The organism is Desulfotomaculum sp. OF05-3 (genome assembly GCF_003435535.1).
GTDB lineage: Bacteria > Bacillota > Clostridia > Lachnospirales > Lachnospiraceae > Pilosibacter > Pilosibacter fragilis.
The window spans coordinates 1-57,083 of record NZ_QWGO01000019.1; the positions used below are offsets into that span (position 1 = coordinate 1).

Here is a 57,083-nt window from a genome sequence, read left to right on the forward strand (position 1 = left end):
TATTTGGCGTGGGGCGAAGGATTTGACCTTTACAGTATGTCTGCTTGCGGGCAGGCGGCAAAGCAGGAACCGATTGTTTCTGCATCAACAGAGTTACATCAGGTTGATCTTGTTTCGGCCGGTACATTGGTATTTGATTTGGCTTCTGTTCCGGCTTATTCTGGGCAACCGTATGCCATAGTAAATGATAACAAGCCGTATTTCACAGACGCTTATCTGACGGCAGTTTCTTTTGAAACATATAGTGACCTGGATTCACTGGGTAGATGTGGTGTAGCCTATGCATCAGTTGGAAAAGATCTGATGCCGACAGAAGAGCGCGGCTCTATTGGGCAGGTAAAGCCATCTGGTTGGCATACGATCAAATATGACAATGTGGATGGCAAATATTTATATAATCGCTGCCATTTGATCGGTTATCAGCTTACTGCAGAAAATGCAAACGAGAAGAACTTAATCACTGGGACCAGATATCTGAATGTTCAGGGAATGCTGCCGTTTGAGAATATGGCAGCGGACTATGTAAAAGAAACTGGAAATCATGTGCTGTATCGGGTGACTCCGGTTTTTGAAGGCAGTAATCTCGTAGCATCCGGCGTACTAATGGAAGCGGAATCCGTAGAAGACAAAGGCGAAGGTATTTTGTGCTGCGTTTACGTTTATAATGTTCAGCCGGGAATTAACATCAATTATGCAACGGGTGACAGCTCGGCTTCTGGAACAAACCAGACGGCAGTAACAGAGCAGGCCACACAGGCTGTTAAGCAGGCAGCTTCTCAGCAGACCAGCACGGAATCCTATATCCTCAATACCAATACAAAGAAATTTCATCGGCCGTCCTGTTCATCGGTCAAACAGATGAAGGAGAGCAATAAAAAATCCTCATCAGAGAGTAGGGATGCGCTGATTGCTGCAGGTTATGATCCGTGTAAAAAATGCAATCCGTAAAAATGTGTCAGATATTAAAAAAATATGGAAGAGGAAGGTTGTAGTTCTATATTGCAATACTTCTTCTTTGCGCATATTGGATATGCTGTTGAGGGCGACTGTTGCACGCAGAAGATAAGTTGCGCCGGTCTGCGATAATGTGCTGTTTGTATAAGGAAAAGGACAAGGAGTTATGATGAATTTTAGTGGGATATTGATTGGTGTGCTTACCTTTTTTCTGATTGGATTGTTCCATCCTATTGTTATATATGCGGAGTATTACTTTGGAAGCCGCTGTTGGCCGGTATTTTTACTGGTGGGCATTTTGTGTATGATTCTATCCGTAAGAATGCAGGAAATACTTTGGTCGGTTTCTCTGGGTGTTTTGGGCGTCAGTTGCTTTTGGAGCATTAAGGAATTGAAAGAACAGGAAAAAAGAGTGGCAAAAGGATGGTTCCCGAAGCGGAAGGTGGATAAGCACTAAAGAAGAAAGCGGGGAGATGAGAAGATGGCGGTATGGAGATTACAGGTGAATACTGGAGGAGCGAACGTTGCGGATTATTGCTTGCAAAACCATGTTGCAGCACTTTGGGCTGGCAAGGTACTTGCTTACTTAATGGGAAATTACTATGACTCGAAAGCCACCTACGAAAAACTCTTTGAGTGGACCGATGAACACAAGTTTAAAACCGGCAAATACTCTTATAAAGAGGCTGTGATCGACGAATTGGCCACAGCCTCTCCCAGTGAATATCTGACGAAAATATCGATACAAGTGTTTTAACCCTGCCGCTTCATCGCGTTTCCTCCGCACTGCCTTTACATTTCTCATAAGCAAATAGCGCCGCTCCCAGCGCACCGCAGAGCTGCGCCTCATCACAGATATAAAGTTTAGCACCAAGCTTCTCTTCCAATGCCTGGATGATACCCCGGTTCTTCGCCACACCGCCGGTCATCATATATTCGCCTGGATGATCCTTTCCAAGGCGGGCTGCCAATGCGCCGACTTTTGAGGCAACTGACACATTTAAACCGTGGATAATATCTGCCACATCCTTATTCTGTGCCACCAGCGACACGACCTCCGACTCTGCAAACACCGTACACATGCTGGAAATCACGATATTATGCTTCCATTCCAGCCCTTTCACACTCATTTCCTCCAGGGAAAGTCCCAGCGTTTTCGCCATCATTTCCAGAAAACGTCCCGTTCCGGCGGCACATTTGTCATTCATCAGGAAATTTTTCACGGCTCCCTGCCCGTCGATGCTGATCGCCTTGATATCCTGCCCGCCAATGTCGATGATAGTGCGGACATTCGGATTCAGATAATTTGCGCCCTTGGCATGGCAGGTAATCTCCGTGATGCTGTCATCCCCGCTGTCAATGTAGGATCGTCCATATCCGGTCGTATCGATCCGCACGATCTCCTCTTTCTTAATTCCCGCTTTCTCAATCGCCAGATCCAGACTCTTCTCGGCGCTCATCATCGCACCGCCGCCGGTCGGAATAATCATCGTCGATTTAATTTTTCCATCCTGATCCAGTATGACCACATCAGTACTTGTCGAACCGCTGTCGATTCCCGCTACATAAAAAATGCCCGACTCCATCTTCTTTCTTGCCTCCTCACTGATACCTTTTCCCGGATCCATATCCTCTGATCCCTCGATCGTCTCCTCAAATGCCTGAATGCGCGTCAAAAGCTGCCCCGCGCTCTGGCTCGTAAAATCAGTCTCAATCTTAAGGAGCGGAACCTTGATATCCCGCTTGATACTCGCATACTCAAATCCATAATAATCACAGAACTTGATCGTGTGATAAATAATTCCCTTTAAATTCGGATCCAGATACAGACGGTTTCTGCGGATCGAACGGTTCATGCGGAAACACGGCATCTGTCCCAGCAGGACGTCCGCGTAAGAAAGAAACAGCTCCTCTTCCTCCATATTCCACATTTCATCCTGTACGACCGACAGTTTCCGACCACCCGTACAGGTCAGATTTTCCACATCCATCTGGATATTGTCCCGGATCATATCCTCCAGAATGCCGCTGACCCGCACGCCCAGCACACCAATGTACGGCTCCGTGTTCATTTCCGGCGTAATAAAGGACTTGATAAAAGCGCGTTTATCAAACACTTTCCCGGAATATGCCTCATATGCCTTTTTAAGCCTCCGGATCGTGCCCGCAAATTTCACTTTTTCACATTCATTATCATCATGCGGCAGATCCAGCATATATAAAAACTTACATTTTCCCGTGCTCTCCACGATATCGTAAACGCGCCGCATCGAATCGCAGCAGTTTACCAGCACCAGCTGTTCAACCTTTCCTTCCAGCACTGCCTGAATGACCGATTTTCCAAAGCCGCACAGATTTGCATGTGCAATTTGATCCGACTGTTCGAAATTTTCCGGCATTTCCTCCAAAACAGAACATTCTTCTCCAAACCCCCGGAACAGCTCGATCGGGGTGTACTTACAGACGTAATAAATCATGCGTGTTTCTCCTCCTTGCCCTTTTCCAGCATTTCCACAAACGCCTGAAGCCGCGTCGATACCTGACCGTCGCTGGTATTGGCGGGGTTGCAGCCGTCACCGTCGAGAATCATCGTCGGAAGTCCTGTCTTTTCTAAGGACTGCTTAATCAGGCTGGATGCACCGATCGTTCCCTTACAGCCCCAGTGGGCAAATAAAACAGCACCATCCGATTCCGTGATTCTGGCAAGCCGTTCCGCTTCCTCAATTCTCTGTTTCACACTGCCATTGTAAATGCAGTAGACCATTTTCTCTGCCATCGCCTCATACGGGTCTTCCGCATGCATCTCCTGAAAACCATCTGCGATGAAATCACAAGCGCGGATGTGCATTTTCTTACTATAATTAAAAATATCCTTAACCGGCTCCTGTAAAAATGGCATGATGTGCATCCAGATTACCGAAAGACCATCTCCCCTCGGTGACATCCGCACATCGCGCAGAAGTTTTTCCGTATAGGTAACCGCCGTCTCTGAGCCAGCCATCAGATGGCACATAAAAAGCGCATACAATTCATTCGTCAGAGAGGTCACCGGGTCATGCGCACACCGCAGGGCAAGCTGTTTTTTATAATTCGCTGCCGCTTTCCGGCTGTTATCTACCGCACTCCGCACTGTTTCCTCCGAAATCCGTCTGTCCGTCGTCTCCTCCAGAAACCGTTTCAATTTCCGCAGCTGATCCGCCACATACAGAACCGATTCCCGGTTTTTCTCATACGGAACATCAATATAAAAGCCTGGACATTCAAATTTATCCTTTAAATACGGAAACGTCATCATATTTCCATCACACGCAAGGTTCGTATAAATCATGCAGTTCGGTTTTGGCAGAATCCCCGTCAGCGCCGCCCCCAGAAACACCCTGTGGTACGAACACATCGTCTCCGGAAATCCTTCTTCCTCCGTTTTCCGAAGAAACGTCTGCTCACACTTCGTTCCCGCCATAAAACAGGACATCGCCTCCACTGAGTACGGCGTCAGCCCTGCCGCCATCACCAGCTCTCCCGGCACAAATATGCTGACCATCGCCGCATTCTCCGGTTCCGACAGCGACTGAATGATATTTTTCATAACCACCCGCGCCACATACTGTCCCGACGACGGCAGCTCCCGATCCGGCAAAAACTGAAGCTTCTTTTCCTGCAGGCGGTATCCCGCAAGAAGCAGCCGACGCGCTTTTTCCGGATCCTTAAGCGCCTGGCTGCTCACCCTATTTCCAAATTTTTCAATTACATCCATTGTTCTTTCTTCCATTCTTTTAAGTTCATTTTTCTGTCATATCGCCCTGATGCAGATGGATATGGTTCCGCGCCTTTGCAGGAAAACGGACATTCTTTATTATAGTCAGTGGGATGGGAATTGTAAATGAAAAGTCTAATCCCCCAGCTATGCTGGGGAGAATGGAATAAGTGGAGACGGTGAGGACAACAAAATAAAGCCTCCTGTGATATGATGAGAATGGTGTCGCAAGCCAAACTCAAAATCAAAGGAGGCGGTCCAAATGGACAATAGAAGTTTATCACATACCCGATGGAAATGCCAGTATCACATAGTATTTATACCGAAATACAGAAAAAGATTTGTGGCACAGATCCTGGTCGATATCAAAAAGGAACAGAATGAATTAAAGGATATTCTTGGCAGTGAGTATCAGGATTATAATCTGGTCATGGCTACGACCTTTGGTCTTCCGATCGAAGACAGCTATCTGCGTGATCAGATGCAGAAGGTTATTGATGAACAGGGACTGCCGGATGTGGTTTTTCATAGTCTCCGACATACAAGTGTCACATATAAGCTGAAGCTCAGTGGAGGAGACATTAAAGCGGTTCAGGGCGATTCCGGACATGCACAGGCGGACATGGTAACAGAGGCATATGGCCATATCATTGACTAGGACAGGCAAAAGAATGCACAGAGGATGGAGGATGCGTTTTATAACAGGGAAAATCTTAATCCGCAGATGAAGGGTGCAGATGCTGGTCAGACAGCAAACACGGTGGCTGTTCCGGAAGGTGTGGATGCGGACCTTTTGATGAAGGTTCTGGGAAATCCGGAGATGGCGGCGTTGCTGACGAGTCTGGCGAAGAGCTTGAAAGCTGAATAAAAATATAATAATGGAAATAGAACAGAGTCTACTGGAATTAGGAGAAATCCAGATGTGGGTGGACTTTTTTTGATGGAAAATAATGTACATAAGATATATTTAAAGTTATAATTAAGGTAAATACCTTTTGTATGTAGTGTTAGGTCAATTTTATATTAAAAATGCTGGAATATACCCAGAAAATAATGTAGTCCTTGAAAGTATGATTATATGTGAATTTGAAACAAAACAATAGAAGGGGAACGAATCAATTATCAAAATAAATAGTATTTTGAATATAGAGCTGACGTAGAAAGAAGAGGTGGAATACATATGAAGCAAGATACCTTAGAAGGAAAAGCAAAAACAAAAAATGGAATAAAACGATTGTGCTTTTCCATAATCTGCATTCTTCTGGAAGTGATTTTTATTATTACTATCGTAACACGCTTGAATGAATATGCAGAAATCATAAATTTATTTACCAGAATTTTAAGTGGAATCTTAGTTTTGAGATTGTATGCGTCAGATAAGACATCTTCTATGAAAATGCCTTGGGTCATTTTAATTCTGATTTTCCCAATTATGGGTGTAGGCCTGTATTTATTGATTGGCTTGAATGGTGGCACGCATAAAATGCGTGAGCGATATGCAGAAATTGATAGCAAATTGTTACCAATGCTTCCAGACAATCAAGAGTGTTTAAGCAGAATAAAAGAAAAGATTCCGAAAGCAGGAAATATTGCAAGTTACATACAAAGAAATTCGCGGTATCCAATCTATCAGAATACGGATATCAAGTATTTTGATGAAGCAGTGAAGGGATTAGAGGCACAGCTTGAAGAACTTGCGAAAGCACAAAAGTTTATCTTCATGGAATATCATGCGATAGAAGATGCTGAAGCTTGGCATAAGATTCAGGATGTTCTGGAAGAGAGAGTAAAAGCCGGTGTGGAAGTCAGGGTATTCTATGATGATATGGGGTCTATAGGTTTTATTAACACAGATTTTGTAAAAAAGATGGAGAGTATAGGAATTCATTGTCGTGTATTCAATCCATTTGTGCCAGGCTTAAATCTATTTTTGAACAATCGTGATCACAGAAAAATAACAGTAATTGATGGAAAAGTTGGATTTACAGGTGGATATAATCTTGCAAATGAATACTTTAATTATACGCATCCGTATGGGCAGTGGAAAGATACCGGTATTCGTTTAGAAGGAGATGCTGTTCAGTCACTTACAGTGACATTTTTAGAAATGTGGAATGCTGTTAGTGAAAAAGCTACGAATGATACTGATTTTAGTAAATACATTATTCATTACGATTATAAAGCACAGCAAACAGGTTTTGTTCAGCCTTATGCAGACAGTCCTATGGATAATGAGCAGGTCGGAGAAGAAGTTTATATCAGTATGATAAATAAGGCCGAAAATTACTGTTGGTTTATGACACCATATCTAATTATAACAGACGAAATGACACATGCGTTATGTCTGGCTGCTAAGCGAGGGGTAGACGTAAGAATTATCACACCAGGAATTCCTGATAAAAAATTCATTTATAATATAACTCGCTCTTTTTATCATGGATTGGTTAAACATGGAGTGCGAGTTTATGAATGGACACCAGGATTTTGCCATGCGAAAATGAGTATAGTGGATAACTGTATGGCAACCTGTGGAACAATCAATCTGGATTATAGAAGCTTATATCATCATTTTGAAAACGGCTGTTTCATGGCAGATTGTCAGGCAGTTGTGGAAATTAAAAATGATCTGATAAGAACGATGGGAGAATGTCGTGATGTAACAGATCAATATTGTACTGGGCGCAGTGCATATTTGCGACTGGGACAATTATTTATGAGATTATTTGCTGGATTGTTATAAGAATTTAGTGAAACGACCTTTCAAAAAATAGTTGATTTTGAGAGGTCGTTTTTGTTATGTCTGATTGCCGGTACAGGAAATTTACATGGATAAAATTAATTCTGTTGAGGTAAAATTGAGGTTGACTTTGTATTGTATAGACATAAGATGAAAAAAAGTCAGGTGATGTGCGATGGGAAAACGTAAGATATGTAAAATTGTTTTTGTTATACTGTCAATTTTTTTATGTGTGGCTTTTTATGAATTATTTGGAATCTGTATTGCATATAAAAAACAGCCGGAAGTGTCTAATACCATTAAAAAAGAAACACAAAATGATTCGTGGAACGAACGCAGCGAGAATATGGAACGAGCAGTGATCATAGAAAAAAATCCAGAAGCACTTTTACAAAGAGTGCGTTTGATCCGAAATGCAAAAGAAGACATTATTCTTTCTACTTTTGCATTTCAATCAGATGAAAGTGGAAAATTGATCTTAGGAGCACTGCATGATGCGGCAGACAGAGGTGTGCATGTTCGTCTGTTAGTAGATGGAATGGAGAGCTGGGTTGATATGGAAGGCAATCCGTATTTCTATGGATTATCTTCCCATAAGAATGTTGAAATTAAACTGTATAATAAGGCCAATCCGTTGAAACCATGGAAGATGATGGGGAGAATGCATGATAAATATTTGATTGCAGATGGTAAGACATATATTCTTGGTGGAAGAAATACATACAATTATTTCCTGGGTGATTTTCTGGGACATAAGAACTATGACAGAGATGTGTTAGTGGTTTGCGATGAACCTGAGAAAGAAAATTCAGTTAACCAGTTGTTAGAGTATTTTGAAACGATATGGGAACAAGAAGACAGTGGTTATTTTCATGACAATAAAAAACTGGCAAATAGAAAATCTGTAAAGAACGCAGTTTTAGAGCTGCAGAACGGCTATCAGAAATATTTTGAAGAGAATAAGGAAAGAATCTGCGATACTGATTACACGGACGAAACTTTTGAGACAGAAAAGATTGCATTAGTGTCAAATCCTATCCACACAGGTCCCAAGGAACCAGTAGTCTGGTATCAACTGGGAGAACTAATGAAAAATGCAAAAGAGCGCGTGAAAATTCATACACCATATATTATTTGCAATGATATGATGTATAATACATGGAAAGAGATTGCGGAGAGAGTTCCGGATTTTTCTATCATGACCAATTCGGTTGCCAACAATGGAAATCCGTTTGGTTCTGCTGATTATGCGAGAAACAGAAACAGAATTTTAAATACAGGAATTGATATCTGGGAGTATGAAGGCGGCTATTCTTACCACGGAAAAAGCATCCTGATTGATGATGATCTATCCGTAATCGGTTCCTTTAACATGGATATGAGAAGCACGTATCTGGATACGGAACTGATGCTTGTAATACGTAGCAAAGAGATTAATAAACAGTTGGAAGAAGGCATGATGGAATATGAAAGAGTGTCCCGACAGGTATTGGAAGATGGAACCTATCGTGATCCGTATCATGTAGAGCCAATTGAATTGACAAAGAAGCGTCAGAGAAACGTACTTTTGGTACAGCATCTGCTTGGATGGGCAAGATATCTGTTCTGATAAAGGAGGAAGAAGATTGTGTTTCAAATATTAATTGTAGAAGATGATAAAGAATTAAGCCAGCTATTCCAAAAAGTGCTTGAGAAGAATGGATATCAGGTCAAAAGTGCATCGGATGGAGCACTGGCATTAGAAATATTGGATAAAGAGTATATTGATCTGATCATTTCCGATATTATGATGCCGGTTATGGATGGTTATGAACTGGTGTCGGAACTCCGTTCAGCAGGATATCAGATACCGGTACTTATGATCACTGCGAAAGGTTCCTTTGATGATATGCGCCAGGGATTTCTTTCGGGAAGTGACGATTATATGGTAAAACCGGTAAATGTGAATGAAATGGTTTTAAGAGTCGGAGCACTGCTTCGCCGTGCACAGATACTGAATGAACACAAAATTGTGATCGGTTCAACAGAGTTTGATTATGATGCAATGACGGTTACAACTGATAAGGAAAGTCTTGTTTTGCCTAAAAAAGAATTCCTGCTTTTATATAAGCTTGCAGCTTCGCCAGGCAGAACATTTACAAAACAACAGTTGATGGATGAAGTATGGGGATACGAGACGGAGGCAGACCCACATACGATAGAGGTACATATAGGAAGAATCAGGGAGCGTTTGAAAGATAACCCTGATTTTGAAATCGTAACAATGCGTGGAATTGGATACAAGGTGGTGAAAAAATAATGGAACAAAAGAAAGAAAAAGAATTGCGGATCCGATCCTGTCTGACTGGTGCAATCTGGCTGGCACTTGTATTTTCAACAGTCATATCTGCGTTATTATTTGCTTTTTTGAATCATTTTTTTAATCTGCCTGGTAGCATACCTGTGCTTGGCTGGCTTTTGATTTTTAATACATTGATTGCAGGGCTGATTACTTCCTTTATCAATGCAAGGTTGCTGGAACCAATTACCAGACTCAGTAAAGCAATGAAGGAAGTTTCGCAGGGAGATTTTGAACAGCACTTGGAAACGAACAGCCGTATCGCAGAAGTTGGAGAATCTTACCAGAGTTTTAATGTGATGACAAAAGAGCTTCGTGCAACAGAAGTATTGCAGATGGATTTTGTCTCCAATGTTTCTCATGAGTTTAAGACCCCGATCAATGCCATTGAAGGGTATACAATGCTTCTTCAGGGAGAAGAACTGTCTCAGGAGCAAGAGGAATATGTAGAAAAAATCCTGTTTAATACCCAAAGGCTTTCCGGATTGGTTGGAAATATTTTGCTGTTATCCAAGTTAGAGAATCAGAACATACCAATGAAAAAAACAGAATATCGTTTGGATGAACAGATCCGTCAGGCATTTCTTTCCCTGGAGACAAAATGGACAGAAAAAGAAATTGGTTTCCAGGTAGAGCTGGAGGAAGTTAAATATACTGGGAATGAAGGACTTTTTATGCATATATGGATGAATCTTTTAGATAATGCGATTAAGTTCAGTCCTGCAAAGGGGACAATTATGATGTTTCTGAAGCAGGAAAAGGATTCTGTAATGTTTATTCTGGAAGATGAAGGACCGGGAATAGAGGATGATGTGAAAACCAGAATATTTGATAAATTTTATCAGGCAGACGGTTCTCACAAAGCAGAAGGAAATGGTCTCGGCCTTGCACTTGTGAAACGGATCGTAGATAGTGCTGGCGGGACAATCAAGGCAGAAAACCGGGAATATGGTGGATGCAGATTTGTTGTAGAGCTTCCAATACAGAAAGATGAGGTCATATAAGTTTAAGAAAAACAGATAGAGGAGGAATTACATGACATTTTATCAGGAATTGCAGTTAAATCAGGCAGGTTCTAAAAATCTGTTGAAAAAGAGTGAAACAGTGAAAGAAAAATCATATCATATACTGGTATATTTGGTAAAGATAGCTGTTACAATGGCATTTTGTTTTTTATTTGTTACTATTTTCAGTATCTTATTTGGAAATGAGAATAGTATTGTGGGTGTAGTAGCTTTATTATGCCTTATGGTATTTCGGAATGCGGATCTGGGGATCCACACCGGACAATCTACGATGCTTTTGGCTTTGTTCTTTGTAATTATGACTGTATGTCCGCATTTAGCAAACCAGCTTTCACCGGTACTTGGAATGCTGTTAAACATTGCTGCAATGGCAGTGCTGATTCTGTTCGGATGTCATAACCCATTCATGTTTAACCAATCCACATTGGTTCTTGGTTATCTGTTATTGTATGGATATGATGTAACAGGAAAAAGTTATCAGATGCGATTAACCGGAATGGCATTAGGTGCAGCACTTACCTGCTTCGTATTTTATCGAAATCATAAAAACAGAACGTATAAAAGAAATTTGAATGATTTGGTACAGGAATTTGATATATCTTCTTCCAGAACAAAGTGGCAGTTATGTCAGATCATATGCGTACCGGCAGTACTCTGCATTACGGAACTCTGCAATATGCCACGGGCAATGTGGGCTGGGATTGCGGCAATGTCAGCAATCTTACCATTTATGGAGGACATGCAATACAGAGTCCGCAAAAGGATTGTCGGAAATATTGCAGGTGTAATATGCTTTACAGTACTATATTTTCTGCTTCCGTCATCCATCTATACATACATAGGAATCATTGGCGGAATTGGTGTAGGACTTTCTGCAAAATATGGCTGGCAGGCAGTATTTAACACATTTGGTGCTTTAGCCATTGCTACAGAGAGTTATGGACTAAAAGGAGCAGTTGGTCTTAGAGTGATTCAGAATGTTTTTGGCGTTGTATTTGCATTAATATTTTGTTCTATGTTTTATTGGCTTATGTCGAAAAAAAGGAAACAGTGGTAACTGTGGCTGCAAAATAACGTGGGTTAGAAAGAAAAAAGGTTAAGCCGGAGATGGCAGCTTTGCTGACGAGTCTGGCAAAGAGTATAAAGATGTAAGGGAAAATGTAAGATCTGTTGGCTTTGGGAAGAATCCTAAGGGTGACAGATCTTTTTTTATGTTTTATTCTGCTTTGGATATACTAACCATAGTGCTAAAATTACATTGCCAGATCGTGAAAACAGGATATAGAATATAATTAACAAAAATAACCATATAGGTTATAAATATTTAGGGGAAAGGAATGAGGTTTATGTTATATGAATTTTTGAAAGACAATTATAAGGAAGCAGAGCCTATATTCTTTTCTGATATAGTGATTAAGGGAAACCGTGCATTTTCTGAATCAGGTGGATGAAGCTGACCTGCTCAAGCTGATGGACGAGGAAGAAGTTGCAGAGTTCACCAAGCCGATTGAGGAAACAAAGCCGGAAGTGGTTGAAACAGTTCCTGAAATTACAGAACCGGCGCCGGAGGAAAAGCCAAAATCCACGAATATGCTCCCAGCGATTCTTACTCTGATTGTGCTTGCCTGTGGTGGTGGATTCTTCGTATTTAAGAAAGTCCAGGAAAAGAAGAAGGAACAGGAAGCGGCAAAGCCTGACCCGGATGCTGATTATGTGGACGATGACGAGGATTATGGATACGATCCGGAGTTTGAGGACGATGATGCAGATAGCTCCGTCGGTGAAGATGATAATGAACCTGTGTAAACAGGATAGGCTTGATGCCTGGGGCAGCCTTCGGGTTGCCTTTACATAGCATCTGCTTTCAAAAAATAAAATATTTTGTGTTTTTGAAAGCGATCTCTTGAATATTCTGTGTGGTAGGTGTGCATACTATTATTTCAGTCATAGTGACTGGAAAATTTATCTGCCTCATCGCATTGAAATCTCCGTCATTTTAGAGTAAAATGAGGTAGATAATCCTGAAATGAGGTAGATAACATGAGAGCTTTTGATTATATAAAAGAGCCAGAAAAGTTGCTTACTCCTGAAATTGTGCAGATGACCGGAAAAATTCATGAGCACAAAGGTAAGCAAGAGATATTTTTGGAAGCTAATATTGATGAATTGAAAACCCTTCTTGAAGTCGCTTTGATTCAAAGTACAGGTGCTTCTAACCGTATTGAGGGTATTTATACAACAGATAAGAGATTGGAAGAATTGGTCAGCCAAAAGGCAGAACCAAGAAACCGATCTGAGCAGGAAATCTCAGGTTACCGAGAGGTGCTTTCTACAATCCACGAAAGCTATGAGTATATTGTGCCCAGACCTAATATTATTTTACAGCTTCATCGTGATTTGTATTCCTACGCCGGTTCCGGTGGAGAATATAAAAATGCTGATAATGTAATTGCAGAAACAGATGCAGAAGGTCACCAGAAAGCAAGGTTTATTCCGGTTCCTGCCTTTCAGACTGCGGAAGCTATGGATGAATTGTGCAGACAGTTTTTAGAAGCATGGAATACTGATAAAATTGATAGATTACTTTTGATACCTATGTTTATTCTGGATTTCCTCTGTATCCACCCTTTCAATGACGGAAATGGACGCATGAGCCGTTTACTGTCGCTTCTTTTGTACTATAAGGCAGGATATATTGTAGGAAAATATGTCAGCATGGAAATGTTGATTGAAAAAACAAAGGAAACTTACTATGAAGCATTGCAGGCAAGTTCGACAGGATGGCATGAAAATGAGAACAGCTATGAGCCTTTTGTTAAGTATTATCTGGGTATCATGTTGAAAGCATATAATGAATTTGAAAGCCGTGTAGAACATTTAAAGAACCGCACTCTTTCTAAGCCCGAAAGAATTAAAGCGATGATTGATCAGAAAGTTGGTAAAATCACAAAGAAAGAAATTATGGATGCTCACCCTGATATAAGCAAAACCACGGTGGAACGCACTCTGGCAGATTTAGTTAAGAGTGAGTACATTGCGAAGGTCGGTTCAGGTCCGGCTACAGGATATGTAAAAATCTAAGTCATAAATTATTTATCTACCTCATTTCATATACAGATGAGGTAGATATTTTTACGATGACGGAGATTATAAAACAGAAAATTGTGTTCAGGCTGCAAAAATCCTTTCCGAACTTTTACATAGCAGTCATGCATTACGGTGTGTGGCTGTTGTTTTTATAGAGCAATCTTTAGGAACCCTTCGGGTTGCCCTTGCGTACATTGATTCTCAAAAACCGATGTGATATAATTTGTAGCATAGACAAAGTGACAAATCGGAATTTTGTGGAGGCACCTCAATGGAAACGATTTACGAAAAGTATATGGCACTTCCCATAGATAAGGGACTTTTATGTTTAGAATATGGAGATATTGCAGAGCCGTATTTTTGCTATCCCGTCAACGCAAAGCCAATCGGATTTGAAGGATGTATTCTGTATTGCTTTTTGCCGGAATATGGAGAAATGGTATTTGCCTGCAATCCAGAAAGTTGTGTAGACCAAAATGTATATCCATTAGCGGCAAATTTTGAAGATTTTATCCGTTTAATCTTGGCTTGTGGTACTGCTAACCCATTGGAGCAAATCGTTTGGATGGATAAAAATAAATTTGAAGAACACATGGCAAACGAAGAAAAAATACTGACCGATGAGCAGAGGACAGCGGCACAACAGCTACAGCGGGCATTAAGTTTGTTACCAATAGAAAATCCGTTTGAATATGTCAAATCCATTCAAAAAGATTTTGATGGTAGTAAAATACAATACAGTGATGAATACTATGAAGTTACCGGCATAGAGAACCCTAAAGGAACTAACACCCAAGATAAGCATTTAGTTGAATTTGAACCTGTCGTTTTTGAATTTAACCGCAAACAAGATAGCGACTAACAACTTCAAGTTTGACGAACAAAATCTGAAAACATTAGGGCGCAGAGGAGATAGAATCCTTTGCGTCCTTTTTTTACATAAGGGTTGACATCGTTGCCTTATTGCAAATACCCTTGTACAATGTAGTTAGAAGAAAGGGGTTGAGCCTATGAAGCTGGTATTGAAGATATTGGCACTGCCGGTGCTGTTCGTTGTAAAATTGATTTGTATTCTTGGAAATCTGCTTACAAACATTGTGTCCTATGTAATTGGTTTATTGCTTTTGGTTATTGGCGGCTCTGCGATTTACTGCGTTGTAAAAGCTTTGTGGCAGTCCCTGGCTATCCTTGTGGTTCTTGGAATTGCGACAATAGCGGCGGTGTTCCTGCTCGTCTGGGTTGTTATGAAAGTCGAGAATATAAGAGATAGTTTGGGCGCATTTATCAGGTCATAAGATAATATCAGAGAAAAGTCACCGATCAGTGGCTTTTTCTTTTTGGGAAGGAAGTGATGAGAATGGCGGCAACAAGATTGATTGCACTCCATATAAATAAGGGAAAGACGGTCGCTCAATGTCTGGCTGACCGAACAAACTACTCACAAAACGCAGCGAAAACCAACGATGGCGAATTTATCAGCTCCTATGAGTGTGATCCAAAGACAGCAGATGAAGAATTTCTGCTTTCCAAACGGCAGTATCAGCATATTACCGGCAGACAGCAGAAGAACAATATCATCGCATACCAGATACGCCAGTCCTTTAAGCTGGGAGAAATCACTCCGGAAGAAGCGAACCAGGTCGGCTATGAAACAGCGATGCGATGGACAAAGGGCAAACACGCTTTCATCGTTGCGACCCACATCGACAAATCCCATATTCACAACCATATCATTTATAATTCGACCTCGCTGGATTCCACACAGAAATTCAAAAACTTCTTCCTTTCCGGCCTGGCAGTTCAAAAACTCAGCGATATGGTTTGCCTGGAACACGGGTTGTCTATCATTACACCGAAGCCGTATCGAGAGCGCCAGAAAAGAACCGTTTATCCCAAGAAGCGTACCCAGCGTGACGAATTATGTGATGCGATTGATGCGGTGCTGAAGCAGAAACCAAAGAGCTTTGATGGCTTTGTTCAGGCTCTGGCTGATATGGGATTTGAGTTCAAGGATGGAAAGCAGCCTGCGTTCAAGGGCAAGAATCAGAAGCGTTTCATTCGGCTACGTTCTCTGGGCGAAGGATATAGCAAAGAGGAAATTCAAGCTGTTATCTCCGGTAAGAACCTGGACAAATCAAAAGGCAGTTCTGCTAAGGCTCCTGCCCCGAAGCAGTTCCAAATGCTGATTGATATTCAGGCAAAGATGGCCGAGGGTAAGACGGCCGGTTATGAAAAGTGGGCGAAGAAGTTCAACCGAAAAGAAGCTGCCCGAACCGTCATCCTTTTGAAAGAAAAAGGCTTAGGCAACTACGACGATCTGACCGATCATATTGAAAATCTGTCTGCCCGGTTCGATGCGCTTTCTGATTCTATCAAGACCGCAGAGAAACGAATGGTTGAGGTTCAGACATTGCAGCAGCACATCAAAAATTATCGCAGCACAAGGCAAATCTATATCGAGTACCGTAAGTCTGGATATAGCAAAAAGTTCTTTGAGGAACACCGTCAGGAAATCACAATTCATAAAGCGGCGAAGCAAGCCTTTGACGAATTGCAGATTACAAAGCTCCCGTCCATGCAATCATTGTATGAGGAGTTTTATCAGCTGGCAGTCCAGAAGAAGAAAGATTATGCGGAGTACCGTCAGATCAGAAAAGAGAAAGAAGAACTGCTGATTGCCAAGCGGACGGTTGAAACGATTCTGAATATCGACAGACAGAAAGAGCAGGAAAAAGAACAAGAGAAAGAGGAAAAGAAGAACTTCCGTTAAAGCAAAAAGCCACGGTCTGCACTCCTCCAAAGGGTGCGGATCGTGGCTACTTTTTTGTATTTTACTTTGATATAATATGCTGATTATCGCCTGTCGGAAATAATCATGTCAATTCCTCGCTGCAGGGTTTCTGCGCCCATTGCTACAAAAATTACGGTAAATCCACTAACAAATCCCAATGCGCCCAACAAAGTCTTTTTGTGGTGTGTTGCCCACCGCCTGCAAAATAGGAGGTATAGATGGGCAGCATAGGAAGCAGTCAGGGCGATATGAAGGTGATGATTCCCTCCAGGAAGGCTACTGCATATTGCATGAACCGCTGCACCCCTTTCCGAACACACCTGACAACAGCCAACCGATAAAGCCCATATAGGCCATCGTGATAAAAGGGTTAGAAGTTAGCGGACAAGCTCCTGTGGAGCATCCCACAAAGTAGTAATATGCAAGGCCGACCAGAGCGCCGCCTGCGGTAAATAGAATTGGCTTCAGCCATTTTTTAATATTTTCTTTCATCTCATATTCCTCCTGCTAAATATTCCTCTGCATAGTGAACAGCGGTTGCCCCATCGGCTACAGCAGTCACGACCTGCCGCAATGCCTTTGTGCGGACATCCCCAACGGCGAATACACCGGGGATGTTGGTGCAGGTACTCTCATCTGCGATAATGTATCCAGCCGGATCAATCGTAATCTGATCTTTCACCAATTCGGTGGAAGGTTTTCTTCCGACGCTGACAAACACACCGTCGCAAGCAAGCGTGCTTTCCTCTCCGGTTTTCACATTCCGAGTCCGGATACCGGTCAGCTTTTCGTTATGGAGCAGTGTGACGATCTCATTGTCCCAGAGGAATTCTATATTTTCCGTTTTCATCAAAGGCTCATGGTAGATCTTTGTTGCTTTTAAGGTATCTCTTCGGTGAACGACGATGACTTTTTTGCAGATACGGGAGAGGATAAGGGCATCCGCCGCAGCGGTATTGCCACCTCCTGCGATGACAACCGTTTTGTTCCGATAGAACATTCCGTCACAGGCTGCGCAGTAGTGGACACCTTTACCGATTAACTCCTGTTCACCATCAACACCCAGCTCTCTGGGGCCAGCTCCGGTAGCGAGCACAATGGTCTTTGCGTACATAGGACCTTCGCTGGTCACCGCTTTCTTTATAAAACCGGACAGTTCCAGGGACAGCACCTCAGTCAGCTTGGTTTCCACTCCAAATCGTTCCGTTCCTCGCTTCATCTTTTCTCCCAGGGAGAAGCCGTCGATACCATCCTCGAAGCCGGGATAGTTGTCGATTTGCTCGGTCAGAGCCATCTGCCCACCAGCGGACAACTTCTCTAAAACCACGGTGTTCATACCTGCTCTGGCGGCATAAAGGGCTGCGGTATAGCCGCCGGGACCGCCTCCTACCACGATCATGTCGTAAATATGCTGCACAGTAGTTGCTTCCTGCGTCTGGTGCTGTAAAGTTTCTTCAATGAACGCCACCAACTGCGCCCTGGATTCCGGAGCGATGATAGAGCCAAGAGCCTGTCCGCTGTGATAGATCAGCAGAGTAGGGACAACTTCTATAGCTTCGGCCTCAGCCAATTCCGGCTCATCATCAATGTTAACCGCAGTGAATACCAGCGTATCCTTATATTCCTCAGCCACGCTTTCCAATGCCGGAGCCAGACGGCGGCAATATACGCACCAGGGAGCTGAAAACTCCACCAGAACAGTCTTTCCGCTATGCACCATTTCTTCAAATTGATTTCTATTAATATTGATAACTGCCATATTGCCAGCTCCTTTCCTTTGTTTGATTATAGTATAGCCAATCTAAAATAACATTTCGGTGATGATATCACATAAAAAGAGCTGCATTGCTGCCGCACTAAACTTTTTCGTTATTAAGTAACTCGAGGATATGTTCACTGGAACGGATGATTTGAGACTGTTTATCTTTTATGGATGTTTTTCTTGTCTCCTCCAGCGAGAGAGAAGCATATAAATGAACCGTGTTTGCTTCCTGCCGGAGAGAATCGTTATACTGTTCAGCGGCAAGGTCTTGCTTCTCAAGTATACTAATTTTACTCTGGAGATCACTAATCTGCTGTTGAAGTGATATCACTTTTTTCTTTTGGACATAGAGGAAATAAGCAAGAAGCAACAGGATAAGTGAAAAAATAATAATAATCATTCTTAGTTCTTATCCTCCTTTGTCAAAAGATAAGCCTTAAGTGCATTACGGAGAGTTTCCGGCAGAACAGGCAAGGGCAAGACAGTCAATTTACCCGCATTCTTTTCAATCGCTATTTCTGATTCCGGTTGATTGGACAGAAGAATCACGGGTGTTCTTTTATCTGCCCTCCATGGCTGATCTGGCTTTTTTGTCATAGGTTCTGTAACAATCCAAAGCATAGGCTTTTTCTTGCCAAGTTCTTTTCTTGCAGCTTCCGGGGTTTCAAATACAAGGATATGTTTGGATAAGTTTTGAAGTACCAGTCTCAGTCCGTTCCCATAGGTCGAATCACTGCACATAATGGCAATCGTAGCATTTGATTTTTCATCTTGTGATGCCTTTATAAAATCCAGAACAGGCGTATTATAAAGGTTGAAATCTTTCTCTGTATGTACTGCTTCATAATAAGCTCTGACCGCTCGGCACATTCTTCGGCAAAACTGTTCAATATCAATACGGATGTCCGTGAGGCTGTTGGCAGAACTTATTCTATCCAGTTGGCAAACTGAGGTTCCGCAATTCACACCCAAGTGAAAACGAATCGAGGTATTGTCCTCAGTATTTGCAAAGCCTTTGTTCTGGTGCAGGTATTCGTATCGAAGCTGCCAGCATCGTTCTCCGCAGATATAGGGAGAGATATCCTGCGCAGAGACTTTAAAGAAAGGTGCTGCGTATGTATTAAACCAACGAATATATTGATTTCCTACATCACGGGTTGGTCTCTGATTTCTGTCCAGAACAGCACGTCCATCCCGATAACGCTTTACAATTTCTGGGAAAGCAATGCCGCCGCAAATATCAGGCAAAGTCAGCGCCAATGCCAAAGCAGATTGCCAGCGTCCATCCTCAATGTTCAGTTCTACTTCCTCTATGCGATGTAAAAAGGTAAAGCTGGCATTGTCTTGACTCATAGGTATCCTCCTGTAAAAAAAAACGCCTGCCGGAAACCGACAGGCGGCATACTTTTTACACTTCAGTCATCCACAGGCCGTGGAGATTGCAATAGGCGTAAACCGCAACAGCTTTATCATCTCCCAAGCAGAAGGTGACATTGGGTTTGTCATCGGGTTTCAGAGCCTTGCGCTGTCCACCGTTTTCGGTCTGGACATAGACCCACTCGATGAAGTGTTTCGAAAGCATCGGATGGATTTTTTGCTGATAGCAATTTCTGCACCCGTAGGCTGCGCTGTTTCCGCTGCAGAGCACAAAATCCCCTTTCTCGATTCGCAGAGGAAGTCCCTCAACCAGCGCATCCGCCAATTTTTTACGGGTAGTTGCATAAATCTGCTGAACCGTTGTTCTGGCAATACGCATATATTCTCCGCATTGCTCCTGAGAAAAACCTTCACGGTCAATCAGGCGAATGGCTTCATACTCATCCATATTCAGGACAATGGGAGTCAGTTCCTCGCCGCCACGAACCGGAACAAAACCATCATTATCTGGCAGACAACATACTTTTCTACATTTTCTCGGTCTTGGCATAGATTCGCCTCCACATTATTTGCGGCATATGCCATTTATACGATCATTGCACATCTCCCTTTCCCATATGTCAACGGAGTTATTGACATATGCCATAAATTATTTTATACTATGTGTATTCAAGGAGGTGTACCCATGGATTTTTCATCTTATTTTCCAATTTGGAACAAACTGACACCGACCCAGCAGCAGATTTTGGAGCGAAATGCAGTTTTACGAAAAGTGGACAAAGGGACTGTGATTCACAACGGAACTATGGAGTGTACTGGTCTTCTGCTGGTAAGAAACGGACAGCTTCGTGCCTATATTCTTTCCGATGAAGGACGGGAGATTAGCCTCTATCGTTTGTTTGATCGGGATATTTGCCTGTTTTCCGCCTCCTGTATGATGAACAGCATTCAGTTTGAGATCACCATTGAGGCGCAGAAGGATACCACGATGTGGGTTATTTCTGCTGACATTTATGGACGCTTAATGAAAGAGTCTGCTGTGGTAGCTAATTTTACCAACGAAATTATGGCTACCCGTTTTTCTGAGGTTATGTGGCTCATGGAGCAGATCATGTGGAAAAGCTTTGATAAAAGGCTGGCAGGATTTCTGCTGGAGGAATGTAGCTTAGAGGGAACAAACATCCTCAAGATTACCCATGAAACCATTGCGGGCCACATGGGTACCGCCCGTGAGGTAGTCACTCGAATGCTTCGCTATTTCCAGAACGAGGGGATGGTCAAGCTGACTCGTGGAACAGTGGAGGTTACAGACGAAGCTGCATTGGAGGAACTGCAAAATGCCTAAGCAACAGCTAACCCTGCTGATTATCGCCTTGGCTGTGCTTGGAATTATCATTTACTAAAGGATAACCCCTTCTCATTTCCTGTGAAATCTGAGAAGGAGTTATTGTTATTTGTCCATACCGCAGGCGGTGGCGGATTCAATGAGGCAGCGATCATTGAATACAGCATCATAGAACCGGAAGCCGCCGGAGAAGTTATAGCAGTCAAATCCGTTTCCGGCCAGGATGCGACAGGCAATGTAGCTGCGCAGGCCGCTCTGGCAGATGACGTAGACAGGCTTATGCTTGTCCAGTTCATCCAACCGCTCCCGCAGCTCGTCCACTGGGATATTTAAGAAACCGTCAATGTGTCCGTGGGTGAATTCTTCCACAGTGCGGGTGTCCAACAGAGTTACACTTCCGTCACGAGGAAGTTTATCTGTATCTTCCAGATACCACTGCTTCAGAATACCCTTTGCGATATTCTCAATCATAAAGCCCGCCATGTTTACCGGGTCTTTGGCTGAGGAATAAGGCGGTGCGTAGGCCAGATCCAGATCCTTCAGCTCTGGGGCTTTCATTCCTGCTCGGATAGCGGTAGCCAGTACATCAATGCGCTTATCCACACCTTCGTAACCTACGATCTGAGCACCCAGCAGGCGATAAGTTTCTTTTTCAAAAACCACTTTCATGGTCATGACCTTCCCACCAGGGTAGTAGCCCGCATGGCTCATAGGCGACAGGATAACCGTATCAACATCCAGTCCTGCTTTTCTGGCGTTGGCCTCATTCACGCCGGTAGTGGCGGCAGTCATGCCAAAGACCTTGATGACAGAGCTTCCCTGGGAGCCGGTATAATGGCTGTCTCCACCACAGATGTTGTCCGCAGCGATTCGTCCCTGTTTGTTAGCAGGGCCCGCCAAAGAAATCAGAGCATCCTGCCCTGTGACAAAGTGCTTCACCTGCACCGCATCACCCACAGCATAGATGTCTGAAATGGAGGTTTCCATCCGGTCATTGACCACAATACTTCCCTTAATGCCCAGTTCTAACCCGGCATCTTTTGCAAGGGTGGTTTCGGGAGAAACACCAATGGCCAGGATTACCATATCCGCATGGAGAGGCTGTTCGTCTTTCAGTAGCACATCCACGCCGCCGCTCACTTCCGCAACCCCTTCCACGGTATGACCCAGTGCCAGCTTAACACCGTGCTTGCGCATTTCATTGTGTATAAAAGCAGCTATATCGGAATCAAAGGGATTCATAAGCTGTTTTGGACGCTGGACAATGGTGATCTCCATTCCCAGTTCACGCAGGTTTTCTGCCAGCTCCAACCCAATGAAGCCACCACCTGCCAGTACGGCAGACTTAGGATGGTTTATATTGATGTAATCTTTGATGCGGAAGGTGTCCTCCACGGTGCGCAGGGTGAACAGTTTATCAAGACCTAAGCCGGGAAGCCTGGGTTGGGTAGGCTTGGCACCGGGAGAAAGAATCAGCTTGTCATAGCTTTCCTCGAATTCCTCTCCGGTTTGCAGATTCTTGACGGAAACGGTCTTTTTGTCAGGATGGATAGCCGTGACCTCATGGCGTACCTTCATGTTCACACGGAACCGGGAGAAGAAGCTCTCCGGTGTCTGGAGGGTCAGATCTTCCGGATCGGTAATTACATCTCCGATATAGTAAGGCAGACCGCAGTTGGCATAGGAGATATACCCCGAGCGCTCAAAAACTACGATTTCTGCCTGCTCATTTAGTCTGCGAATACGGGCGGCAGCAGTAGCACCGCCTGCCACACCACCTACAATAACAACTTTCATATCAGCGTTCCACCTTTCCTGCATAAGCGGAAATTCCGCCTATGTTTTTCACATTGGTATAACCCATCTGCTGCAAAATAGCAGCTGCCTGACGGCTTCTTGCGCCGCTGAGACAATGAACAAAAATGGGGGTAGCTTTATTGTCAATCACGCCAGCCACTTTGTTAATGGACTGCAAAGGAATATTTTTACTGCCGGGGATATGCCCCTGCCGGTATTCGTCAGGGGTACGAACATCCAGCAGGACTGCGCCATCCGTAATGCTATATTCTTTGACACCCTGATTGATGTCAGGGCCTTTCAGGAAATCGAAGAATCCCATCTTTGCACCTCCTTACAGCATGGCGAGAATCTGAGCCTTAGGTCTGGCACCGGTGGCCTGATTTACGACTTTGCCGTTCTTCATAACCACCAGAGTGGGAATGCTCATCACACCAAACTGCATAGCCAGTTCCTGTTCCTCATCCACATTAATTTTAACAACCTTGATATCGGAGCGCTCCTCGGCAATTTTCTCTACCAGAGGAACTACCATGCGGCAAGGACCACACCAGGGAGCCCAAAAATCCATCAGGACGGGCTTGTCCGAGTTCAAAACCTCTTGATTGAAATTGTTTTTATTTACATTGATAGCAGACATATTTAAGTCCTCCTGTTTTCTTTTTTATGGCTTTAGTATATCCAGTAGTCGTTGCTTTTTCCGTGATTTTGTCACTTATCGCCGGCGACGGTTTCACCGGGCCAACTATTAATACCGCCGATTTCAACGATATTGGTGTAGCCCAGTTTTACCAGCTTTTCAGAGGCCTGCTTACTCCGATTACCGCTGCGGCAGTATACCAGAATCAACTGATCTTTATCCGGCAGCTCCGGAATGTCCTCTGTGCCGATGGATTCGTTGGCAATATTAATCGCACCTGGAATATGCTTTTCACTATATTCCTCAGCAGTCCGTACATCGAGGATGATGTATTCGGTTTCCTCCTCCAGCATTGTAACAGCTTCCTCCATGGTAATCTGTCGATAGGTTTTTTTGGCGGATTGTGTTGCACAACCGGACAAAAGCAGTAAAGCCATTAAAATAGGAATGATTCTTTTCATGTGAATACCTCCACATTTTGAAGATAGGGCAGCCGTTTCCAGCTGCCCTGTTTCCGATTTTTATGTTCTTGCCATGCCGTCTACGCTGAGTACAACACCTGTGATATAGGACGCTTCATCAGATGCCAGGAATACAAATGCATTGGCAATATCCTCCGGCTGACCCAGGCGGCGCAGGGGAATCTGATTGATGAGCGGATCAATTACCTCCTTGGGAACAGCCTTCATCATATCGGTCAAGGTAATCCCGGGAGCGACTGCATTCACTCGAATACCCTTCGGACCCAATTCCCGGGCAAGGGAAACCGTCAGGCCATTGACAGCAAATTTGGATGTGGGATATGCAAAGCCACTAGGCTGGCCGTAAATGCTAACCATTGAGGAGGTGGAGAGAATAACACCGTGACCTTTTGCAATCATGCACTCACTGGCGGCTTTTGTAGCATTGAACACGCCTTTTACATTCAGATCCATAACCTTGTCAAAGGTTTCCTCCGTATACTCGGTAAAGGGAGTGCTTTCGGATATACCGGCATTGTTCACCAGAATATCAATGCAACCGTATTTTGAGGCAGCTTCTCGGAAAGCATTGCGGACAGATTCCAAATTGGACAGGTTAGGACTGATTCCCGCAACTGTTGCATCAGGGTACTTTTCTTTCAGCTGCGCAACCGCTTTGTCAGCAGAACCTTGCGAGCTTGCGGTCAAGATTACCGTAGCCCCTTCCTTCAAAAATTTCTCTACGGTAGCGTAGCCAATGCCACGGCTGCCTCCGGTGATGATTGCAACTTTATCTTTCAGCCTCATAAGAATACCTCCTTGTATTTTGTATTTGTAGTATAACCTGTTTCGGAGGAACTCTCCGTGATAAAATCACATTTTTCCAAGAAGGAATGATAGAAAAATCATGCCCATGAATAAATAAAAAAGTCACAGTCACGCTCCGATTTGAACGCAGATAAGCATTCCCCCACTTCAAGTGTGTGGGGCACTAAGCGGTGGGTGAGTGGGATGCTTATGTCAGTGGGAGTTGAAAGCTCCCACTGACAGATCGCGAAGCGACTGCGTTCATGAGCAAGTAGCGAAGCGGATTGCGAATGTCCGCTTTACTTAAGTCAGGGGATTCGCAGCCAGATATTTTTTGCCACTTTCGTAAAAAATATCGAAACACACATAAAAACAACTGCTGTGAAAAGGCTTTAAATCAGTTGATTCATCAACAAGTCTATCATTTATAAAGTTGTAAAGTGGTGAAATGGTGGAAAGTCTTGTGTATCCAGCTGCTTCAGCAGCATATCCAAAATCAATTGGCTTCTGGCAGGCAATGTTAATGATCCAGGCTTTTTCTTCGTCTGTAATCTCAGCATTCCTGCCACGACCAGGGGAATTCCAGGAAAAGAAGAAGGAACAGGAAGCGGCAAAGCCTGATCCGGATGCTGATTATGTGGACGATGACGAGGACTATGGCCACAGTGAGGAATACGAGGACGATGATGTAGGCTTCATCGCTGATGATGAGGACAACGAACCCGTATAACAAAGAACAGGCATAATGCCTGGGGCAATCTTCGGATTGCCTTTACATAGTATCTGCTTTCAAAAATTAAAATATTTTATGTTTTTGAAAGCGATCTCTTGCATATACTATTAGCAGACGGTATAATAAGTACATCGAAGCAGTTTCAAAAAAATAAAAATCTTCGACTTTTGAAAGCGGGTGACGATATGAAAACAATTACAAGAGCAAAGTATCTCGACAGAATCATTGAACTGAATGGTACTCCTGACATCAAGATCATCACGGGCATTCGTCGATCCGGTAAGTCCAAGCTGATGCAGGCGTATATTGAGTATCTGAAAAGTAATTTTGAAAACATCAATATTATCTTTATTGACTTCATGGATTTGGCGTATGAAGAAATCAAGGAATACCATGCCTTACACGCCTATGTGGAAGAACATTATCAGGAAGGTAAAACGAACTACCTGTTTGTAGACGAGGTTCAGATGTGTCCCAAGTTTGAGTTGGCAATCAATAGCCTGTACTCTAAGGGAAAATACGACATCTATGTAACCGGCTCCAATGCTTTCCTGTTGAGTGCGGATCTGGCAACTCTGTTTACCGGACGATATATTGAAATTCATGTGTTTCCTTTCAGCTTCCAGGAATATTGCCAGTATTATGATGATGTTAGTGATAAAGATAAGCTCTTTGATGATTACGCTATCAAGGGCGGTTTAGCAGGTTCTTACGCTTACAGAACCGAAAAAGACAGAACAAACTATATCAAAGAGGTCTACGAAACGATTGTTACAAGGGATTTGGTGCAGAAATATGCACTCCCGGACACGTTGGTTTTACAACGTCTGAGCGAGTTTCTTATGGATAATATCAGCAACTTGACTTCTCCTAATAAGGTCAGTCAGCTGCTGACAGCAAATGAGACTCCAACCAATCATGTAACCGTCGGCAAGTACATTAAGTATTTGTGCAATGCTTTTGTATTTTATGATATTAAGAGATACGACATCCGAGGCAAGAAATACCTTGAAAGCTCTGAAAAGTTCTATCTTTGTGACAGTGGTATTCGATATGCAATACTGGGAAGCAGAAATATGGATTACGGCAGAGTATATGAAAACATCGTTTGCATCGAGCTTCTTCGCCGTGGATACGATGTCTATGTCGGCAAGCTCTATCAAAAGGAGATCGACTTTGTTGCTCAGAGAGGCAGCGAGAAGATTTATATTCAGGTCAGCGACAACATTTCCGGACAGGAAACATTTGAGAGAGAATGCTCTCCTCTGCTTCAGATCCGAGATGCTTATCCGAAAATGATTATTGCCAGAACCAAGCATCCAAAATATAGTTATGAAGGAATCGAAATCCACGACATAGCCGATTGGTTGCTACAAGAATAAACAAGGCGAAATATATCTCTTTTATCATTCCCTTGCCCTTATAAAGTATATTGCAGCTGATGATAAGCTTGACAAGATTCTTGAAAATCCGAAGGTGATTAAGACACCAGTGGTTAGAAATGGTAAGCAATCAACCCTGGGTTATCTGCCGGATGTTTGGAAAAACTGGAATTAGAGGATAAGAATATGGTGAAAAAAATTATGCGGGACCCATTGTTTCTCGCTCAGAAATCTACAGATGCAACGGAGGCAGACCAACAGGTAATTACAGATCTGCTTGATACATTAAGGGCAAATCTGGATCATTGTGTTGGAATGGCAGCCAATATGATTGGTGTAAAGAAAAATATCATTGTGGTGGCAGCAGGCCCATTTCAATTTGCTATGGTAAATCCAGTTATTACAAAGAAGACCGGAGCATTTATTATAAAGGTTTCCACCACCGGAATGCTGGTTCCCTTAAAAGCGGATTTGCGGTTTCCTATTTCCGGACAGTAGGGACACGGAACCCTGATTATTTAGTTAGTGCCGGAGCATCGTCCTTGCATGAAGCCATCAAACTATTCTGGACCTTCCGTGTTCCGTGGGATGGACATACACTGCAGGAACAGTAGCTGATTGTAAAAGGCATATGTCAAAAAACGTTATTGACATATGCCTTTTATAGAGCTAATATATAAGAAAAGCGAGAAAGGAGCAGTTTATGCCGAGACCAGTAAAATGCAGGAAAGTCTGCCATTTCCCGAATGTTTTAGAATTCTTTCCTGCAGATGATACTGAGAAAAAAGTACCCATTGTTCTGACGGTAGATGAGTACGAGACAATTCGTCTTTTGGACAAGAAAGGTTATAGTCAGGAACAGTGTGCAGAATCTATGCAGATCGCAAGAACAACCGTTCAACGAATTTACGAGATTGCCAGGAAGAAAATAGCAGATGCTCTAATTGACGGACATCCGCTCAGAATAGAAGGTGGGGATTTTAGAATCTGTGATGGTCAGAGCAGTAACTGCAACCTTGGAGGATGTTATAAGCAGGAGATATATCAAAAATATGCAGTGGAAAAAGGAGAAGGTATCATGAGAATAGCAGTAACATATGAAGATGGACAGATTTTCCAGCACTTTGGACACACAGAGACATTTAAGATCTACGATGTAGAGGAAGGAAAAGTGGTACATTCAGAAGTAGTAGATACGAATGGAAGCGGACATGGTGCATTGGCAGGAGTTCTTAATGCATTAAATGCAGATGTTTTGATCTGCGGCGGAATCGGAGGAGGTGCCCAGACTGCGTTAGCGGCAGCAGGCATTAAGCTTTTTGGCGGAGTTTCAGGAGATGCGGATAAAGCGGTAGAAGCTTTTATCAATGATACACTTGATTATAATCCGGATGTGAAGTGTTCTCATCATGAGCACAACCATGGGGAAGAACATACATGTGGCGAGCATGGATGTGGAAGCCATAGCTGTCATTAAGAAGAATAGAAAAAAATAATCGTACGAAAGGATGCGTCAAGGTAATGGAAGAATTATCGTGATACATCCTTTTGTATTATTTGATAAGATGGCAGATTACATTTTCAATATGGCAATTAAAACCTGTGAATGCGATATCGATCTCTATATGGATTGAGTATTTAGCTTTTCTTGCTTGTAGAAAGTGATGAACGGAAGGTATAATATTGTTAATGATCCAGAGATATTTATTTTGGAAACAGCTTAATCAATTTGGAGGTATAGAATGAAAGCACATAAGTATTGGTCATTCGGAGCGTTAATTACTATGATTGGAACTTTTTATACTGGATATAAAGGATCTAAATCAAGTCATAGGTATTTTGCGTGCAGCACTCTTATATGTATGATTATGTCCATATACACTGGACATAAAATGATTTCAGGTAATAAGAGAACAAGAAAACAGGTGGAAAATACAGAAGCGGAGGAATAGTAAATGTTAGAAATAGGAACCAAAGCACCGGATTTTGAATTGCCGGATCAGAATGGGGAAATGCATAAATTAAGTGATTATGCAGGAAAAAAGGTAATTTTATATTTTTACCCAAAGGATAACACGGCAGGCTGTACAAAGCAGGCATGTGGTTTTTCCGAGCGTTATCCTCAATTCACCGAGAAAGGAGCAGTTGTTCTTGGAGTGAGCAAGGATTCTGTAGCCTCTCACAAGAAATTTGAAGAAAAATATGGATTGGCATTTACACTTTTGGCAGATCCAGAGCGTAAGGTGATCGAAGTATATGATGTATGGAAAGAAAAGAAAAATTACGGAAAGGTTTCTATGGGTGTAGTAAGAACTACGTATCTTATTGATGAGCAAGGGATTATTATCAAAGCCAATGATAAAGTAAAGGCGGCAGATGATCCTGAAAACATGCTTAAGGAATTAAATTGATGAAGATTATATTGTCACCTGCAAAAAAGATGATTGCAGATACTGATAACATAGCACCGGTTGAACTGCCTGCCTTTATTGATAAGACAGCAGAGATATTGGGCTGGATGAAAAGCAAATCAAAAGAGGAACTGAAAGCTATCTGGAAATGTAATGACAAGATTGCAGAGCAGAACTTTAACAGATTGGAAACTATGGATCTTTATAACAGACTTACTCCGGCTGTTTTAGCATATGAAGGAATTGCATTTCAATATATGGCACCAGCTGTGTTTGAAATCCAGCAGTTTGAGTATCTGCAAAATCATTTAAGAATCCTGTCTGCGTTTTATGGCATTTTAAAACCACTGGATGGTGTGACTCCTTATCGCCTTGAAATGCAGGCAAAAGCTGAGATTGAAGAAACAACAAATCTATATGATTACTGGGGGGACCGGTTATATCATTCAGTAATTGATGACAGCAGGATTATCATTAATCTTGCATCAAAAGAATACTCAAAATGTATAGAAAAGTATCTGACACCACAGGACAGATATATTACGATTGTATTTTGTGAGTTATCCGGAGATAAATTGGTAACAAAAGGTACCTATGCCAAGATGGCTCGTGGTGAAATGGTCAGATTCATGGCAGAAAATAACATTGAAAATCTGGTGGAAATTCAGAAATTTGACAGATTTGGATATTCCTTTAGGTCTGATTTATCATCAGATTCAGAATATGTTTTTGAACGCAAAATACAATAGTTATTCAGATAAAGGATGCTCAGTTTGGCATTTTTTATAATAATGATAATTATTACTATTTTTGTTGACAACAGGATAATAGTGGTATATAATCCTTATTAAGAACTAATACTAATAAGGAGCATGAATGACAAGTAGGAGAAATACCATTTAAAAAGATCTTGTAAGAAATGCCGTATACGAAATGAGAATACACGTTACGGCAAATGAAGTTACATATTATGGAATGGCAATGTCTGTAAAAAGAATCTGTGAAGTGATTATGAGAAATGAAAAATCAATACTTCCGGTATCGCACATGATTCATGGCGTATATGATATTGACGGAGTATCGTTAAGTATGCCAGTTATTGTAGGTGTTGATGGTATTGAGTCTAATATACCTATTAATTTAAGTGGTGAGGAAGCATTAAAGCTTAAGAAATCTGCAGATTCTTTGAAAAAGATTATAGAGACAATTGAACTATAAATTATACACATGGAAGGAGATAAAAGCATGGAAGTAAAGTATTATATATGTAAGCATTGTGGAAACATTGTTGAAAAGGTAAAGGATAAAGGTGTTCCTGTAATTTGTTGCGGAGAACCTATGCAGGAATTAAAAGCCGGAGTGACAGATGCGGCTGTTGAGAAGCACGTGCCTGTATATACAGTGGAAGGCAATTATGTTCATGTCGTGGTCGGAGAGACAAAACATCCAATGCTTGAAGAACATTTCATTGAGTGGATTACATTAAATACCAATCAGGGAATATACAGAAAACAGTTAAGTCCAGGGCAGGAGCCGATAGCAGATTTTTGTCTTTGCGATGGTGAACAGGTAGAAGAAGTATATGCATATTGTAACCTGCATGGATTATGGAAATGCTAAAAGCATTTATACATATTAAGATTTAAGAACAACACAAATATAACCGTAATATAGGCTGTGTATTAATGTATTTACAAGGAGGAACAACAAATGAAATATGTATGTGATGTTTGCGGATGGGAATACGATGAGGAGAAGGGATATCCAGAAGGTGGTATTGCACCTGGTACAAAGTGGGAGGATGTTCCGGGAGATTTTGAATGTCCGTTATGTTCTGTAGGCAAAGACCAGTTTTCAAAGGCTGAATAAAAATGAAAGCAGGACTAATGGATGTATGAAATGAAACCAGAATATAATATTGGAATAAATATGATAGAATTGACATAATATTGGAAAATCTTCGTGATTATACAGTAAAACACTTTACTGATGAAGAGCAGTATATGGAATCTATTAATTATAAGAAGTTATTTACACGGAAAGTTCAACATCTGAAATTTATACACAAACTTGATGAATTTATAGAACATCATAATGATGAGATAGAAGATCAAGATGAACAGATTATGGTTATATGTGTAGAGTCTGCGGAGAGACTATGAGAAAATCTCTGTAAATTAGATTCTTCTATGATAATGAAGGGTGAGAAGCTTACAAATCAGGCTTTTCACCCTTGTTTTATATATAACAGTTACTGATAGGCATGTCAAGAGCAGGCGGCTGGCCGCCTGTCTTAGATTATGTTTTTACTTATTCTGGAAGTCGTCCTTCGTACATGATACTCAACTCCCCATAGACCTGGCCCCAGTCCCGGATGGTAGTTGTCCATTTCTTAATAGCCTCGAAAGTGGCCAGATATAAGGCTTTTAACAGCGCTGTATCACTTGGAAATACGCTTCTCTGACGATTCAGTTTCCGGTATGTGGAGTTCAGTGATTCTATCGCATTTGTTGTATAAATGACCTTCCGGACAGTGGTTGAAAACTTAAAAATTGGAGAAACAGCATCCCAGTTGTCCTTCCAGCGTTTCATGGAATTCGGATATTTCGGACTCCATTTTTCTGTCACACGGTCTAAAGCAGCCTGATCCTTCTGCTCATCAGCAGCCTGATAGATGGTTTTTAAATCTGAGAGGATAGGGGAATGTGCAGCATGTTTCCGTATTACTCCCATTTTGTTACCAATTACTATCCTTTTGCTACCATTCTGCCTCTTTTTTTCAGAATTGACCTGTGCTAATATTATCATAGACAGATGCGACATGCGCTACAAACTTACATTTCATTTGTTTCTCTTTTGCAAAAGAATACGGACAAAATATAAAGCGTCTGCTCATTGCCGGAATGGTGATGAGTATGGCGTTTTTTTGATGCCGAAAACCGGGTGACGACCTGAAAAGAAACACAAAATGATTCGTGGAATGAACGCAGCGAGAATACGGAACGGGCAGTGATCATAGAAAAAATCCAGAAGCGCTTTTATAAAGAGCGCGTGAAAATTCGTACACCATATATTATCTGCAATGATATAATGTATAATACATGGGAGAATATTGCAGAGAGTGATTCAGAATGTTTTCGGCGTTGTATTTGCATTTGTATTTTGTGCTATGTTTTATTTGTTTACGTCGAACAAAAAGGAAACCGGTGTGACCGCAGATGAAGAGTGAGGTGGATTGGAAAGAAAGTAAGTGGTACACGATGTCCGGTGGTCAGAAATGTATTGACTGGAAAAAACATTGAAATCAAAATTTACGGAGAAGACTATGATACGAGAAATTGAGAACAGAAGAAGTATAAGAAAATATAGATCCGATGAGATTGACAGGAAGCTGATCGAAGAGATCATATATAGTGCTACTCTTGCGCCATCAGCCAAAAACCGACAGCCATGGAAATTTATCGTATATCAGGGAGAAGCGAAAGATAAACTGGTTGAGGTTATGCGCCATGGTATAAATTCAGAAAAAATCACACATGAACTTATGCCGGAATGGGCATTTGCAATCCCCGATGCTGAAAATACAGTCAGAATCATGCAGGAGGCGCCGTGCCTTATAGCAGTGCTTAATACAAATCAATATACACCATTTGCAAGCATCGAGAGAGAAAAACGGATCGTAGAAATTTGCGATTCGCTGTCGATCGGTGCGGCTGTTGAGAATATGATATTGACAGCGACCGGATATGGATTAGGTACATTATGGATTGCCAATACCTGCTTTGCCTATAATGAGCTGATAGAATTTATCGGAACAGACAACCAGCTGACAGGAATTGTTGCTGTTGGAGCTGCAAATGAAGCTCCGCCGAAAAGGCCACGAAAAGCATTAAGAGATGTTGTCGAGTATAGATAAAGAAATCTTAGAGAGATTTTAAACTGCCAAACAACGAAGAGATAAAATTCATATTGGAGATGATCAGCTTTGAAGAAAGCATATGAGCAGGAAATAGAAATGTGAACCCGGGTTTTTGAGGAATGTATACCGGTGGATCTGAGAAATCTGGATTTAAAGGTGGAACCCATGTCGTTTGATGGAGTGATCCTGTCCAATGTTCTGGATGTAATGCCGAAGGACATATCAACAACCGTGATCGATGATCTGGAACGGGTGCTGAAGCCCGGCGGATATTGGTTTATTAAGATGAATCCGTACTATTCAAAAGAAGAGCTTGAAAGCTTTGAATATAAAAATGCGGGTAATAATATTTATGAAAAAGATCATATTATGAGATTAAGACAGGCAACTACAAACTATTGGAAAGAAAAATTTGCACGTTTTGGGAAAGAGATCATATATTTGGAATTCGAATACCCGTGGCAGGAGGGAATGAACCGTCTGTTTGTTTACCAGAGCTAAAGGTGCCAGAAGATTCGCAGCAAGAAGCCGGATACTGAAAGAGATTGTCCGGCTTCTTTTACGAGGTGCGCCAGACGGCGCACTTTGCAGATGGATATAAATTTCTGGAAGAACGTTTTATTTCTCACGGCAATATTCCCGGATCATTTCCAGAAAATCCCTCGCATGCTGCGGCAGATACCGGTTTTTCCGATAGGCGGCGATGGTAGTTGTGAGGGCCGGTTTATGGCCGACGGAAAAGCAGAGGGCGCGGTTTCCGGTGTACTGGTTTTCATGGTGGAAATAGCTCTCCGGGGCGAAGGCAGCGCCGACGCCGTCCATAGCCAGATGGATCGACATGGAGGAGTTTCTCGTGTGGAGAGAGACCGGTGGATTGATGTTGTACTCTTTAAAGAGATCCAGAGCAATGCCGCCGGTGTTCTGGTCCGGGTAGAGGAGAATGAAGTTTTCCTCTTTTAATAGGGAAAGATCTAACCACGGGTAGCGGAAGCCGGGGCGTGTGATGGCTTTTGCGGCGAGAGGATGGTTTTCATGCAGGACCAGAACAATCTCCTCAGAGCGCAGGATCTGGTAGTCCATGGTCTCGGGAAATTCATGGATATTGTAAAGAGTCAGGTCGATGGATGAGGTCTCCAGACTGTTCTCCGCAATGAAATTTACAGCTTCCATGATATTTAAGGTCACATAGGGGTATCGTTTATGAAACGGCGCTAACATCGGTTCGATCAGCGTGCTGCCCATCATGATCGGCACGGCGATGTTTAAACGGCCGCGCTGGCGGTGAGCGATATCGTCGTATTCCTGCATCCACTCATCGCCGCAGGCAACGATCTGTTCGGCGTAGTGGAGGTAGCGTTCACCCATGTAGGTTGGGTAGTAGCGGTTTTCGTGGCGGCTGAACAGCGGAGCGCCGAGACGTTCTTCCAGGTTCTTTAAGTACTTGCTCAGGGACGGCTGGGAGATATAAAGGGATTCGGCGGCTTTGCCGATGCTCTGGTGGCGGGCAATCGCCAGGATATAGCGGGCTTCTTTTAATTCCATACAGGGCCTCCTCATAGCTTTACTGCATAAAAATTATAGATAATATGTATTTGACGTATAGTATATCACTTTTTATAATGAATGTAAAATATAAGTGTAATTGATGAAAAAACAAATATTTATAAGGAATACTAATTGAAATTCATTACGCACAGTTAAGAAAGGGGCAAACCAATGAAAAAGAGCAGTGCATGGTGCATGCTGGTTCCGGGACTGGTGATCTTATTTCTGTTCCTGATGATCCCGCTGCTTCGCGTTCTGGTTCCGAGTGTGTTTACGGGAGATTACCCGTTCAGTGCATACGTGGACTTTTTTAAGGACGAATATTACAGAAAGATCTTTTTGAGAACCGTGAAGATCGCGGTCATCACGACGTTTGTCTGTATGGTGGGCGGAATCCCGACGGCGTATTTCATCAGCCGCTGTGATAAGAAATGGAGAGGTCTTCTCCTCTCTGCATCGATCTTCCCGATGATGACGAACTCCGTTATCCGAAGCTTTGCATGGATCAACATTCTCGGCAGCAACGGGATCATCAACAAGGCCATGATCGCTATGGGACTGATCGGGAAACCGATGAAGCTTTTATACACCGACTTTTCTATCATCATTGGTTCTGTCTACCTGTTCCTTCCGTTAATGATCGTGACAGTTGCCGGTGTTATGGAAAATATTGACGATGATATGATGGAGGCGGCACAGAGCCTCGGAGCTTCAAGAACGGAAGCGTTCATGAAAGTCATTTTCCCGATGAGTCTTCCTGGAATCATCGTCGGCGGTATTCTGGTATTTACCGGAACCCTGACAGCTTACACGACGCCGCAGTTATTAGGAGGCAACAGCAACATGGTAATGGCGACATTGATCTACCAGAGAGCGATGTCTGTCAGTGACTGGACCGGCGCGTCCGTGATCGCCCTCATCATGATCGTTGTAACTCTGGTTGTGATCAAAGGATTTAACGCTCTGGCCGCACGGCTGGATCGCAGAGGAGAAGATTATGCGTAAAAATAAAGTGCTGACCATCTGGGCAGCGATCGTATTTGCATTTTTGATGATCCCGTTACTGATCATCACCGTAACGGCGTTCGGCGGCGGAAGCGCCATCACATTCCCGATCGAGTCATTCTCGACGAAATGGTTTGCGAACGTATTCGCGTTAAAGTCTTTCCGCAGATCATTTCTGACCAGCCTTGAGGTTGCACTCCTTGCGACCTGCATCTCTCTTCTGGTCGGAATCCCGGCGGCTTATGCGCTGGCGAGATCCGGTTTAAAAGGAAAGCAGTTATTAAAGTCCATCTTTCTTTCCCCGACCATCGTTCCGGGAATTGTAATCGGCTTTATTATGTACCAGTGCCTGATCCTGACACTCAGGATCCCGGTATTTGCGGGACTTCTGGCAGGACACTTTATGGTAACACTGCCGTATGTGATCCGCGTAGTCGGCTCCGCAATGGAACAGTTCGACTTTTCCATCGAGGAGGCGGCATGGAGCCTCGGATGTCCGAAGGGAGCGGCGTTTTTCAAAGTCGTTCTCCCGAACGTGACTTCCGGAATCTCTTCCGCGTTCATGTTGGCGTTCATCAATTCCTTCAACAACATTCCGGTGTCCATGTTCTTATCCGGACCGGGCGTTTCGACATTCCCGTCGACACTGATGAACTATATTGAATACAACTATGATCCGACCGTATCGGCGGTTTCCGTGCTTTTAATGGCAGCTACCGTGATCATCATGGTGATCGTAGACCGCACACTGGGTATCGCAGCCCTGGCAAAATAAGGAGAATATGACCATGGCTTTTATGAGTTTAAATGGAATCGACGTAAGTTACGATAAAAAGAAACAGATCTTAAAGGGATTAAATCTTGAGGTCGAGGAAGGTGAGCTCGTTTCCCTTCTCGGACCGAGCGGATGCGGTAAATCCACAACGCTGCGCGTGGTTGCCGGATTTATCGACCCACAGGGCGGCACCTTCACACTGGACGGTGAGGACATGACGAAGGTTCCGGTCCACAAGCGCCAGTTCGGCCTGGTATTCCAGAGCTACGCTCTGTTCCCGCATCTGAGTGTTTACGACAACGTGGCATTCGGACTCAGAACGAGAAAGATGGACAAGGACGTGATCGATAAGAAGGTCAAAGAGATCCTTGAGGTCTGCGGTCTGACCGAGCTTGCAGACCGTTTCCCGAAGCAGATGTCCGGCGGACAGCGCCAGCGAGTTGCCCTCGCGAGAGCGCTTGTCATCGAGCCGAAGTTACTGCTCTTAGATGAGCCGTTATCCAACCTTGACGCGAAATTAAGACTTTCCATGCGTGTTGAGATCAAACGTCTTCAGAAGCGCCTTGGAATCACCACATTATTTGTCACCCATGACCAGGAGGAATGTTTCTCTATCTCCGATAAAGTTGCCGTTATGAACGGCGGCGTGATCGAGCAGTTCGACACACCGGAGAACATCTACAAGAGACCGGCGACCGAGTTCGTCGCAAGATTCATCGGTTTCGAGAACTTCCTGGAGCTTGCGAAAAAGCAGGACGGCGTCTACACAGCGCCGGACGGAAGTGAGTTCTTAACTTCCATGGATCTTGACTGTGAAAACTTTGCAGGAACGATCCGGCCGGACGATATCTGCCTGGCGGATGAGATCCAGACAGAGAATGTTTTAAGCGGAACGATCGGCGTCCGCACCTTCCTCGGAAAGAGCTACCAGTACGAGGTCGAGACTTCAGCCGGAGTCTTAAAGGTCAATATGGGTACCGACCATGTTTACAAAGAGGGCGAAAAGATCCGCCTGTATCTCCCGAAGGACAAGCTGATCCTGGTGAGAAAATAAAAATTTAACTTAGTGAACCATCGCGCGGGCAGAGATCCTGTCAACGCGAAGAAATATTATCTCAAAAAGAGAGAAAGAGGAGAAAAAAATCATGAAGAAAACAGCAGCAGTTGTACTTTGCGCAGCAATGATGCTTACCGCCTGCGGCGGCGCATCCACAACAGAGACCACAGCAGCAGGAAGCCAGGCAGCAGGTTCTGAGACCACAGCTTCCGCAGAAGAGACAAAGGCAGCTTCCGGAGACGCACAGAAGCTCGTATTATCCACATATGGCCTCAGCGAGGACATTTCCGAGGAAGAGGTTTACACACCGTTTGAGAACGAATTCAACTGTGAGATCGTTACTGAGACAGGCGGCACAAACGACCGTTATACAAAGTTAGCGGCAGACCCGAACTCCACCATCGACGTGATCGAACTCTCCCAGGCTATGACAGCGAAGGGCGCTGACGAGGGACTTTTCGATACGATCGATTTAAGCAAGATCCCGAACGCTGAGAAGTTAATTCCGGCTGCAAAAGAGCTTGCAGAGGCTGGTCAGGGTGTTCCGTACACCATCAACAGCATCGGTATCATCTACAACCCGGAGCTTACAGGATTTGAGCTCACAAGCTTTGACGACCTTTGGGACGAGCGCCTTGCAGGCATGGTTTCCATTCCGGAGATCACAACAACATTCGGACCGGCTATGGTTTATGTTGCAAGTGACCATGCAGGCGTTGATGTGACAACTGATAACGGCGAGGCAGCTTTCAAGGCACTTGCTGACTTAAAGCCGAACCTTGTTAAGACATACACAAAGTCTTCCGACCTGATCAACATGTTCACTTCCGGTGAGGTTGCAGCAGCTGTTGTCGGCGACTTCGGTGTTCCGACAATCGTAGCAGCAAATCCGACACTTGTTTATGTAACACCGGACGGAGCTTATGCAAACTTCAACACCATCAATGTTACAAAGAACTGCGCAAACAAAGAGCTCGCTTATGAGTACATCAACTACCGCATCAGCGAAGAGCTCCAGACAAAGACAGGTAAGGCATTAAACGAAGCTCCGACCAACATGGATGTTACATTCACTGAGGAAGAGTCCCAGAACATGACTTACGGCGATGCAGCTGAGAAGGTTAAAGTTGTTGACTACGCTTTCGTAAACCCGATCTTAAATAACTGGATCGACCAGTGGAACAGAACGATCAACAACTAATAATGAGGAAATTTATATGAGACCCGATTTTATTCTGAAAAATGTCATGGTCTATCAGACCTTCAGACAGTGCTTTGAAAAACGGGATGTGGCAGTTGCAGGGGAAAAGTTTTATTGCATTTCCCCTGCAATTTCATATCCGGGAGTTGAGGAGCGGGACGGCAAAGGCAGATACATGCTGCCAGGTCTGGTGGATATCCATATGCACATCGAGAGCTCGATGACGTATCCGGGCGAATTTTCCAGGATCACGCTTCCATATGGAGTGACAACGGTGGTTGCCGATGCCCACGAGATGGCGAATGTGTTCGGCATGGACGGCATCCGTGCTTTTATGGCGCAGAAGACGAAGCAGGACATTTTCTGGGCGATCCCGTCCAGTGTACCAGCGACAAATGAGAAGTTAGAGACAGCCGGGGCGGCCCTTGGTGTAAAGGAAATTTCTGAGATGGCATCCTTAGATGGAGTTCTCTGCCTTGGAGAGATCATGAACTATAAGGATCTCTCAGCGGAAGGCGAGAGCCGGACGAGGGACCTCATCGATGTGTGCCGGAACGCAGGAAAGAATCTAAGGATCGAGGGACACTGCCCGGGACTTACGGGGGCAGATCTTAACCGCTTTATCTATGAAGGTGTTGATGCGGACCACACCCAGCAGACACCGCAATCGGTGATGGAGAAGACGGAGCTTGGGATGTTTCTGGAGCTGCAGTTCAAATCCCTGACACCGGAGGTCGTGAAGACCGTCTGCGATCATGAACTCTATGAGAATGTGGCGCTGGTGACGGATGACACGATGGCAGATAAGCTTCTGACCGGACATCTCAATAAGATCATCGAGACGGCTGTGAAGGCGGGGATGCCGATGGAGAAGGCGATCTACTGCGCGACCTGGACACCGTCGCGGCGGATGCATCTGGATGACAGAGGGATGATCGCGCCGGGAAAGATCGCAGACTTTATGCTGCTTGACAGTCTGGACGGGATCGAGCCGGTGGTGGTTTATAAGAAGGGCGAGTGTGTGTACTGCAAGGACGAGGAGGCGTGCGGTGCGGCAGAAGCTGCGGCATGCAGTTTCCCTGATCCGTTCTACCACACGATCAACTGCCGTCCGGCGGAGATCTCCGACTTTGTGTTAAAGGCGGAAGATCCAGACGCGAAATGGGCGGAAGTCAATGTCATGAAGATCGGCACCTTCGGAACGGCTACCACGCCGGTGAAGCGCAGAGTCGAGGTGAAGGACGGTGTGCTTGACTGGAAGTCGGCGGGACTTTCCCTCGCAGTCGTTTTCGAGCGATACGGCAAGAATGGAAATATCGGGTATGGATTTGTGGAAGGAGCGCTGACGAAACCGGGCGCTGTGGCCACCACGTGGTCCCACGACAGCCACAACCTGTTTGTCCTGGGAACAGATGAGAACGATATGAAACTGGCCCAGAGACGCGTTCTGAAGCTTCAGGGGGCATATGTGGTGTTCTCTGAAGGAAGATCCCTGGCAGAGGCGAGACTTACAATCGGCGGCATCGTTTCGGATCAGCCGATCGAGGTCCTCGGACAGGAACTGAAAGAAGTCCGGGCGGCGATGGAAGGTCTCGGATATGTGAACAACAACGTGATCATGTCCATGTCCACGCTTTGTCTGCCGGTTTCACCGAAGTTAAAGCTCACGGATCACGGGCTTTTGACGGTGCCGGGGCAGGAACATGTGCCGTTGGTTGAGAAGTACGGGAAGTAGTTTTACGGCCCGCCGCCGGTTTTCTCCCCGGATAGTGGAAGAGCCGGATCAGATCGAAATTATGAAGGATGAAATTAGAACGATGAAGAAGATTATCAAAAACGGCATTGTTGTGACGATGAACGCGGCAGGTGATGTCTGGGATCATGGTTATGTAATGTTTGAGGATACGAAGATCCTGGCAGCAGGTCCGGAAGATGAGCTTGAGAAAACGCTTCAGGAGCTTACTGCGCAGGGGATCTTAAAAGCTGGCGAGACCTTCGAGGAGATCGACGCGAAGCGCGCTATCGTGATCCCAGGCCTCGTAAACACCCATTGCCACCTCGGCATGATCCCGTTCCGCGGTCTCGGGGACGACTGCAAGGACCGCCTGCGGGTGTTCCTGCTCCCGATGGAGAACCAGGCTATGGACGCGGAGATGGCCAGGCTTTCCACGAGATACGCCATCGGCGAGCTGCTGCTTTCCGGCGTGACGACAGTGCTTGACATGTACTATTTCGAGGAAGTCGTGGCGAAGGTCATGGACGAGATGGGGATCCGCGGAATCGCCGGTGAGACGGTGATGGAAAAGGATTCCTGTGACAGTAAGAACGCGGATGAGGCCATCAGGCGGGGAATCGCTCTGATCGAAGCATACAAAGATCACCCGCGCGTTTCCGGAGCGATCACGCCCCACGGAACGACGACCTGCAGCCCGGAGACCTTAAAGAGGGCCTATGAGGAGGATGTAAAGGCGGGAACTGTATTTACGCTCCATGTGGCGGAGATGGACTACGAGATGACCCAGTTAAGGGAACAGTATAACATGACGCCCATCGAGTTTATGGAGCATATCGGAGTCCTCGGACCGAATACGCTGGCGGCCCACAGCATCCGCACGACGGAACATGATGTGGAGATCCTAGCGAAGCATGGCGCGTCCGTGGCCCACTGCATCGCCTCCAACACGAAGGCCGCAAAGGGCGTAGCCCCGGTGTCACTGATGCATAAGCACGGCATGTCCGTCGGCTTCGGCACCGACGGTCCGGCGAGCGGAAATACGTTAGACCTGTTCATCCAGATGCGGATGTGTGAGAACTTCCACAAAAATGAGCTCCGTGACCGCAGCGCATTTCCGGCAAAGGAGGTGGTCTCCATGGCGACCATCGAGGGAGCAAGAGCGTTAGGACTCGGTGACATCACCGGTTCCATCGAGCCCGGAAAACAGGCGGATCTCGTCCTCGTAGAGACCGACTCCCCGAATATGTTTCCGGTATACGACCCGTATTCGGCACTTGTGTACAGCGCGATTGCATCGAATGTGAGAGATGTTTATGTTGCGGGTGAGTGCCTCGTAAAAGAAAAGAAGCTTGTCCGTGAGGACTTCGCGAAGATCAGGAATGACCTTCGGGAGAAGATGGAGCGGACGGCGTTTAAGGATATGAAGAATCTGGTGTAGAAGACAAATATCTTGACGGAAACTGTAAAAGTACATATAATTCTGAATATAGGACAAGGGGATAGCTTGAGGAAGAGTTATCTCCTTTTTTTAAAATTTAGAGAGAAAAATACACAGACAGAAGTTCCTGTCAGGCAGCTGGGAGAAAAATAATGAGGATGTTCAGGATAAAAATGACGGCGGCGAGGACAAACCCGCAGCAGATCCGCGAGGTGCGGATCGATTCGGAAAAAACGGTGGGAGAACTTCTGGAACTTGTCCGTATTGTATATGAATATGGGGATGTAAGAGGAAGTCTGTTAAATGAGGCGGGAGCCAGCCAGTCCCCGGAGACAAAGCTTAAGGACCGGATCCACGTCAGAGATCTCCTGACCGTAAATTATACGGACAAATCGATCACACCGATTTATCTGGAAGTCCTTGAGGAGTTTGATGGATCCGGGGAGACAGCCCCGATTCTCGAAAGATACAGGACAATTCCAAGGCGGACAAGAAAGACGGCATTTGGTTATCCTGCGTTTGCGCCTGAAGAGGCGGAGCGCTTTCAAAAATATCTGAATAAGGAGATCAGTAAGGTATTCGCCCCGGAACTTGTGGTGCCGGACTTTGCCTGGGAAATTGCGACACCGTGGCAATCATTGCTGGATTCCGGCACGGCTGCGGATCTGAAAATATTAATAAAAGAAAACAAGCTTCCTGTCAATGTCTACCTGAGAAAAGCTGAGCTGGAAAAGGGAATCATAAAAGAAGCCGGAAAATCAGATTTCTGGGAAAATATCATGCAGACAATGGGAATCACTGAGTATTTTCAGGTCAAAGAGCTCTGCATTCAGGGCAGTAAATTTGTAAATGGAGACGCGGTGGATACAACATTCCCGGTTTTAAGCAGGAACCGTCTTGTTGATGAGAATTACTGGTATCGCACGATACTGGCAAAAGAATTCATGGAATTTTTTGAAAACTGGCTGGGGAGCGGAAAAGAAAGAGAATACATAAAGGACCATGCGGAGCAGACCTGCTTTTTGGCAGCATGCAGGCTTTACGGCTTTGCGGACCGGGAGCTGGTGACTGAATTTTATAAGATCATGTGTCCGGAGCAAAATGCGGCAGAGCGGGTAGGAACTTTCTGGAAACAGGCGATGCAGTGCGCACTCCAGTATAATATCAAAAAGATAGTGGGGATGGAAGTCTACTATGATTCGCAGAGTGTTTCCTCCAATTCTGTAAAGCTGTTATATCGGTCATTTCTTACGTCAGACCGGTTCCATTATGTTCCGACAAAGGCGGAGATCGAGGATATCGCAATTTCCGGCATCGGTTTTTCAGAAAAAGACAGGGAAGCGCTGATAGACATGATGGAGAGAAAATACCGCTGTGAGAGAACGAACGGAAGATTTATAGTTGGGGAACTTGAAAAAGCGATACATACAGGAATTCCGGTGGGAGAGCTTACCGGATATCTTCAGAAGGTATTATTATCGGGCAGAAGATCCTCATACCTTGGCGATATCATGGAGATTCTTGAACGTGCGCAGCGGACGGTGAGGAAAATACCACTGGGAGGATATACGGAGACGGAGATCAACCGTGCGGTGACAAAGAAAAAAGTAGTACGGGTCGAAAAGAAGATATATCCGAATGACCCGTGTCCGTGCGGTTCCGGAAAGAAATACAAGAATTGCTGTGGAAGAAGGTGAGAGGCGTGGGGACAAAGAATGAGATAGTTTACGATCTCAGACATTTTGAGAGAGATTTCAATGGGACAGAGCAGGTCAATGGTCTGGAGCTGGCTCTGGCGGAGCCTAAAAAAGATATCAGGATTAAGATGCTGGCAAACGAGCAGAGGGAGGCTGGGATTCCTTATGTGTCAGGGGATAAGATCTTTTCACTGAGGGCAGTCTGGAAGAATGATTCCAATACGCAGAGCGCGTTATGCAACGTGTACGTGGACGAAACACACGGGGAATGGATCTCGGCAAACTGCAGCTGCTCAGAATTTAATAGGAACAGATATTGCTGCCATCATGTCACCGCGCTTCTCTCCCAATATCTGATGGATCATTGGGGAACGGAAATTTTCCGGGGAACAAAAATCGAAAAGAAGCTGGCGGAGCAGGCCGGAGTACCGGATCCATTTGTTCCGGGAGTTCTGAGAAAAACGGATCAGGATCTTCTTGAAATGTTGAACATGCCCCAGGTCGGGAATATGGATCCGCTGGCGGAACTTGCGACAAACACGGAACTTCATATGGAATGCCATCTGGCGAAAGAAAAGGGTGGTGTCTCCCTGGAGCTGAAGATCGGAAGTAAGAGAAGGTATGTGGTAAAAAGCATGCTGGAATTGTTTAGATCCTGCGATGAGGGAAGAGTGTACCAGATCGGAAAGACAGACTGTCTTTCATCGCTTGACCAGTTTGACATGGATGGGCGGAGAGCGATGGAGCTTCTGCTGGGACAGTACCGTCATAAAAAGAGCACACCATATTTCTCAACTATGTTTCTGCGCACGAGTGGCAGTTACAATGAGAGATATGTTTATCTGGAAGGACGCGATCTTGACGCATGGATGGAAAATGTGGGAGAGATTCCATGCTATGTCGGAGATGATCAGGTAAGAATCAGACTTGATGGTGCGGGACCGGAGATTTCCATGGAGAGGCAGCCATATGGAATGCTTTTAAAGACGAAAAGCTTTTTTATCCTTGCTAAGACGGAAGACTGGATCTATTTTCAGACAGGAGACCGGGTCAGCCGTACCAGGAATCAGCAGGGTGGACGTCTGGGAGAAATTTTGGAGTTATTGTCTGGAAAGTCGGAATTTTATATCAGAAATAAAGAACTCCCCCTGTTTTTTGGGCAGGTGCTTCCGGCAATCGAGGATCAGACAGAGATCCAGACAACGGGATTTGCGCTGGATGAGTATCGTCCGGAGATCCCGAAAGTATCGATCTATCTTGATATCTCTCAGGATGAGATCATCTCCTGCCAGGTAAAATGCAGGTATGACAGAAGCGGGAAAGAATATCTTCTTTATGATGAGACAGACCGTTCCGTGAGAAACAACGGATTTGAGGAAGAGTTGCGGAGAGTGACCGGAAAATATTTCAATGCCTATGATGAGACCAACAAGTCAATGTGCCTCTCCGGCGGTCCGGAGGAGCTGTATCATTTTCTGACAGAGAGTGTGACGGAGTTAGGAAAATCCGGGGAAGTATTTATTTCGGACGCGCTTCAGAAACTGAAGGTGCGGAAGCTGCCATCGGTGGATATCGGAATCCGCATGGATACAGGTCTTCTTTATATGTCGATTCAGGCGCCGGATATGACAAAGGATGAGCTTGCGGAGATCCTGTCGTTATATTCAAATAAAAAGAAATTTTTCCGCCTGAAAAATGGCAGCTTTATGACAACAGATCCGGAAAAACAGAAGGAGTGGGCGGTTCTTGCTGAGACCTTTTTACAGTATGGAAAGAAAGATCCGGCGAGTATGGAGATTCCGGCGTTCCGGGCACTTTATCTGGACGAGATGCTGAAGAACCGGGATGGGATTATCCTTGAGGAGAATCGGAAGTACAAAGAGCTGCTCTTTAATATGGATACAGCAAAAGAGGCAAATGATGAGGTCCCGGAATCCTTGAGGGGAATCCTGCGCCCGTATCAGGCGGATGGATTCCGGTGGATGAAGACGTTAAAACGATGCGGCTTCTGCGGAATCCTTGCGGATGACATGGGACTTGGAAAGACTCTTCAGATGCTGACGTTCCTGCTATCTGAGAAAGAGGAAGGAAAGACAGGAGATGAACTGCGGACGTTGATCGTTACTCCGGCTTCTCTTGTATACAACTGGAAAAAAGAGATCGGCCAGTTTGTGCCGGAGCTTTCCTGCAAGGTGATTACAGGAAATGCGGCAGAGCGGCAGGAAATGATCCAGAATGAGGAAGATAGGGATATCTGGATCACATCCTATGACCTTCTGAAACGCGATATTGCATGCTACGAGAATATCCGGTTCGCAAATCAGGTGATCGATGAAGCGCAGTACATCAAAAACCATGGTACCCAGGCGGCAAAGAGTGTGCGTCTGATCCAGAGTGGATTCCGGATGGCGCTGACGGGAACTCCGATGGAAAACCGTCTCAGTGAGCTTTGGAGTATTTTCGATTTCCTGATGCCAGGCTTCCTTTATGGATACCAAGGCTTCCGGGAGAAATTTGAAGAAGCGATCATGAATGACAGAGATGAAGAAGTGAGTGCGAGATTGCGCAGCATGGTACATCCGTTTATTCTTCGCCGACTGAAAAAGGATGTGCTCACGGAGCTTCCGGACAAGATTGAAAAGACGGTAACGATTGAGCTTGAAGGAGAGCAGAGAAAGCTGTATGACGCATACGCAAAGCGGCTGAAACTGTATCTGGAAAAGCAGAGCAAAGAGGAATTTAAACAGAGCAAGCTGGAAGTATTGAAGGAACTCACAAGACTGCGCCAGCTTTGCTGCGGTCCGGAGTTATTTCTGGAAAACTATCACGGTGAAAACGCGAAGATGGATGCCTGTGTGGAACTTGTGAGACAGGCAGTCGACGGTGGACATAAGGTGCTTCTGTTCTCCCAGTTTACGAGTGTGTTGGATGAAATTGAAAAGGCGCTTGCGAAAGAGAAAATCGAGGATCACCGAATTGATGGAAGCGTGTCGAAGGAGCAGAGGATCCGGCTTGTGGATTCCTTTGAGACGGACGATGTTCCTGTGTTCTGTATTTCCTTGAAAGCTGGTGGTACAGGACTGAACCTGACGGCGGCAGATATCGTGATCCACTACGATCCATGGTGGAATGTTGCTGCGCAGAATCAGGCAACAGACCGTGCGCACCGGATCGGTCAGAGGAACACGGTGACGGTCTATGACCTGATCGCGGAGAACACGATCGAGGAGCAGATTAAAAAGCTTCAGGAGAGCAAGAGTGCTCTTGCGGAGGAGATCTTGTCTGGAGAAGGAATCCAGAGTATTGTACTGGATCGGGATGAGATTTTGAAGATGCTGTAAAAGTGTATTGCCGCTTCAGATAAGCTGGGGTAGTGCATTCAGAAGAAGTAAAGGTCACTTGGCCCCCTTTGATCGGTGGGAGTCATGTGACCTTTGTCTTATTCACGGAATTTTCTACGATAAACTTGATTGAGTAATGTGGTGAGAAAATTCCTTTTCGATATCTTTTTGGTAGACGGGATGAAGCGCGGATTCCACCAGAATAAAGTTTAAGATCCATTGGATCATGTAGCAGAAGCAGTTCCTCTGCGAAAAAAAGCAAATCCAAATATTACTTCGGAACCTAAATATATGGCAGAACCGGAGAAATATCAATGATAGTTCAGAAAGTGAAATAACGTGAGGATAGAAATAAAAAGATCCTGCCCCATAGTAAGACAGGATCTTCGGCGATACTCCTGCAGGAGTACAAAATTGTTTATATGATCAGTGATTGAGGGTTAATCCACCAGCTCATTCTGATGTCTCGACAAATGCTCATAGGGCAGGATCAGGCGTCCGCGGTAGAGGCCGCAGCCATCGTTTACGAGGTCATTATTGATGGCGGAGAACATGTTTACGTCGAGGTCGGCGAGGTTTAAGGTTACGAGGCGGCGGCAGCGCTCGTAGGCTTCATCAAAGTAGACGCATTCGCCCACAGGGATCTCGTCGCGGCGGGCGCGCTCGCCCTCCTGGCGCTTCTCGTAGCTTAAGTGGTTGGCGACACCGATCTCCGCAATATCGTCCATGTGCTTGGTGCGGAGCTGGACTTCCATATAGCTGCGGGAGCTGTTGTCGTAGAAGGTGATGTGGAGTGACTGGTAGTCCTCAGAAGTATTTCCACAGATATAGTCGCGGTAGTAAGGCTTCACATCATCGTTTAATAACGGCGAGGTGCTTTTCTTCACACCGTAGGCCAGTTCCGCGGTAAATCCCCGCTCTTCGAGAAAGCCCGGAAGTTCGTTGGCGATCTGGTAGAGGTATCGGAGGTCAGCTTCTTCCTGAGATTCATCAGGTTTCAGGTAGCATTTCGGCAGAGAAGTCACGATCCGGTATGCGATCAGATCCCGAAAACAGCTGAGGCGCTGCTTGAGTTCGGAAATCGACGGGTAGGCCTTATTTTCCATATAGTAATCATAGATATATTCGACGATGTAGCCGTTGAACTTTGCCTCCGCGCGGATCAGGGATTTGATGCGCCCTTTGAAGTTAAAGGCCAAAAGCGGATATTCCTTTGCCATATGGATATAAAATTCCCGGATCTTCTGGGACTGGGCAGTAAGGAAATCATTGTGCTCGAGCAGCTCCCGGATCTGGAGCAGAAAGTTCGCATGCATCAGGTCGATCTCATTGCCGGTGCATTTTGCCTCTTTCTTCAGGTCCTGGCTGTAGTTTTTTAAAATTTTGAACATGGTATCGCCGGAATAAAGATAATCATTTAATGTAACCATGGCTGTCACTCCTCTGTCGTAGATAATTATATTTTATCAAAATCAGCGGCATTATCAAGAAAAATGTAACGATGTTTTCCGATGGTCGAGACATGGATCGGCAAAACAGAAATGGAAAAAGAGCTTGCCACACGAGTTAGTTTATGCTAACATATCACACAGACAACTGTGCTGCAGCATGTACTTGTGAATGGAAAGGAAAAGGTAACCGTGAAGGTACTGAATGGTTACAGGAAAATAATAAAATGGAGATCAAACAACTGGAATATTTTGCGGCGGCGGTGGAGTATGGGAGCCTGAACCGCGCGGCAGAGAAATTATATACAACACAGCCGAATGTGAGCCGCGTGTTAAACAGTCTGGAAAAAGAGCTGCATGTGACGCTTCTGGAGAGAAGCAACAAGGGAATCAAGATGACACCACAGGGGGAAGAACTCTATGGTCATGCGATGAGCATCTTAAAACACTCCAATGTCATCCGTTCGATGTCGGAGCGGCCGAACGGGAGAAGATTTTCGGTGTCCGGTTACAGGAGTGGCCTGCTCACAAAACTGATGGTGCAGCTGTATCAGGGCGGTAGAGAGCAGATAAAATATGAATACCGGGAAGGAACTGTGGAGGAGATCACAGATAACGTGGCGGCAAGGATCTCAGAGATCGGGATCGTCTATTTCGCGGAGGCGCAGATGCCGTGCTTTCAGCATATCATGTGGCATAAAAAACTGGAATTCTATAAGCTGGCGCTTAGGGGGATTTGTGTCTATGTTGGGGAAAATCATCCGCTATATGAACGGGAATCCATTCGCTTTCCTGAACTGAAGGGGATGAAATTTGTGACGGAGACGGAAGATTTCTTTGCCATGGAACATCATATCGAGAGGATCAGCGTCGGTGCGTTCATCTCGGAACAGCATATGAATGACAGGTTTTATACAAACAGCGATTACATGATCAATAACCTGCTTTTGCATTCTGACGTGTGCTGCCTGGGGATCGATATTGTCCCGGCAGGTTACCGGAAATACGGAATCAAAGCACTTAAAATCGAGGACTGTGAGCCATTCCTGGCATTCGGGTTTGTGGCGGCGGAGAATGCCTCGCTGTCTGCGGAGGCAGAGCAGTATCTGGGGAAATTGAAGACATATTTACAGTGATGATGTTAGTCAGTAACGGTTCAGCAGGCCTGCGTATTTGAACTCTAAAATCCTGTTGACGGAACCGATCTGGAATGGATATCCGCAAGGATGCGCAGTGATTCTGTGAAGAATAAATCAGTTTACGCTGACCAGAATCACGCGCCAGACCTCATGGACGTTCGACTTGAAATGAAAAGCGTATAGCAGATGGTATTTATATGAGTGATATCATATAAAAAATCCTCATTGCTATACGCTTTTGTTATAACTAATCCCCCATGAAATGGCATTGGTAAGTTTGGACTAACCATGGTATAGTAATTCCTGCGAAAAACAGACACAAGCGGGGATTGCAAAAATGTAAAGATCCCCCACACATACTCAAGAGGAGGACAACATGAAAAAAAGAGTACTTAGCCTGTGCCTGGCAGGTCTTATGGCGGCATCTTTGACAGGATGCGGCGGAGCAGGAAACGCAGCAGAGACAACGGCAGCAGCAGGAGCAGAGAACAGTGCCGCAGCATCGGAAGCCGGTTCTTCTGAAGCAAAAGAAGAACTTGTATTTGTAAACTATCGCGACATCCGCGACTTAAATCCGCATCTCTATGCAGGAGAAATGTATGCCCAGGAGATGCTTTATGAGACACTTGTAAACATTACGGCAGATGGATATGAGGGATGCCTGGCGGAGTCCTGGGACATCAGTGATGATGGAAAGACCTATACATTCCACATTCGTGACGGCGTGAAATTCTCCGACGGGGAAGTTTGCGACGCAAACGCGATCAAGGCAAACTTTGACGCGATCATTGAGAACAAGGACCGTCATACATGGCTGGAGATGATGAATCTTCTCGTGGGCGTATCGGCACCGGATGATAAGACCTTCGTGATCGAACTCTCCGAGCCTTACTACCCGCTTTTAACAGAGCTTGGTGTTACGAGACCGTTTGCCATGATCTCTCCGAAGGCGATGAAGGATGGAAGCACAAAGGACGGAGTCAACGCGTATATCGGAACAGGTCCGTATGTCCTGACTGATTTTGTGACAGACGAATATGCCGTTTTTGAGGCAAATGAAAATTACTGGGGTGAACATCCGAAGATCAAAAAGATCACAGTTAAGGTGATCCCGGATAACCAGACGAGAATCCTTGCGCTGGAGAAAGGCGAGATCGACATGATTTTCGGTAAAAACATGATCGACGCGGACGCTATCAACCAGTACACAGGAAACGATAAATTTACAGTATCCCTTTCTGACCCGACATCTACCCGTCAGATCGTATTAAACACGACAAGAGATGTCCTTGCGGATAAGGAAGTCCGCCAGGCGCTTCAGCACGCGACCAACAAGCAGGCAATTTCCGACGGCATCTTCTATGGACTTGAGCAGCCGGCAGACACTCTGTTTGCGAAGACAGTTCCGTACTGCGATATCGACCTTGAGCCGTACGCATACGATGTGGAGCTTGCCCAGAGTATGTTAGACGAAGCCGGATGGGTCGTTGGAGCGGACAAGATCCGTGAAAGAGACGGTCAGAAGTTAAACATCGATCTTCTTTACAACAGTGACAGCGTAACAGAGAAAGCGATCGCTGAGTATCTGCAGAGTGAATACCAGAAGATCGGAATTTCCTTAAATATCCACGGAGAGGAAGAACAGTCCTATCGCGACAATATGAAAGCCGGTAACTTCGACATGGTATTCAATATCTGCTGGGGTACGCCGTATGATCCACAGTCTTCCCTGGCAGCGATGCGCGCACCGGTTTACGGTGACTATGCAGCGCAGCTCGGACTTGAAGATAAGGCGGATATCGACCAGGCGATCACGGATATTCTTGTATCCACCGATGAGACAAAACGCCAGGAACTCTACACATTTGTCCTGACAAGACTCCATGAGGACGCGGTATACATTCCGCTCACATATGAGTGCAATAAGGCGATCTACCGTTCGGATCTTCAGGGCTTCCATTTCACACAGACCCAGTACGAAGTTCCGTTTGCGGATTTCTATTTTGAGTAAAAATTTAAGTCGAACGTCCGTGAGACTTGGCGCGTGATTCCGGTCAGCGCAAGCTGACATATTCTTTACAGAATCACTGCGCATCCTCGCGGAGCGTTTATCTCAGTCGGAGACTGAGATAAAGCCCGATCTGACAGGCCGTCCATCCGGGCGGCTTGTTGTGCATATATCTGGAGTTTTTTTGATGTTCAAAAAAGGAAAGGAGATTTTCATTTCATGAAACAATACGTCATTAAGCGAGTCCTTTCAGCGATCCCGCTTCTGATCGTGATTTCATTTGTATGCTTTGTATTTATCAACCTGATCCCGTCAGATCCGGCGGAGGTAGCGCTGCGTGTCCGTCAGGTGCCCATCATAACAGAAGAGGCTATCGCGGAAGTCCGTGCGGAATTAGGACTTGATAAGCCATATCTTGTGCGGTATTTTTCCTGGCTTGCGGATTGCCTGCAGGGAGATTTTGGAATCAGTTATGTAAATCCGAAAAGAACTGTGGCGGGGGAACTGGCAAGATGCATGCCTGCGACACTCCAGCTGGCGGGTGTTTCCTTTGTGATGGTGATTCTTTTAAGTCTGCCGATCGGCTTTCTCTGCGCTGTCTATAAAGATGGATGGTTCGATAAGATCATGAGAGCCATCGTCTTTATGACAACGGCGATGCCGGCATACTGGGTGGGACTACTTCTCATGTGGCTTGTATCCATCAGGCTGGATCTTCTTCCGACAAGCGGAAACGGAACATGGAAACATCTGATCCTCCCGGCATTCACGGTGTCACTCAGCTATATTTCTACCTATATCCGTCTGATCCGCAACAACATGCTGGAAAATATGAAGCAGGATTATGTCCTTTACGCGAATGTCAGGGGGCTGCCCCAGAAGCTGATCCTTGTAAAACATATCCTGAAAAACTCCATGCACACCTGTATCGTTGCAGTCGGAATGAGCATTCCGCAGCTGATCTCAGGAACGATCGTGGTGGAAAATGTGTTTGCATGGCCTGGACTCGGGACGCTCTGCATCAGTTCTATTTTTAACCGGGATTATCCGGTGATCCAGACATACGTGCTTCTGATCGGAGTCCTGTTTGTCGTTTTCAATCTGTTATTCGATATTTTACAGACGGTATCAGACCCGCGTATGAGAAGGGAGGAACATTAATGCTTCAGCGCTTTTTACATAACAGGACTGCAATGTTCACTGTGGTGATCGTTCTCCTCACAGCGCTCGTGGGGATCTTCGCCCCGTTTATTGCGCCGAACGATCCGTATGAAACGGACATCCTCAACAAATTTGCCGGATTTTCGGCTGAATATCCGCTTGGAACGGACAATCTTGGCCGCTGTATTCTTTCGAGAATGATCTATGGGATCCGCCCGACACTGGGGCTGGCAGTCCTGACGATGCTTGGAACCATCGGTCTTGGAGCTCTTATGGGACTTTTGGCGGGATATTTCCGCGGAATCCCGGAGGAGATCATCATGCGGACGGTCGACGTTATGCTCTCCTTCCCAAGTCAGATTATGGTATTTGCGGTGGTTGCGCTTCTCGGCATCAATGTCCAGAACGTGATCCTGGCGAATGTGTTCATCAAGTGGGCTTGGTATGCACGAATGATCCGGACCGGAGTCATGCAGCACAGAGACCGCAATTTCGTCCAGTTTTCCAGATGCGTGGGAACTCCGGAGAGATTTATCCTGTTCCGCCATCTGGTGCCGTCCATCGCGGCGGACCTCGCGGTTCTCGCGTCACTCGATGTGGGCTGGGCGATCATCAATATCTCCACGCTTTCATTCCTGGGACTCGGTGTTCAGGCACCGACACCGGAGTGGGGAGCGATGTTAAATGAGGCAAAAAATGTCCTCACAAGCAACCCCACCCAGATGATCGTGCCGGGTGTCGCGATCGTGATCCTGGTATCTGCCTTCAACTTGATGGGAGACGCGCTGAGGGATGTTCTTGATCCGAAGGAGGTGAATGTATGAGCACAGTGATACGGGCGGAAGACTTGTGCGTAACGTTAAAAATTCCGCGCAGACCGGAAAAAGAGCTTGTCCGCCATGTAAACTTTGAGGTTCAGCGAGGGGAATGCCTTGGAATCCTGGGAGAATCGGGAAGCGGAAAAAGCATGAGCATCAAGGCGATGCTGGGACTTCTCGATAAGAATTTCTCCGTCTCCGGTCATGCCTGGTTTGGGGAAAAGGATCTCTTAAAGGAAAGTGGGGAGTCCATGAGAAAGATCCGTGGGAGTGAGATCGCTGTCGTCCTACAGAACCCGATGACGTGTTTTGACCCACTCTACCGAATCGGAAGCCAGATCGGGGAGACATTTGCGACACACACGGACTGGAATGCGAACGAGATCCGAGAGAAGTCACTGGAGACACTGGAACGCATGCGGATCCGCAATCCGGAGGAGACGCTTCAGAAATACCCGCATCAGCTCTCCGGCGGCATGCTGCAGAGGATCATGATCGGGATCGCGATGGCATTAAAACCGGCACTTCTGATCGCGGATGAACCGACAACGGCCATCGATTCGATCACCCAGTATGAGATCCTGGAAGAATTTGTCCGGATCAAGAAAGAGCATGATACGGCAATGATCTTTATTACCCACGATCTCGGTGCGATCTCTAAGGTTGCGGACGACCTTGTGGTCATGAACAGCGGAACGATCGCGGACCGGGGAAGCTTTTCCCATATCCTGCATCATGCGTCAGATCCATATACGAGACTTCTGGTGGAAAAACGGTCGGCGGTCATGAAAAAATACAGGGAAAGCATTGGGCATGAGAATGGAGGTGCGGCATGATCCGGATGAGAGATATCTGCGTCAGCTTTCGCAGTGAGCGGCAGGAAAAGATCTTTGGTGTCAGCAGGACACCGGTACTGTTTAATGTGTCACTCTCGATCCCCAAAGGAAGCTGCCTTGGAATCTTAGGTGAATCCGGAAGTGGAAAATCGACGCTTGGACGGGTGATCTGCGGTCTGTTAAAGCCGGACAGCGGGGAATACCTGCTGGAAGGGAAAAATGTGTATGCGTCACGAGATGGAAAGAAGAATCTTCAGAACATGCTCAGCGTTGTATTCCAGGATTATACGACATCTGCAAATCCGCGGTTCAGGATCCGGGATATTCTGGCGGAAGGAATTCGGGTGAAGGAACGGAAGAACGGAAAAAAAACGGACCGGAGCGCGGAATACTGCAGACTTTTGGAGTTAGTCGGCCTGGATGAGACGTTTCTCGACCGTTTTCCGCATGAGCTTTCGGGTGGACAGCTTCAGCGTGTCTGCATCGCCCGTGCCGTGGCGTGTGAGCCGGAGTTTATCCTGTTTGATGAGGCGATCTCTTCCCTCGACGCGCACACGCAGGTGCAGGTGATGGATCTCTTAAAGGAGCTGAAGGAGAAGCTGGGGCTGACGTATGTGTTTATCACCCACGACCTTACATCAGTCACATATCTCTGCGACGAAGTCATGTTCTTATATAAAGGACGGATCACGGAACATATCCCGGTATCCCGGATCGCGCAGACTACGGATGTGTATGCGCGAAAGCTGCTGGATTCCATTATTGAGTTTGATGAAGAGTACGATGATGAAATGGACGTAAAAGAAAGTGAAGAAAGTGCATAGTAGCTGTGAGTGCATTGAACAGTTACAGTGCACGACAGAAAATATGCTCAGGAGGTGGCAGAAATATGCTGGAGATCGGAATGATCTGTGCAGAAGCAGGAGAAAAGAAGACTGGGTGGCTGGAAATAGAAGGCGGCGGACAGAAACTTCCGCTAACACTTATCTGCGGGGCAAAGGAAGGACCTACGATGATGATATCAGCGGGAGTCCATGGAGCGGAATATATCGGCGTGCAGGCGCTTTCCGAGCTTTCCAGAGAGCTTGATCCCAAGGATACTGCGGGGAATGTGATCTGCCTTCATGTGGCAAATCCTTCAGCATTCCGGGATTATGTGCGCTTTTTCGTGCCTGAAGATGGAAAAAATCTGAACCGGGTATTTCCGGGGAAAAAGGATGGAACATTGTCGGAGCGGATCGCGTGGACGATCACGGAAAAACTCCAGTCAAAGGCGGACTACTATATCGATCTTCATGCGGGGGATACCAGTGAAGAGGTTATGCCGTTTGTCTATTATAATGTGGCAGCAGGAGAAAAGATCGCCAGGGTGTCTGCGAACATGGCAATGGCAGCGGATATGGAAGTGCGTGCCAGCTCCACAGCGACCACCGGCGCGTATAGCAGCGCTTGCCAAAGAGGTCTTCCTGCGATCCTCATGGAGCGCGGAGGCGGCGGAAAATTTACGGACAGCGAAGTTCAGGCATATAAGCGGGATGTGAAGAATATTATGATCCGCATGGGACTTCTTTCCGGTGAAGAGGTTCATACAGTGCAGCAGAAAAATGTGACCAGAGCAGAGTATCTGGAGGCAGAGACAGATGGATTGTGGTATCCGGTATTTTCCGCAGGAGATACGTTCGCGGGAGGTGCGGTTCTGGGAACGGTGAGAGATATCTGGGGAAACCTTTTACGGGAGTATCGGGCAGACTATCCGGGAATCGTTCTGTACCAGACGGTAGGTCTTGGCGTGAAGACAGGGGATCCGCTGATCGCTTATGGGGAATATGTGGATAGATAAATAACAGATGTGAAATAAAAATGTCAATAAAAAGCCATTTTATGGGAAAGTCCTGGAATTCAGGAGATATCCATAAAATGGCTTTTTATGCTGCCATGCATACAAAAGAAGCTGCCGGCGGCAGGTTTCGCAGGCGCGCACTGGAGCAAACAGGATATTAAATCTTAAAGCATTTCTGCAGATCGCGATACTGTCCGAGAACCAGAATCGTATCGCCTTCTTCAAAGCTGGTTTCCGGCTTGACGGAGAAATCCAGGGTGCCGTTTCGACGGACGGCAATGATGTTGATGCCGTATTTTTTCCGGATATCGATCTCACCTACGCTCATGCCAACCCATCGTTCCGGAAGATCAACCTCATAGATATCGTAGTCGCCTTCCAGATTGACGAAATCAAGAATGTGGTCGGAGCTGAAGCGGATCGCTGTCCATTTCGCAAGCTGCTGTTCCGGGTAGACGACCTGATCGGCACCGTTCCGCAGAAGAAATTTCTGGTGAACGTCACTGGAAGCGCGGGAGACAACGAGCTTTGCTCCGAGCTCCTTTAAGAGAGAGGTCGTTTCAAGGGAACTCTGGAAATTATCGCCGATCGCGACGATGCAGGCATCAAAATTGCGGATTCCCAGAGAGGAAAGGAAGGACTCATTTGTACTGTCACCGATCTGTGCTTCCGTCACATAGGGAAGGACTGCGTTGACACGTTCTTCCGTACTGTCAATG

General features: G+C 45.2%; 57 protein-coding genes and 5 pseudogenes (1 of these 62 running past the window's edge). 45 read left to right on the forward strand and 17 right to left on the reverse strand.

The window, feature by feature from the left end; all coding sequences use genetic code 11:
* Positions 1-3: 3 nt before the first annotated feature.
* From DXA87_RS10900 to DXA87_RS10910, 3 genes are all read left to right on the forward strand, one after another.
* A complete protein-coding gene (locus DXA87_RS10900) occupies positions 4-948 on the forward strand; it encodes a DNA/RNA non-specific endonuclease (RefSeq protein WP_242998040.1) in 945 nt (314 codons plus the stop codon).
* Positions 949-1,120: 172 nt separating this feature from the next.
* Positions 1,121-1,411 (forward strand): DUF4491 family protein, encoded by a 291-nt coding sequence (locus DXA87_RS10905; RefSeq protein ID WP_015552777.1) that lies wholly within the window; start codon positions 1,121-1,123, stop codon positions 1,409-1,411.
* A 24-nt stretch (positions 1,412-1,435) separates the two neighbouring features.
* Positions 1,436-1,711 (forward strand): hypothetical protein, encoded by a 276-nt coding sequence (locus DXA87_RS10910; RefSeq protein ID WP_117504374.1) that lies wholly within the window; start codon positions 1,436-1,438, stop codon positions 1,709-1,711.
* Positions 1,712-1,721: 10 nt separating this feature from the next.
* Here the strand turns inward: DXA87_RS10910 and DXA87_RS10915 are convergent, their stop codons facing one another.
* Complete coding sequence (locus tag DXA87_RS10915; protein ID WP_015552775.1) at positions 1,722-3,431, reverse strand: acyl-CoA dehydratase activase; 1,710 nt, start codon at positions 3,429-3,431, stop codon at positions 1,722-1,724.
* A complete protein-coding gene (locus DXA87_RS10920; protein WP_117472057.1) occupies positions 3,428-4,708 on the reverse strand; it encodes a 2-hydroxyacyl-CoA dehydratase family protein in 1,281 nt (426 codons plus the stop codon). The genes DXA87_RS10915 and DXA87_RS10920 overlap by 4 nt, the downstream gene beginning before the upstream one ends.
* 262 nt (positions 4,709-4,970) lie before the next feature.
* On the opposite strand from DXA87_RS10920, the gene DXA87_RS10925 reads away from it, so the two are divergent.
* The 12 genes and pseudogenes from DXA87_RS10925 to DXA87_RS10975 all read left to right on the forward strand — a co-directional run bounded on the left by DXA87_RS10925 (position 4,971) and on the right by DXA87_RS10975 (position 16,665).
* Entirely contained in the window at positions 4,971-5,366 is a 396-nt protein-coding gene (locus tag DXA87_RS10925) for a tyrosine-type recombinase/integrase (RefSeq protein ID WP_242990548.1), read from the forward strand.
* A 24-nt stretch (positions 5,367-5,390) separates the two neighbouring features.
* Positions 5,391-5,576, forward strand: a complete 186-nt coding sequence (locus DXA87_RS18380; protein ID WP_015552772.1) for a hypothetical protein — start codon at positions 5,391-5,393, stop codon at positions 5,574-5,576.
* 312 nt (positions 5,577-5,888) lie between these two features.
* Positions 5,889-7,448 (forward strand): cardiolipin synthase, encoded by a 1,560-nt coding sequence (cls, locus tag DXA87_RS10930; RefSeq protein WP_117471132.1) that lies wholly within the window; start codon positions 5,889-5,891, stop codon positions 7,446-7,448.
* A gap of 172 nt (positions 7,449-7,620) precedes the next feature.
* A complete protein-coding gene (locus DXA87_RS10935; RefSeq protein ID WP_117504376.1) occupies positions 7,621-9,054 on the forward strand; it encodes a phospholipase D family protein in 1,434 nt (477 codons plus the stop codon).
* 18 nt (positions 9,055-9,072) lie between these two features.
* The gene (locus tag DXA87_RS10940; protein ID WP_117504378.1) at positions 9,073-9,744 is read left to right on the forward strand and encodes a response regulator transcription factor; all 672 of its coding nucleotides are present in this window, start codon (positions 9,073-9,075) and stop codon (positions 9,742-9,744) included.
* On the forward strand, positions 9,744-10,787 hold the full coding sequence (locus tag DXA87_RS10945) for a HAMP domain-containing sensor histidine kinase (protein WP_117504380.1): 1,044 nt from the start codon (positions 9,744-9,746) through the stop codon (positions 10,785-10,787). Before DXA87_RS10940 ends, DXA87_RS10945 begins: the two co-directional genes overlap by 1 nt.
* 31 nt (positions 10,788-10,818) lie before the next feature.
* Positions 10,819-11,882, forward strand: a pseudogene (locus DXA87_RS10950) (FUSC family protein).
* A 351-nt stretch (positions 11,883-12,233) separates the two neighbouring features.
* Positions 12,234-12,614 (forward strand): CD1107 family mobile element protein, encoded by a 381-nt coding sequence (locus tag DXA87_RS10955; protein WP_242998037.1) that lies wholly within the window; start codon positions 12,234-12,236, stop codon positions 12,612-12,614.
* 234 nt (positions 12,615-12,848) lie between these two features.
* Positions 12,849-13,889, forward strand: a complete 1,041-nt coding sequence (locus DXA87_RS10960) for a Fic family protein (protein WP_117504384.1) — start codon at positions 12,849-12,851, stop codon at positions 13,887-13,889.
* Positions 13,890-14,166: 277 nt separating this feature from the next.
* Positions 14,167-14,757 (forward strand): hypothetical protein, encoded by a 591-nt coding sequence (locus DXA87_RS10965; protein WP_020989788.1) that lies wholly within the window; start codon positions 14,167-14,169, stop codon positions 14,755-14,757.
* Between the two features lie 148 nt (positions 14,758-14,905).
* Positions 14,906-15,190, forward strand: a complete 285-nt coding sequence (locus tag DXA87_RS10970) for a hypothetical protein (RefSeq protein ID WP_015552800.1) — start codon at positions 14,906-14,908, stop codon at positions 15,188-15,190.
* Between the two features lie 62 nt (positions 15,191-15,252).
* The gene (locus tag DXA87_RS10975; protein WP_117504386.1) at positions 15,253-16,665 is read left to right on the forward strand and encodes a relaxase/mobilization nuclease domain-containing protein; all 1,413 of its coding nucleotides are present in this window, start codon (positions 15,253-15,255) and stop codon (positions 16,663-16,665) included.
* Between the two features lie 297 nt (positions 16,666-16,962).
* Here the strand turns inward: DXA87_RS10975 and DXA87_RS10985 are convergent, their stop codons facing one another.
* The 6 genes and pseudogenes from DXA87_RS10985 to DXA87_RS18390 all read right to left on the reverse strand — a co-directional run bounded on the left by DXA87_RS10985 (position 16,963) and on the right by DXA87_RS18390 (position 20,375).
* Positions 16,963-17,178 (reverse strand): DUF6132 family protein, encoded by a 216-nt coding sequence (locus tag DXA87_RS10985; RefSeq protein WP_015552802.1) that lies wholly within the window; start codon positions 17,176-17,178, stop codon positions 16,963-16,965.
* Between the two features lies 1 nt (position 17,179).
* Positions 17,180-18,085, reverse strand: coding sequence for a thioredoxin-disulfide reductase (gene trxB / locus DXA87_RS10990; RefSeq protein ID WP_242992104.1), 906 nt, complete (start codon positions 18,083-18,085; stop codon positions 17,180-17,182).
* Between the two features lie 63 nt (positions 18,086-18,148).
* Positions 18,149-18,445 (reverse strand): annotated as a pseudogene (locus DXA87_RS18385) (thioredoxin family protein); the annotation flags it as partial.
* 97 nt (positions 18,446-18,542) lie between these two features.
* Positions 18,543-18,848, reverse strand: coding sequence for a hypothetical protein (locus DXA87_RS10995; RefSeq protein ID WP_117471141.1), 306 nt, complete (start codon positions 18,846-18,848; stop codon positions 18,543-18,545).
* A 2-nt stretch (positions 18,849-18,850) separates the two neighbouring features.
* On the reverse strand, positions 18,851-19,801 hold the full coding sequence (locus DXA87_RS11000) for a hypothetical protein (RefSeq protein WP_117504388.1): 951 nt from the start codon (positions 19,799-19,801) through the stop codon (positions 18,851-18,853).
* A gap of 55 nt (positions 19,802-19,856) precedes the next feature.
* The gene (locus DXA87_RS18390; protein ID WP_117504390.1) at positions 19,857-20,375 is read right to left on the reverse strand and encodes a DUF134 domain-containing protein; all 519 of its coding nucleotides are present in this window, start codon (positions 20,373-20,375) and stop codon (positions 19,857-19,859) included.
* A gap of 135 nt (positions 20,376-20,510) precedes the next feature.
* Here DXA87_RS18390 and DXA87_RS11010 point away from each other — a divergent pair, with 135 nt between their 5' ends.
* Positions 20,511-21,170: a Crp/Fnr family transcriptional regulator gene (locus DXA87_RS11010; RefSeq protein WP_015552807.1), complete on the forward strand. Its 660-nt coding sequence runs from the start codon at positions 20,511-20,513 to the stop codon at positions 21,168-21,170.
* Between the two features lie 105 nt (positions 21,171-21,275).
* Here DXA87_RS11010 and DXA87_RS11015 read toward each other — a convergent pair whose 3' ends face one another.
* From DXA87_RS11015 to DXA87_RS11035, 5 genes are all read right to left on the reverse strand, one after another.
* Complete coding sequence (locus DXA87_RS11015) at positions 21,276-22,967, reverse strand: FAD-dependent oxidoreductase (RefSeq protein ID WP_117504393.1); 1,692 nt, start codon at positions 22,965-22,967, stop codon at positions 21,276-21,278.
* 1 nt (position 22,968) lies between these two features.
* Complete coding sequence (locus DXA87_RS11020; protein WP_117504395.1) at positions 22,969-23,289, reverse strand: rhodanese-like domain-containing protein; 321 nt, start codon at positions 23,287-23,289, stop codon at positions 22,969-22,971.
* 12 nt (positions 23,290-23,301) lie between these two features.
* Positions 23,302-23,607: a thioredoxin gene (gene trxA / locus DXA87_RS11025; protein WP_117472032.1), complete on the reverse strand. Its 306-nt coding sequence runs from the start codon at positions 23,605-23,607 to the stop codon at positions 23,302-23,304.
* A gap of 71 nt (positions 23,608-23,678) precedes the next feature.
* Positions 23,679-24,068, reverse strand: coding sequence for a rhodanese-like domain-containing protein (locus tag DXA87_RS11030; protein WP_117504397.1), 390 nt, complete (start codon positions 24,066-24,068; stop codon positions 23,679-23,681).
* Between the two features lie 60 nt (positions 24,069-24,128).
* A complete protein-coding gene (locus DXA87_RS11035) occupies positions 24,129-24,875 on the reverse strand; it encodes a 3-oxoacyl-ACP reductase family protein (RefSeq protein ID WP_117471149.1) in 747 nt (248 codons plus the stop codon).
* Positions 24,876-25,398: 523 nt separating this feature from the next.
* On the opposite strand from DXA87_RS11035, the gene DXA87_RS11045 reads away from it, so the two are divergent.
* From DXA87_RS11045 to DXA87_RS11100, 11 genes and pseudogenes are all read left to right on the forward strand, one after another.
* Complete coding sequence (locus DXA87_RS11045) at positions 25,399-25,605, forward strand: hypothetical protein (RefSeq protein WP_015552814.1); 207 nt, start codon at positions 25,399-25,401, stop codon at positions 25,603-25,605.
* A 188-nt stretch (positions 25,606-25,793) separates the two neighbouring features.
* Positions 25,794-26,990, forward strand: coding sequence for an ATP-binding protein (locus DXA87_RS11050; protein ID WP_117472074.1), 1,197 nt, complete (start codon positions 25,794-25,796; stop codon positions 26,988-26,990).
* Between the two features lie 31 nt (positions 26,991-27,021).
* A pseudogene (locus DXA87_RS11055) lies at positions 27,022-27,165 on the forward strand (ArsC family transcriptional regulator); the annotation flags it as partial.
* Between the two features lie 11 nt (positions 27,166-27,176).
* Positions 27,177-27,407, forward strand: a pseudogene (locus tag DXA87_RS11060) (peptide deformylase); the annotation flags it as partial.
* A gap of 286 nt (positions 27,408-27,693) precedes the next feature.
* Complete coding sequence (locus DXA87_RS11070) at positions 27,694-28,467, forward strand: NifB/NifX family molybdenum-iron cluster-binding protein (protein ID WP_117504401.1); 774 nt, start codon at positions 27,694-27,696, stop codon at positions 28,465-28,467.
* A gap of 265 nt (positions 28,468-28,732) precedes the next feature.
* Entirely contained in the window at positions 28,733-28,942 is a 210-nt protein-coding gene (locus DXA87_RS18395; protein ID WP_015552817.1) for a DUF6219 family protein, read from the forward strand.
* 3 nt (positions 28,943-28,945) lie between these two features.
* The gene (gene bcp, locus DXA87_RS11080) at positions 28,946-29,401 is read left to right on the forward strand and encodes a thioredoxin-dependent thiol peroxidase (RefSeq protein ID WP_015552818.1); all 456 of its coding nucleotides are present in this window, start codon (positions 28,946-28,948) and stop codon (positions 29,399-29,401) included.
* A complete protein-coding gene (gene yaaA, locus DXA87_RS11085) occupies positions 29,401-30,150 on the forward strand; it encodes a peroxide stress protein YaaA (protein WP_117504403.1) in 750 nt (249 codons plus the stop codon). Before bcp ends, yaaA begins: the two co-directional genes overlap by 1 nt.
* 184 nt (positions 30,151-30,334) lie before the next feature.
* Positions 30,335-30,619 carry a hypothetical protein gene (locus DXA87_RS11090; protein ID WP_348982220.1) on the forward strand — a complete coding sequence of 95 codons (285 nt, stop codon included), beginning with the start codon at positions 30,335-30,337 and terminating at the stop codon, positions 30,617-30,619.
* A gap of 27 nt (positions 30,620-30,646) precedes the next feature.
* On the forward strand, positions 30,647-31,021 hold the full coding sequence (locus tag DXA87_RS11095) for a desulfoferrodoxin family protein (protein WP_015552821.1): 375 nt from the start codon (positions 30,647-30,649) through the stop codon (positions 31,019-31,021).
* Positions 31,022-31,111: 90 nt separating this feature from the next.
* Positions 31,112-31,270 carry a rubredoxin gene (locus DXA87_RS11100; protein ID WP_117471153.1) on the forward strand — a complete coding sequence of 53 codons (159 nt, stop codon included), beginning with the start codon at positions 31,112-31,114 and terminating at the stop codon, positions 31,268-31,270.
* A gap of 441 nt (positions 31,271-31,711) precedes the next feature.
* On the opposite strand, the gene DXA87_RS11110 is transcribed toward DXA87_RS11100, so the two are convergent.
* Positions 31,712-32,224, reverse strand: coding sequence for a transposase (locus DXA87_RS11110; protein WP_348982221.1), 513 nt, complete (start codon positions 32,222-32,224; stop codon positions 31,712-31,714).
* A 295-nt stretch (positions 32,225-32,519) separates the two neighbouring features.
* Between DXA87_RS11110 and DXA87_RS18720 the strand changes: the two are divergent.
* From DXA87_RS18720 to DXA87_RS11125, 3 genes and pseudogenes are all read left to right on the forward strand, one after another.
* Positions 32,520-32,630, forward strand: a pseudogene (locus DXA87_RS18720) (FUSC family protein); the annotation flags it as partial.
* Positions 32,631-32,726: 96 nt separating this feature from the next.
* Complete coding sequence (locus DXA87_RS11120; protein WP_015552824.1) at positions 32,727-33,317, forward strand: nitroreductase family protein; 591 nt, start codon at positions 32,727-32,729, stop codon at positions 33,315-33,317.
* Positions 33,318-33,449: 132 nt separating this feature from the next.
* Positions 33,450-33,821: a class I SAM-dependent methyltransferase gene (locus tag DXA87_RS11125; RefSeq protein WP_117504405.1), complete on the forward strand. Its 372-nt coding sequence runs from the start codon at positions 33,450-33,452 to the stop codon at positions 33,819-33,821.
* A 117-nt stretch (positions 33,822-33,938) separates the two neighbouring features.
* Here the strand turns inward: DXA87_RS11125 and DXA87_RS11130 are convergent, their stop codons facing one another.
* Positions 33,939-34,862 (reverse strand): LysR family transcriptional regulator, encoded by a 924-nt coding sequence (locus DXA87_RS11130; RefSeq protein ID WP_117504407.1) that lies wholly within the window; start codon positions 34,860-34,862, stop codon positions 33,939-33,941.
* Between the two features lie 174 nt (positions 34,863-35,036).
* On the opposite strand from DXA87_RS11130, the gene DXA87_RS11135 reads away from it, so the two are divergent.
* From DXA87_RS11135 to DXA87_RS11170, 8 genes are all read left to right on the forward strand, one after another.
* Complete coding sequence (locus DXA87_RS11135) at positions 35,037-35,870, forward strand: ABC transporter permease (RefSeq protein WP_117504409.1); 834 nt, start codon at positions 35,037-35,039, stop codon at positions 35,868-35,870.
* Complete coding sequence (locus DXA87_RS11140) at positions 35,863-36,645, forward strand: ABC transporter permease (RefSeq protein ID WP_015552827.1); 783 nt, start codon at positions 35,863-35,865, stop codon at positions 36,643-36,645. The genes DXA87_RS11135 and DXA87_RS11140 overlap by 8 nt, the downstream gene beginning before the upstream one ends.
* Before the next feature lie 13 nt (positions 36,646-36,658).
* Positions 36,659-37,699 carry an ABC transporter ATP-binding protein gene (locus DXA87_RS11145; protein ID WP_015552828.1) on the forward strand — a complete coding sequence of 347 codons (1,041 nt, stop codon included), beginning with the start codon at positions 36,659-36,661 and terminating at the stop codon, positions 37,697-37,699.
* 91 nt (positions 37,700-37,790) lie between these two features.
* Entirely contained in the window at positions 37,791-38,903 is a 1,113-nt protein-coding gene (locus DXA87_RS11150; RefSeq protein ID WP_015552829.1) for an ABC transporter substrate-binding protein, read from the forward strand.
* Between the two features lie 16 nt (positions 38,904-38,919).
* Positions 38,920-40,638 carry an adenine deaminase C-terminal domain-containing protein gene (locus tag DXA87_RS11155; protein WP_117504411.1) on the forward strand — a complete coding sequence of 573 codons (1,719 nt, stop codon included), beginning with the start codon at positions 38,920-38,922 and terminating at the stop codon, positions 40,636-40,638.
* A gap of 82 nt (positions 40,639-40,720) precedes the next feature.
* Positions 40,721-42,076, forward strand: a complete 1,356-nt coding sequence (locus DXA87_RS11160) for an amidohydrolase (RefSeq protein ID WP_117471024.1) — start codon at positions 40,721-40,723, stop codon at positions 42,074-42,076.
* 158 nt (positions 42,077-42,234) lie between these two features.
* Complete coding sequence (locus tag DXA87_RS18405) at positions 42,235-43,773, forward strand: SEC-C domain-containing protein (RefSeq protein WP_242998039.1); 1,539 nt, start codon at positions 42,235-42,237, stop codon at positions 43,771-43,773.
* A gap of 5 nt (positions 43,774-43,778) precedes the next feature.
* Entirely contained in the window at positions 43,779-47,114 is a 3,336-nt protein-coding gene (locus DXA87_RS11170; RefSeq protein WP_147324192.1) for an SNF2-related protein, read from the forward strand.
* A gap of 440 nt (positions 47,115-47,554) precedes the next feature.
* On the opposite strand, the gene DXA87_RS11175 is transcribed toward DXA87_RS11170, so the two are convergent.
* Positions 47,555-48,544, reverse strand: coding sequence for a guanosine polyphosphate pyrophosphohydrolase (locus tag DXA87_RS11175; protein ID WP_117504413.1), 990 nt, complete (start codon positions 48,542-48,544; stop codon positions 47,555-47,557).
* Between the two features lie 245 nt (positions 48,545-48,789).
* On the opposite strand from DXA87_RS11175, the gene DXA87_RS11180 reads away from it, so the two are divergent.
* The 7 genes from DXA87_RS11180 (at position 48,790) to DXA87_RS11210 (ending at position 56,364) form a co-directional block, all read left to right on the forward strand.
* Entirely contained in the window at positions 48,790-49,698 is a 909-nt protein-coding gene (locus DXA87_RS11180) for a LysR family transcriptional regulator (RefSeq protein ID WP_117566527.1), read from the forward strand.
* A 379-nt stretch (positions 49,699-50,077) separates the two neighbouring features.
* Positions 50,078-51,712, forward strand: coding sequence for a nickel ABC transporter substrate-binding protein (gene nikA / locus DXA87_RS11185; RefSeq protein ID WP_117504415.1), 1,635 nt, complete (start codon positions 50,078-50,080; stop codon positions 51,710-51,712).
* Between the two features lie 216 nt (positions 51,713-51,928).
* Entirely contained in the window at positions 51,929-52,870 is a 942-nt protein-coding gene (opp1B, locus tag DXA87_RS11190) for a nickel/cobalt ABC transporter permease (protein ID WP_117483830.1), read from the forward strand.
* Entirely contained in the window at positions 52,870-53,694 is an 825-nt protein-coding gene (opp1C, locus tag DXA87_RS11195) for a nickel/cobalt ABC transporter permease (RefSeq protein ID WP_117504417.1), read from the forward strand. The genes opp1B and opp1C overlap by 1 nt, the downstream gene beginning before the upstream one ends.
* Positions 53,691-54,524 (forward strand): ABC transporter ATP-binding protein, encoded by an 834-nt coding sequence (locus DXA87_RS11200; protein WP_117471010.1) that lies wholly within the window; start codon positions 53,691-53,693, stop codon positions 54,522-54,524. Before opp1C ends, DXA87_RS11200 begins: the two co-directional genes overlap by 4 nt.
* Positions 54,521-55,348 carry a dipeptide/oligopeptide/nickel ABC transporter ATP-binding protein gene (locus tag DXA87_RS11205; protein ID WP_117504419.1) on the forward strand — a complete coding sequence of 276 codons (828 nt, stop codon included), beginning with the start codon at positions 54,521-54,523 and terminating at the stop codon, positions 55,346-55,348. Before DXA87_RS11200 ends, DXA87_RS11205 begins: the two co-directional genes overlap by 4 nt.
* Positions 55,349-55,413: 65 nt before the next feature.
* A complete protein-coding gene (locus tag DXA87_RS11210) occupies positions 55,414-56,364 on the forward strand; it encodes a M14 family metallopeptidase (protein ID WP_117471008.1) in 951 nt (316 codons plus the stop codon).
* A gap of 157 nt (positions 56,365-56,521) precedes the next feature.
* Here the strand turns inward: DXA87_RS11210 and DXA87_RS11215 are convergent, their stop codons facing one another.
* A protein-coding gene (locus DXA87_RS11215) for a TrkA family potassium uptake protein (protein WP_117471007.1) crosses the window boundary here: on the reverse strand, positions 56,522-57,083 show its 3' portion. The gene runs 86 nt beyond the window's last position; only the last 562 of its 648 coding nucleotides appear in the window; its start codon lies off the right edge, out of view; it ends in the stop codon at positions 56,522-56,524.

What these genes read in the sequence shown, in the direction of transcription:
- DXA87_RS10905 (WP_015552777.1), top strand. Translation starts at nt 1,121, where the DNA reads ATGATGAATTTTAGTGGGATATTGATTGGTGTGCTTACCTTTTTTCTG.
- DXA87_RS10910 (WP_117504374.1), top strand. Translation starts at nt 1,436, where the DNA reads ATGGCGGTATGGAGATTACAGGTGAATACTGGAGGAGCGAACGTTGCG.
- DXA87_RS10915 (WP_015552775.1), bottom strand. Translation starts at nt 3,431, where the DNA reads ATGATTTATTACGTCTGTAAGTACACCCCGATCGAGCTGTTCCGGGGG.
- DXA87_RS10920 (WP_117472057.1), bottom strand. Translation starts at nt 4,708, where the DNA reads ATGGATGTAATTGAAAAATTTGGAAATAGGGTGAGCAGCCAGGCGCTT.
- DXA87_RS10925 (WP_242990548.1), top strand. Translation starts at nt 4,971, where the DNA reads ATGGACAATAGAAGTTTATCACATACCCGATGGAAATGCCAGTATCAC.
- DXA87_RS18380 (WP_015552772.1), top strand. Translation starts at nt 5,391, where the DNA reads ATGGAGGATGCGTTTTATAACAGGGAAAATCTTAATCCGCAGATGAAG.
- cls (WP_117471132.1), top strand. Translation starts at nt 5,889, where the DNA reads ATGAAGCAAGATACCTTAGAAGGAAAAGCAAAAACAAAAAATGGAATA.
- DXA87_RS10935 (WP_117504376.1), top strand. Translation starts at nt 7,621, where the DNA reads ATGGGAAAACGTAAGATATGTAAAATTGTTTTTGTTATACTGTCAATT.
- DXA87_RS10945 (WP_117504380.1), top strand. Translation starts at nt 9,744, where the DNA reads ATGGAACAAAAGAAAGAAAAAGAATTGCGGATCCGATCCTGTCTGACT.
- DXA87_RS10960 (WP_117504384.1), top strand. Translation starts at nt 12,849, where the DNA reads ATGAGAGCTTTTGATTATATAAAAGAGCCAGAAAAGTTGCTTACTCCT.
- DXA87_RS10965 (WP_020989788.1), top strand. Translation starts at nt 14,167, where the DNA reads ATGGAAACGATTTACGAAAAGTATATGGCACTTCCCATAGATAAGGGA.
- DXA87_RS10970 (WP_015552800.1), top strand. Translation starts at nt 14,906, where the DNA reads ATGAAGCTGGTATTGAAGATATTGGCACTGCCGGTGCTGTTCGTTGTA.
- DXA87_RS10975 (WP_117504386.1), top strand. Translation starts at nt 15,253, where the DNA reads ATGGCGGCAACAAGATTGATTGCACTCCATATAAATAAGGGAAAGACG.
- DXA87_RS10985 (WP_015552802.1), bottom strand. Translation starts at nt 17,178, where the DNA reads ATGAAAGAAAATATTAAAAAATGGCTGAAGCCAATTCTATTTACCGCA.
- trxB (WP_242992104.1), bottom strand. Translation starts at nt 18,085, where the DNA reads ATGATCGTGGTAGGAGGCGGTCCCGGCGGCTATACCGCAGCCCTTTAT.
- DXA87_RS10995 (WP_117471141.1), bottom strand. Translation starts at nt 18,848, where the DNA reads ATGATTATTATTATTTTTTCACTTATCCTGTTGCTTCTTGCTTATTTC.
- DXA87_RS11000 (WP_117504388.1), bottom strand. Translation starts at nt 19,801, where the DNA reads ATGAGTCAAGACAATGCCAGCTTTACCTTTTTACATCGCATAGAGGAA.
- DXA87_RS18390 (WP_117504390.1), bottom strand. Translation starts at nt 20,375, where the DNA reads ATGCCAAGACCGAGAAAATGTAGAAAAGTATGTTGTCTGCCAGATAAT.
- DXA87_RS11010 (WP_015552807.1), top strand. Translation starts at nt 20,511, where the DNA reads ATGGATTTTTCATCTTATTTTCCAATTTGGAACAAACTGACACCGACC.
- DXA87_RS11015 (WP_117504393.1), bottom strand. Translation starts at nt 22,967, where the DNA reads ATGAAAGTTGTTATTGTAGGTGGTGTGGCAGGCGGTGCTACTGCTGCC.
- DXA87_RS11020 (WP_117504395.1), bottom strand. Translation starts at nt 23,289, where the DNA reads ATGGGATTCTTCGATTTCCTGAAAGGCCCTGACATCAATCAGGGTGTC.
- trxA (WP_117472032.1), bottom strand. Translation starts at nt 23,607, where the DNA reads ATGTCTGCTATCAATGTAAATAAAAACAATTTCAATCAAGAGGTTTTG.
- DXA87_RS11030 (WP_117504397.1), bottom strand. Translation starts at nt 24,068, where the DNA reads ATGAAAAGAATCATTCCTATTTTAATGGCTTTACTGCTTTTGTCCGGT.
- DXA87_RS11035 (WP_117471149.1), bottom strand. Translation starts at nt 24,875, where the DNA reads ATGAGGCTGAAAGATAAAGTTGCAATCATCACCGGAGGCAGCCGTGGC.
- DXA87_RS11045 (WP_015552814.1), top strand. Translation starts at nt 25,399, where the DNA reads ATGATCCAGGCTTTTTCTTCGTCTGTAATCTCAGCATTCCTGCCACGA.
- DXA87_RS11050 (WP_117472074.1), top strand. Translation starts at nt 25,794, where the DNA reads ATGAAAACAATTACAAGAGCAAAGTATCTCGACAGAATCATTGAACTG.
- DXA87_RS11070 (WP_117504401.1), top strand. Translation starts at nt 27,694, where the DNA reads ATGCCGAGACCAGTAAAATGCAGGAAAGTCTGCCATTTCCCGAATGTT.
- DXA87_RS18395 (WP_015552817.1), top strand. Translation starts at nt 28,733, where the DNA reads ATGAAAGCACATAAGTATTGGTCATTCGGAGCGTTAATTACTATGATT.
- bcp (WP_015552818.1), top strand. Translation starts at nt 28,946, where the DNA reads ATGTTAGAAATAGGAACCAAAGCACCGGATTTTGAATTGCCGGATCAG.
- yaaA (WP_117504403.1), top strand. Translation starts at nt 29,401, where the DNA reads ATGAAGATTATATTGTCACCTGCAAAAAAGATGATTGCAGATACTGAT.
- DXA87_RS11090 (WP_348982220.1), top strand. Translation starts at nt 30,335, where the DNA reads ATGAGAATACACGTTACGGCAAATGAAGTTACATATTATGGAATGGCA.
- DXA87_RS11095 (WP_015552821.1), top strand. Translation starts at nt 30,647, where the DNA reads ATGGAAGTAAAGTATTATATATGTAAGCATTGTGGAAACATTGTTGAA.
- DXA87_RS11100 (WP_117471153.1), top strand. Translation starts at nt 31,112, where the DNA reads ATGAAATATGTATGTGATGTTTGCGGATGGGAATACGATGAGGAGAAG.
- DXA87_RS11110 (WP_348982221.1), bottom strand. Translation starts at nt 32,224, where the DNA reads ATGTCGCATCTGTCTATGATAATATTAGCACAGGTCAATTCTGAAAAA.
- DXA87_RS11120 (WP_015552824.1), top strand. Translation starts at nt 32,727, where the DNA reads ATGATACGAGAAATTGAGAACAGAAGAAGTATAAGAAAATATAGATCC.
- DXA87_RS11130 (WP_117504407.1), bottom strand. Translation starts at nt 34,862, where the DNA reads ATGGAATTAAAAGAAGCCCGCTATATCCTGGCGATTGCCCGCCACCAG.
- DXA87_RS11135 (WP_117504409.1), top strand. Translation starts at nt 35,037, where the DNA reads ATGAAAAAGAGCAGTGCATGGTGCATGCTGGTTCCGGGACTGGTGATC.
- DXA87_RS11140 (WP_015552827.1), top strand. Translation starts at nt 35,863, where the DNA reads ATGCGTAAAAATAAAGTGCTGACCATCTGGGCAGCGATCGTATTTGCA.
- DXA87_RS11145 (WP_015552828.1), top strand. Translation starts at nt 36,659, where the DNA reads ATGGCTTTTATGAGTTTAAATGGAATCGACGTAAGTTACGATAAAAAG.
- DXA87_RS11150 (WP_015552829.1), top strand. Translation starts at nt 37,791, where the DNA reads ATGAAGAAAACAGCAGCAGTTGTACTTTGCGCAGCAATGATGCTTACC.
- DXA87_RS11155 (WP_117504411.1), top strand. Translation starts at nt 38,920, where the DNA reads ATGAGACCCGATTTTATTCTGAAAAATGTCATGGTCTATCAGACCTTC.
- DXA87_RS11160 (WP_117471024.1), top strand. Translation starts at nt 40,721, where the DNA reads ATGAAGAAGATTATCAAAAACGGCATTGTTGTGACGATGAACGCGGCA.
- DXA87_RS18405 (WP_242998039.1), top strand. Translation starts at nt 42,235, where the DNA reads ATGTTCAGGATAAAAATGACGGCGGCGAGGACAAACCCGCAGCAGATC.
- DXA87_RS11175 (WP_117504413.1), bottom strand. Translation starts at nt 48,544, where the DNA reads ATGGTTACATTAAATGATTATCTTTATTCCGGCGATACCATGTTCAAA.
- DXA87_RS11180 (WP_117566527.1), top strand. Translation starts at nt 48,790, where the DNA reads ATGGAGATCAAACAACTGGAATATTTTGCGGCGGCGGTGGAGTATGGG.
- nikA (WP_117504415.1), top strand. Translation starts at nt 50,078, where the DNA reads ATGAAAAAAAGAGTACTTAGCCTGTGCCTGGCAGGTCTTATGGCGGCA.
- opp1B (WP_117483830.1), top strand. Translation starts at nt 51,929, where the DNA reads ATGAAACAATACGTCATTAAGCGAGTCCTTTCAGCGATCCCGCTTCTG.
- opp1C (WP_117504417.1), top strand. Translation starts at nt 52,870, where the DNA reads ATGCTTCAGCGCTTTTTACATAACAGGACTGCAATGTTCACTGTGGTG.
- DXA87_RS11200 (WP_117471010.1), top strand. Translation starts at nt 53,691, where the DNA reads ATGAGCACAGTGATACGGGCGGAAGACTTGTGCGTAACGTTAAAAATT.
- DXA87_RS11205 (WP_117504419.1), top strand. Translation starts at nt 54,521, where the DNA reads ATGATCCGGATGAGAGATATCTGCGTCAGCTTTCGCAGTGAGCGGCAG.
- DXA87_RS11210 (WP_117471008.1), top strand. Translation starts at nt 55,414, where the DNA reads ATGCTGGAGATCGGAATGATCTGTGCAGAAGCAGGAGAAAAGAAGACT.